A 57,671-nucleotide genomic window follows, 5' to 3' on the forward strand; every position below is an offset into this window, starting at 1 on the left:
ACGTTTCATGTTTTGTTTAGTTTTCAAAGAACTTCCATCGCTTAAAGCGACCACTTAAGATTATCATTTTCAAGAATGCTTGTCAACAATCTTTTTTAAATGTTTTCCTTGTGCTGTTTGAACCGTTGTCCATCAGCGACGTTTATTAATATATCACTCCTTCTATATTCGGTCAACACTTTTTCAGCATTTTATTTCTTTTTTTATTTCTACTCATACTAAATAACCGATTCAGTAAGATAATCCCTTATTCATGCTATCTATTTTCAACTATGATATAGTAAAGAAGTGAGCATCTCCTTCTATTATAATAATAGGTAACAGGAGCAATACTTCTTTCTACATAATATTTTCATGTTCACTAACTAACAAAGGAGAAACAAAATGGGGATTAAATACGGGAATAAAATAAACAAGATTCGTTCATTTGCCCTTTCATTGATCTTTATCGGCTTTTTCATCATGTATATCGGAATTTTCTTTAGAGACTCTCCAATATTGATGACGATTTTCATGTTATTAGGGCTACTTTCTATTGTCGCTAGTACTGTTGTCTATTTCTGGATTGGTATGTTATCGACAAAAGCTGTTCAAGTAGTATGTCCAACATGCAACAAACCTACAAAACTGCTTGGTCGCGTAGACATTTGTATGCATTGCAAAGAGACATTGACGCTTGATCCGTCTCTAGAAGGAAGAGCGTTCGATGAAACGTATAATAAGAAGAAACTTAATAAGTAAAAAAGAAGAAGTAGTGGCCATTAGCCAACTACTTCTTCTTTTTCTTTACATATTGGACATACACCGTAAATCTCCATTCGGTGATGTGTAATATCAAAACCAGTCTTATGTTGTGCTAACTGTTCAATTTCACCTAAACCGTCACATTCGAAATCGACGATTTTTCCACAATCTACACAAATAACATGATAATGATCATCTGTTACAAAATCAAAGCGACTAGAAGCATCTCCGTACGTCAACTCTTTCACTAATCCCGCTTCTTTCAATACCCTTAAGTTATTGTATACAGTCGCTACACTCATATTAGGGAATGTACCTTCTAGCGATTTGTATATTTCATCTGCTGTCGGATGTGATTTAGCCTCTATTAAATAATCTAATACCGCATGACGTTGCGGGGTGATTCTAATACCTACTTGCTTTAATTTGGCAATCGCTTCTTTTAAATGCGCATGTTGATGCATCGCCACGCACCCCTTCTACAATATATATTATCAATTAAGAATCTTTATAAATAGTGTACTCCTACCTATGACCTATGTCAACAAATTCCCTTCATCTACTAAGCATTGGTAAATAAACTTGAGTCTCCCCTACTTATTAATATGCTCCATAAAAAAACTACATACAAGCAAATTTGCTCATATGTAGCTCTTTCCATTTTTAGTTATTATAATAAATCGGAGCGTTTGGACCAATATCAATTCCTGTTAACATCCAAACGAACAACATGATTACCCAACCGATTGTAAATGCGATTGAGTACGGTAACATCGTCGCAATTAACGTACCAATCCCCATGTTCTTGTCATACTTCTGAGCAAAGGCAATAATGATTGCAAAGTATGCCATCAACGGCGAAATAACATTCGTTGTTGAATCCGCGATACGGTATACAAGCTGTGTTAATTCTGGCGAATAACCTAGTTGCATCATAATTGGTACGAATACAGGCGCCATGATTGCCCACTTCGCTGACGCACTACCTATGAATAAGTTAATGAATCCAGATACAAAAATAAACATTAAAATAAGCGGAATACCAGAAAGACCTGCTCCCTCAATAAGTTCCGCACCTCTAACCGCCAATACGATTCCCATATTTGTATAGTTAAAGTATGCAATAAATTGACCAGCAAAGAATGCTAATACAAGGAATGAGCCCATTGAAGCCATTGTTTCATTTAATTGTTTCGTTACATCACGGTCATTCTTAATTTCCTTCGTCATCACACCATACACAAAGCCAGGTACGAAGAAGAAAATTAACAATACCGGAACAAGTGACGACATAAATGGTGAAGTTAAAATATCTGCGTGACCTTCACGTAGTGGTCCCCAACTTGGTACAACTAATAATGATAATAATCCAATTGTTACGATAAGAGAAATTAACGCTCCCCATAAACCGCGCTTCTCTTCTTTTGATAAATAATTAACTTCCTCTGTTACTTCACCTTTGTATTCACCAAGACGTGGCTCAACAATTTTTTCCGTTACAAATGTACCGATAATTGTTAATAAGAATACTGATGCTATCATGAAGTACCAGTTCATAGCTAATGTCATACCTTCTGCATATGCTGGATCTAATGTTGCTGCAGCTTTAATTGTTAAATCACCCAATAACGGATCTGTAGCTGTTAATAATAAGTTCGCACTAAATCCACCCGACACACCAGCAAACGCTGCTGCCAAACCTGCTAATGGATGACGTCCAAGACCTGCGAATAATACCGCACCTAGTGGTGTTAAAATAACATAACCAGCATCCGATGCCATACTAGACATAACGCCACCGAATACTAATGCAGCTGTCATTAATGATCTAGGTACAGATGTTACTAATCCACGTAAACACGCACCAATCAATCCTGTACGTTCCGCAAGACCAATACCAATCATCGTTACTAATACAGTCCCTAGTGGCGGGAAATTAATAAAGTTCGTAATCATATTTTTGAAGATATATGCTATACCTTCCATACTAAGTAAGCTATTAATTGCTAACATTTCGCCTGGCTTTTTAGGGTCCTCAATCTGAACACCTAAGCTAGCGAAGATAGCAGAAGCTCCCATTACGATTAAGCATAAAATGAAGAATAATGTCACTGGATGCGGAAGACGGTTTCCAACGCGTTCGATGCCGTCTAACATGCGTAATACTAATCCTTTTTTCTTTGCTTCAACCATTTTCGCACCTTCCTTTTTCTTGAAATTCTATTTCTTCTGTTTTTCATTATATTAAGAAAATATTAAAAATGGAAGGTTTTACGTAAAACTTTTATAATTAAAAATGTTATAAATATTCATTTTAATTATTCTAATTATTTAATTAACATACTTAACTATATGGGTATTTCATTATTTTTTCAAGGGAATATTGTGTTACTTTTCACAAATCCCTTTTTATTACATACATAAATATAAACAATCTATGCAAGTTTCTTCTAAATCATAAAAAAAGTGCGAGATTTCTCTCGCACATCCATGCAACACGCTATCATCTGAGGAGGTATGCCCTTACCTTACAATATGTGAGACCCCCTCGTTGTGTATAGACGTTTTACTTATTTACTTCATGTTTTCTTCAATGTAACGAAGTACTTCTGCTACATGGTCTTTCACACGTACTTTTCTCCATTCATGCACAAGCTTTCCTTCTGCATCAATTAAGAATGTCGAGCGCTCAATTCCCATGTACTCCTTCCCAAAGTTCTTCTTTAATTTCCATACACCGTAAGCATTTGCTGCTTCTTGCTTATCGTCTACTAATAACAAGAAAGGCAGGCCATGTTTCTCGATGAATTTTTGATGTTTTTCGAATGGATCTGGGCTCACTCCAAGAATAACTGTATTTGCCTCTTCATATGCTGAATGAAAATCACGGAATTCACATGCCTCTGTTGTACATCCTGGTGTCATATCTTTCGGATAAAAATATAACACAACATTCTTTCCTTTGAAGTCAGTAAGAGAAATATTCTCTCCATTGCTTCCTTGTAAATTAAAATGTGGTGCTACTGTTCCTACTGCTACCATTTTTCATTTCCTCCTATTTCTCGGATGACGACCTCGCATCGTTTGCACAACAAATGCTGCTGGCATCGTATATCCAACCAATGCTTCCACAATCGCAATCCATCTTCCTATTTCATAAGGTACAATATCCCCATAACCGACGGATAATAATGTAATCGCACTAAAATACATACATACTTCAATTAAATGAGCTGACGGTCTTCCTCCCGTTTCTCCTAGCGTCTTATTATTTTCTCGGAGAACTTCAATCCCGATTACTTCTAAAGACAGATAGATAAGACCGAAGCCAATTAATATCGTTGCATAAATAGAGCATAACAAAAATAAATTAGAAAATGAAAAAAAATAATTTCTTTTTCTAACAGAACGCCATAAATGTTGCAAGCTACGGATAATCCCTACCATTACAATAGAAAGAATTAACACATACACCATGTCCAACCCACCTCACTCCATCATATGAGACAAGAGATTGAAAAATACAATGGTATTCCATCTTTCCGCATGAAACATGCTACAATAAAGCAAGATGAATCATTCATTCCGCTTATGGCGAACATCTATATACGTAACGTCCTTCTTTCTACATAGGACATACTTTTTTAGGAGGAAAGAAAGTGAAACATACATTATCCGAACAATTACATGAAGAAGCATTACAACATATCGTTGGTGGTGTTAATAGTCCGTCTCGTTCATATAAAGGAGTTGGCGGCGGTGCACCTGTTGTAATGGAACGCGGACAAGGTGCTTACTTCTGGGATGTAGATGGTAACAAATATATCGACTATTTAGCAGCGTACGGCCCTATCATTACTGGGCATGCTCATCCACATATTACAGAAGCAATTAAGAAAGCAGCTGAAAACGGCGTTTTATACGGAGCTCCAACGAAGCATGAAACAACATTTGCAAAAATGTTAAAAGAAGCCATCCCTTCAATGGACAAAGTGCGCTTCACAAACTCTGGTACAGAAGCAGTTATGACCACTATCCGTGTTGCTCGTGCTTACACAGGTCGCGAAAAAATCATTAAATTTGCTGGATGCTACCACGGTCATTTTGACTTAGTATTAGTTGCAGCTGGCTCTGGTCCCTCAACACTTGGAACACCTGACTCCGCAGGTGTAACGAAAAATAGCGCAAAAGAAGTTATTACCGTTCCATTTAATAATATTGATGCATTCAAACAAGCAATCGACACGTGGAAAGACGAGGTAGCTGCCATCCTAGTAGAACCTATCGTTGGAAACTTTGGTATCGTTATGCCAGAAGCTGGTTTCTTAGAAGCTGTTAATGACATTGCACACGCAAATGGATCGCTCGTTATTTACGATGAAGTAATTACTGCCTTCCGCTTTATGTACGGAGGCGCTCAAAACTTACTTGGCGTTACACCTGATTTAACAGCACTTGGAAAAATCATTGGCGGCGGACTACCTATTGGTGCCTACGGTGGTAAGAAAGAAATTATGGCCCAAGTAGCTCCACTTGGACCAGCATACCAAGCTGGTACGATGGCTGGTAACCCTGCTTCCATACAATCTGGTATTGCATGCTTAGAAGTACTAAAACAAGATGGTGTGTATGAGCAACTAGACGAGCTAGGTTCACTTCTTGAAAAGGGTATTCGTGCTTGCGCAGATAAATACAGTGCACCAATTACCATTAATCGTCTAAAAGGTGCCTTAACTATTTACTTCACAACCGAAACCGTAACAAACTATGAACAAGCGGAAAATACAGATGGAGAAATGTTCGGCAAATTCTTCAAACTAATGCTATCACAAGGTGTTAATTTAGCTCCTTCTAAATATGAAGCATGGTTCTTAACAACAGAACATACGAAAGAAGATATTGCCGAAACAATTGAAGCGGTTGATTTCGCCTTCAAATCATTAAAAGAAATATACAATTTCTAAAAATTATTATCTCGATAAAAACGCCTTTTCCCTTGACGATAAGGCGTTTTTTCTTGATATCCACTTTCAGTTTTCTGAAAAAACTGAAAATAAATAATTGTTTTTCTTTAAAGTTGATATTAAAATAGAGAAATAGATACGCAAGAACGCTCGTAATTTGTATCGTTTTGCAGAAAGTGAAGAGGGACACTTTCTATATTGCAATACAACTGCATACAATGCGCACAATCTCGAATGAATAATCATACTATTGTGCCTTACACCCAATGATTTCTTTGACAACAACTAATGTCATTTTAAAGAAGAAAAAACAGGCTAGGGGGCGATGCTCCCTAGTTTATTTTTCAAAACCACAAATTAATATTTAATCATTTTTATTTATAAAAATAAGAGAAAGCAGGTGTTAACATGAGAAAAAAATCTCTATATGGGTTACATAACCCAGCTTCCTTCCAACACTATCACTTACACGAGCATGATGCTTGCGGAGTCGTATCTGTTATGGAGAAAAAACGAATTCCAACAAAAGCGAATATCGACCTGTGTATAGATGCGCTTATTACAATGAATCACCGTGCCGGATTTATTAACGGAGAAGGTGATGGTGTTGGGATTCATATGGACCTTCCAAAAGCACTGTGGCAAGAAAAGTTACAACGGGCAAATATTGATACTAACCTCCTTCATCGTGAAGATTTCGTTGTTGGCCACATCTTCATTAAGCGACACACAGATGTAGTTACGCTACAGCAGCAGATGAAACAACAAATTACAGATCAAGGATTCCACTTCTTATATGAAACACAAGCTGTCACACAGACAGATGCACTTGGACCGTTAGGAAAGGTTGAAGAACCAATCTTTTGGCAAATTGCTTTCATCCCAGAAAATCCAACAGCTAATTTAGACGCTACCTTATTCGACTTAACAATCTCATTTGAACAAAGTGATGATATTCATGTCGCTTCCTTAAGTACACATCATGTTGTATACAAAGTAATGGGAGCCGGCGACACACTCGTAAACTATTACACTGATTTATCCAATCCATTAATTGCTTCCACGATGACACTTGGGCATAATCGTTATTCAACAAATACACTGTCGACCTTTTTCCGTGTACAACCATTTAGTATCCTTGGACATAACGGGGAAATTAATACCATTTCTACGTTACGAGATCAAGCAGAAATGTTAAACGTTCCACTCACAAACGGCGGAAGTGATTCACAAGATTTAAACCGAGTAATCGACACACTTCTATCTAAACATTCATACTCGTTATTTGAGGCATTGGAAATACTTTTCCCACCAATTGTGAATGAGATAAAAGCATACGAAACAGCAAAACAAGATGTATACACATATATCCGAGAAGCATGGGGACATTTCGCTCAAGGTCCTGCTGGCATTATCTCTCGTCATAAAGACGAAGCGGTATTTAGTGTAGATTCCCTTGGATTACGTCCCCTTTGGAAGCTTGAAACAGAGAGTTCATATATTTTCGCTTCCGAACAAGGTGTTGTTTTACCAAGTGAATATGTAGCAGAGCCAAAGACACTTGCTCCAGGTGAAAAAGTCGGTTTGAAATGGGCACCAAATGGGATGATGCTCCTTTATTCATATGAAACATTTCAAAAAGAAGTGCAAGCACGTCTCAGTAACCGGCTAGTAATTGACGAGTATCACCAAAACCTCACATTACCTGCTTACGGAGAACCAACAATGTATCACTCAAACGAGAAAGTAGAAACATTCCAATATGCAGCATTCGGATGGGATAGAGAACACATTCAATTACTTGAACAAATGGCGGAAAAAGGAGTTGAGCCAATTCGCTCCCTTGGACACGATGCACCGCTTGCAGCATTAGATCCAGAACGTCGTAACATTGCTGATTTCTTAAAAGAAAGCGTTGCGGTTGTAACAAACCCTGCCATTGACCGAGATCGTGAGGTAGAACACTTCTCGACACGCGTTATCATTGGAAAACGTCCGTCCCTATACACAAAGCAATCAAAAGAGTTAATAGTCGAACTCCCTTCTCCAATTCTAGTAGAAGGAAAACATGGCTACCAACTTGCAAACGAACAAACAACCGCTTCTTATGAGCAATTACTTGGACTATTTGAAGAGAAACAAGCAGGTTATGTTTTATCTGCAACCTTCTCTCCAAACGAATCGATTGAAGAAGCGATACAACGCCTTACGAAAGAAGCAATTACTGCGGTACAAAACGGAGCACATTTACTTGTACTCGATGATAAAAAAGCACACAATGAGGATCATTTATGGTTCGATCCACATCTTATTGTTGCTTCCTTAAATGATGCTTTAGTAGAGAATCAACTTCGTCGTCATTGTTCTCTACTCCTCCGTTCTGGCGCAATTCGTTCTTTACACGATTTTATTACCGCTTTTGGCTTAGGAGCAGATGCGATTAGTCCATACTTAATGTTTGCAACGGTATACGAAGAAGAATATACACCAACATCTAATTTATATAGTGCATTAACGAAAGGGTTAGAAAAAGTCATCTCTACTATTGGTATCCATGAGTTACGTGGATACGGTCGCTTATTCTCTGCGATTGGATTACACAATGACATAGCAAACACACTGAACGTACCAAACTTCTTAGGCTCTAATTCACTAGCTTATGATTTTGCTAGTATGAAAGAAGATGCACGAAAACGCCAAGAAGATTACCATAATGAAAAAACAAGAATGCGTAAAACGTTCCATATCTTCCCTCGTGTCTGGAAAGCTATTGGAGAAGTCGCAAGAAGTGGTGCATATGACGATTACAGACAGAAACTACAAGAAATAGAAGAAGCAACACCAATTAGCATTCGCCACTTAACGAATATACAACCTGCCAACAAACAAGCAGATTCTACATCTGTGTCGCTTTCTGTTGGCACACACGACCTACCATTTATCATCAGCTCGATGTCATTTGGTTCGCAAAATGAAGTAGCTTTCCGCGCTTATGCAGAAGCAGCAGATCAATTGAATATGATTAGCTTAAATGGTGAAGGCGGCGAAATTAAAGATATGATCGGCAAGTACCCAAATACTCGCGGTCAACAAATTGCATCTGGACGTTTCGGAGTAAATGCAGACTTGCTTAACTCCTCTAACCTTTTAGAAATCAAAATTGGGCAAGGCGCAAAACCTGGTGAAGGTGGTCACTTACCAGGTTCAAAAGTAACGGAAAAAATCGCCGAAGCACGTAATGCAACGAAAGGATCTGACTTAATCTCACCGTCAAATAACCATGATATTTATTCGATTGAAGATTTGGCACAAATGATTAGTGAATTAAAGACAGCAAACGACAAAGCAAAAGTAGCCGTAAAAGTTCCTGTTGTACCGAATATCGGCACAATTGCTGTTGGTATCGCGAAAGCTGGAGCAGATTTCATTAACATTAGTGGATTCGATGGTGGAACGGGTGCTGCTCGTATCCATGCTCTCTCTCACGTTGGTTTACCTGTTGAAATCGGTGTAAAAGCTGCACACAATGCGCTACTTGAAGCTGGTATGCGTGAGCAAGTAGAAATCTGGGCAGATGGTGGTGTCAGAAGTGCACTAGATACAATGCGTCTTATGTTACTCGGTGCAAACCGTATTGGCTTCGGTACATTATCGATGATTGCAATTGGCTGTACAACATGTCGTGGTTGCCATTTAGATACGTGTCACGTTGGAATCGCAACACAAATCGAAAGTGAGGCACAAGCAAAAGAACACGGTCTACGCCGTTTTGTACCACGTGATTATACAAATGCCATTCAAGGACTAATGAACTTGTTCACTGCTTTTGGGGAAGAATTAAAAAAATTAACTGCTTCACTTGGATATACAGATGCCCAACAACTCGTTGGACGTTCTGATTTATTAGTACAAACGAGCGGAGTAAATCAACTAAATCTAGCACCACTGCTAGATACGCTAGCAGTTCACTCCGAGCAACATACATCTTATGAACAGCAAGCAAATATTCCAGCTGAATCGTTAGACTTTGATGTAGAGCAATTACGTCATTCTAGAACGTACGAACAAGTTGGACCAACACAGCGTAACTTAGGCAGCCGTGTCGCATGCTTCCAAACGAAGGAGAAACAACATGGAAATGTCCAAACAATCCCAACGACACTCCATTACGCAAATGGATCAGTCCCTGGAAACGGACTAGGAGCATATACGAGTGAGCATGTCCATATACATGTAAATGGAGGGGCACAAGATGGTGTTGGAAAAACCGCAGCTGGTAGCAACATTTACGTATTGAAATCAAAAGGAAAAGACGGGAATTATTACAGTGGGTCCGTCGGCAAAGGATTTGGCTACGGGGCACAACGTGGATATTTAGTCGTCCAAGGAAACGCAGATGCAAGAGCTGGTATTCGTCTGTCTGGGGCAGATATGTTAATTGGTGGTAGCATTACAACACCAATCCCAGAGATGGAACACGGAAATATTGGTGTACATGCGAATATTAAAGGGTTTGCATTCGAATACATGACGAACGGACGCGCTATCGTCCTTGGTGATCCTGGTCCATGGATGTGTGCAGGGATGACAGGTGGTGTCGTATACGTACGTCACCAACCAGAAATGGGCTTAACGATTGATGCCATAAAGCGCCGTATTGCAAAAGGCGCAAAAGTAGCGATTAATTCCTTATCACAAAAAGGGATGGAAGATGTAACCGAGTTACTATCACGCTACCATAACACGTTAATACAACACGCCCAGCACGAAGAAGCAGAGAAGATTGCGGTGCTCTTACAAGATGCTGCAACTCACTTTATTGAGTTATCGCCAGTGAAAGAACAAGCAGATCCATCTGTTTCAACAGAGTAACCAACCAATAAAAGCGGGGGCATCCCGCTTTTATTTTGTTTAAAAGTTTTCACTTTTTGTGCCACTTTCCTCTTGCAGAACGACTTTAATAATTGTATAGTATCTTATTGTTTATACTATTATTGATGTCAACATCAATATAAGGAAAGGAACTTGCATTTTCATGAAACTTGGTGCTCGCATCATCAAAACAGGGATTGCTATTACATTAGCAATATACATTGCATCTCTTTTTAACTTACCTTCTCCTGTATTTGCTGGAATTTCGGCAGTATTTGCCTTGCAACCTTCTGTCTATCGTTCCTACCAAACAATCTTGGAACAATTTCAAGCAAATGTCTTAGGAGCGGTGTTCGCGGTTATTTTTACCTTAACATTTGGAAATAGTCCGGTCATTATTGGCTTAACATGCGTCGTTGTTATTGCCCTTGCACTAAGATTCCATATGGGTGCAGACGTAGCTATTGCGCTTGTGACGATTATTTCTATTATGGAGTACGCTGGAGAAGACTTCCTACAATTCGCTCTGCTTCGCTTTGCGACAATTATGGTTGGTCTTATATGCGCATCTATCTTAAATATTATTTTTCTTCCGCCTAAATACGAAACGAAATTGTATCACAATATCGCAGAGAATACGGAAGAAATTATTAAGTGGATTCGTCTTAGTATCCGTCAAGCCTCTGATCACACTGCGTTAAAGGAAGAAATTACAAAGTTAAAAGAAGATCACATTAAATTACGTTATTTCTATTTGTTGTATAAAGAAGAACGAAGCTATTTCCGCAGGTCAAACACGGCGAAGGCACGTAAGCTCGTCCTCTTCCGCCAAATGATTTCCACAACAAATCGCTCTTTCGAAACGTTGAAATACTTAAATCGCCTTGAGAATCAGTTACATCACGTACCAGAAGATCTTCAAGAGATGATTAAGAACGAACTCGATTGTTTAGTAACGTATCATGAACAAATTCTTTTAAAATGCATCGGAAAAGTAAAGAATCAAACGCCATCCAATGTATTAGAAGAAGTCAAAAAGAACAAGTTACTACTTATGTCGAAATTCATGGAATGTCGAGAAGAAAACGACGAGGAATCGTACAGCCGATGGATTCAATTAATGAAGCTCATCTCATCGATTACAGATTATAGCGACAAGCTGGAACATCTAGATTTACTTGTCGAGAGCTTCCTTAAATACCATAAAGACGAAAATGAATTGCATATTGAAGACAAAAAAGAACATTAGAAAATCATTCTAATGTTCTTTTGCATATTCTAGCCGCTGAATATTGTATAAATTATAGTAATGGCCCTGCTTCGCTAGTAATTCTTCATGCGAACCTACTTCCACAATATCACCGTTTTTCATGAAGAAAATACGGTCTACATGTGTAATGGTTGATAAACGGTGCGCAATTGTAATTGTCGTACGATTTCTCGCTAACTCTTGTAATGACGCTTGAATATAGTTTTCATTTTCTAGATCCAGTGCAGATGTTGCTTCATCTAATAAAAGAAGAGATGGATTCTTCAAGAAGACACGCGCAATAGCAATACGCTGTCTCTGTCCACCTGAAAGCTTGACTCCACGCTCCCCTACCAACGTATAGTATCCATTTGGTAAGCTTGTGATAAACTCGTGCGCATTTGCCTCTTTAGCAGCTTGGATAACTTCTTCTTCTGTCGCCTCTGGATTTCCATATAAAATATTCGAGTAAATAGTATCGCTAAACAAAATGTTATCCTGTAACACAATCCCGATATTTTGACGTAAGCTATACAAATCGTAATCCCGAATATCCTCGCTATCTATTTCAATACTACCTTCCGTTACATCATAGAAACGTGGAATCAAACTAACAAACGATGATTTTCCGCCTCCACTTAAACCGACTAAAGCTATATTTTCTCCCGCACGAATATGACAGTTAACACTTTTTAAGACATCCGCCTCTGTTTCATTATAGCGGAATGATACGCCTCGAAAACGTATATCGCCTTTCATCTTCTCAATCGTAGTTGCGTTCTCTTTATTTACAATATCGTATTTTTCATCGAGTAGTTCAAATACACGGTCCATTGAAGCTAGTGACTGTGTTAACGTCGTTGATGAATTTGCTAGTCGTCTTAATGGATCATACAGTCGGTCGATATAACCAACGAATGCTACCATCGTTCCTAACGTTAAATTCCCTTGAATAACTTCATATCCTGCATAGGTAATTACAAGTAATGGACCTATATCCGTTAACGTGTTAATCACCGAGAATGTTCGTGCATTCCAACGTGTATGCTTCAGCGCCCGGTCTAAGAACACACCGTTTTTCTCCGCAAATTGATTCTGCTCATATTCCTCTAATGCAAAGCTTCGTGTAACCTGAATTCCTTGCACACGCTCATGTAAAAATCCTTGTAACATTGCCAACGCTTGTGAACGATTACGTGTTAACTTACGCAAGTTACCAAATAAATATCTCACTGCAATCATGTATAATGGCAAAATAAGTAATGATACAAATGTCAATTCTACGTCCATCGTCATCATAATCGTAACCGCAATAATAACGGTAATCATATCAAGCCATACATTCATCAATCCAGTAATAACGAAATCTTTCGTTTGCTCGACATCATTAATGACCCTTGAAATAACCTCTCCTGTTCGATTATTTGCATAATACTTCAAGCTTAACTTTTGAAGGTGGCCAAAAACATGATTTCGAATATCGTATAGCACGTTGCTACCGATCCACTGAGCAAAATATTGACGGAAATATTCAATTGGTGGACGAACGAATACGAAGATAAAGAAAATACCTGCCATGACCATCAATAATAACTTCGTCTTCTCATCCACCGTACCTGTACCACCAATTACATCATCAATAACATATTTCAGTAACATCGGCATTAGAAGTGGAATGGAGAACTTAATAATTCCAATCAAAATTGTAATAACGATATGAAGCTTGTATGGCTTCACGAATCGTAAATAGCGTTTTATACTATCCATCCTATCACCCCCGTATATGTTCTATTCTTTCTCAAACAGCTTCATCCTAGTTAGCGTACATGGGGATTTCTATCCTCTTCAAAAAAAGAAGAAAAGGCCTGTTGAATATCGAATCAACAGACTCTTTCCGTTTAATCTCTATAGGTCAAGAAACGCTCATACCACGTATCAATAAAGTCCGGTGCGAATGGACCCTTCCGCTGATGAATCCACTGAATTAACGTATCGACATTTCGCTTTAAAATCACGTCTAATTCTTTCGGATAATCCATCAACACACGGTGTCTTTCGTACTCTTCTTCATCTAATAACGTATAGGTCATATCTGGATACACCTTAATATCTAAATCATAATCGATGTACTTAAGCGCACCATCCTCAAAAATAAAAGGAGAACTAATATTACAATAATAATGTATCCCATCTTGACGAAGCATGCCAATTACATTGAACCAATTATTCGCATCAAAGTAACAAATAGCTGGTTCGCGTGTAATCCATGTTCTCCCATCTGATTCGATAACAAGTGTCCGATCATTTCCGCCAATAAGCGAATTTTGCGTCCCCTTCAAGACCTTTGTTTCCTCCCAAACACGATGGATTGCGCCATTATGTTTGTAACTATGTATTTGTATTTTCTCTCCTGGTTGTGGAAAACTCATTCATTCTCCCTTCTTTCGTTTGGACGCTTCTTTTCTTTCTGTACTTCTTCATTTTCAAATGAAAAATAGTCCTATTTCTTCTATTATAACGATTAATACCTTGTTTTTAAACAAAAGTACACAATAAAAATAGAAGAACATTCCTATATTACCAACCTAATACGATTATATCATTACAAATACATATACATGCAGAACAAGAATGAAGCTATAAATTCCTACAGCCCCAATGCTTAATACACGTACTATTCGATGAACCCTCTCCATCCTCGCTATGTATTTTCCAATAACGATACATAAAAGTGATCCAAGTAACTTCACCCCAAGAAAGAAAGCTGGGCTATACTCCCATGCAACACGCATAAGCGGATTCGCTTCTTCTACAATGCCATTTACTAAAAAATAAAAGGTACAAGCCATATCAATGAGATTCAAACAAGCAATAAGTAAAAGAATACGATAGACTGCTTTCCCTGTACTCCCTCTCACACATGAATCTCTTTCGCCATGTCTTCATTAAAAGACATGATTACTTCCTTTGTCTGTGCTTCAAATTGTTGCTGCATCCTCTTTAACTCATTCTTCATTGCAGCTAACTTCTGTTGAACAAGTTCTACCTTCTCTCCTTCTTTCGCTACTTGCCATTCTCTTTCCTGCTCCTGATAACGTTCAATCTTTGCTTGTATATATAAAAGACGATCCATAATTTTCAGTTGTTCTCCTACTAGTTCATTAAATCTTTCCATGCAATGGTGCTCCTTTCACTACGTTTTACTTTCTCTACTCTATAAGTAAATTCGTTATAAAGAACACTTCCCCTTTGACAAGTATTGTAACTATATGTCAAAAAGAAAAAAACTCCCCCTATTCGATATGTGGAGGAGTTACAGAAACTTATTGTTCATACGATTGTTGTACAAAACTTCCTGCATGGTTTTCGTTTTGTGGTTGGAGATTCCCAACTTGTACATCAAATTCACTTGAAAACTCTGTATCAAAGTCTTGGTTCTGTTTGTTTACTTTTTGAACACTAGCCCCTGATAACACATTTGCCTTTTTACGATCTTTCGTCATGTGTCCTCACCTCCATGCAAATTATGTTCCCCAGCTTTTATGAAATTATCCTATTATTTTCTATGCATGAAAGACCTGAAGGAATCACATACTAGGGTGAAAATCTGTATAAGGAGGCACATTATGTACGTAGGAAGAGATATGACTGAATTATCCATGATGCCAAAGAGTAAATGGCGTGAAGATGAACTCACTTTCTTTCATCACTCCCTTCAACAAATCATGCCTTATTTAAACGTCGAAGGACATGTTATTCACCGGGAAATTGTCGAAGAAATTGAGGCACGTGGTGGATTAATGCATCTAGAAGAACCGTTGGCGAACAGTATACATGTCCAACACGACTAAAAAGAAGTAGGCTCACTCCCTACTTCTTTTTTAACCCCGTACACTCTTTGTATATTTTTTGATGCGACACTGGGAACGCATAATGCTCTGTTTCCTCTTTCGTCACACAGACAACATCTCGTTTCTCTTCAACGTGTCCAATGACTCTTCCACGGTATACCGTAATATCCCAAACGAGATGGGAGAACACATGTTGAATATTTACGACGTATTCATCAATAGCCACATCTAACCCATATGTTTCTTTCATATACATCGCTAATTGCTCTTCCTTACGTCCACCGTTCTCTGAAACCTCTACGTTTGGAAATTCCCATAACTTCGCAAGCAAACCTTGATCTGCACGCTTATGAATCAACAATGTATCTTTCTCTGTCGTAAAGAATCCTGCTACCATTGGAACATATCGTGGTGGTGTTTTCTTGCTCTTCACCGGTAGTTCTTTTTGTACACCTTCTTCAAACGCACGACAATGTTTCTGCACTGGACACAGCAGGCAAGACGGGCTCGTTGGCGTACAAATAAGTGCACCTAATTCCATTAACCCTTGGTTAAAAGAAGATGGGTCTTCTTTTGAAATAACTTTGTAAATCACTTCTTCAAACAACTTACGTGTCTTTGGTTTTGCGATATCCTCCCAACTAGACAGAACACGCGACATCACACGCATTACATTCCCGTCTACCGCTGGTTCAGGCTTATCGAATGCAATACTCAAGATGGCACCTGTCGTATATGGCCCAACACCTTTTAATGAAGAGACTTCCTCTTTCGTCGACGGTACATTCCCGTCGTACTTTTCTTCTACTTCTTTCACCGCACTATGTAAATTACGAACCCGAGAATAATACCCTAGTCCCTCCCAGGCTTTTAACACACTTTCTTCATCTGCATGTGCAAAATCCTTCAGGGATGGAAATTTATCCATGAATCGTTCATAATATGGGATAACCGTATCTACTTTTGTTTGTTGAAGCATGATTTCTGATACCCATATGCGATAAGGATCTTGATTTAAGCGCCACGGTAAATCACGCTTTTCTTTCCTGTACCATGTGATTAAATCATCGCAGAACGCTTCGCTCTGAAAGTTTTCAACTAATTGATTTGCTTCTTTCATGTATAAATGCCCCTTTTATTTCTTTTTGCGTTGACGTTGCAACAAAGTTTCTATTTCTACAATTAGACTTGTTCTTTTTGGATATAAATATAAGTAACTATTTGTTAAGAAGGAGGTTTGTCTTATATGGACACAGCCACTCATTTTGTTATGGGTGTCACCATTGGCGGAGTTGCCACACTTGATCCTGCCATTGCAGCGAGTCCAACTTCCGTACAAGGAATCATGATTGCGGCCATCGTCGCTTCTCAAGTTCCTGATATTGATACCATTTTGAAATTACAAAATAACGCTAAATATATTCGCAACCATCGAGGAATTACCCATTCCATTCCAGCTGTTCTCTCATGGTCCATTCTTGTTTCCTTACTTGTTGCTTTTTTCTTCCCAACAATGCCATTTCTTCATTTATGGCTATGGACATTACTAGCAGTTGTTCTTCACGTCGTTGTCGATATATTCAACGCTTACGGAACACAAGCATTACGACCATTCTCAAACAAATGGATTGCGCTAGGCGTCATTAATACATTTGATCCAATTATCTTTTCCATTCACGCTGTTGCTAGTGCCTTCATTCTCTTTCGAGTAAACGTCGGTCCTATTGCTCTCACAGCATATATACTTACAATAGCTTACTATATCATTCGTATTTTTCAAAAACAACGACTCGTCGCACGCATCCATGCGAAATTTCCGAATGTGGAACATATCTCTGTATCACCCGCAATTTCGCTACGTCAGTATCACATAGCAATTGTGAGTAAATCTCACTACTATGTTGGCAAATCCGTTCGAAAAAAATTAATTCTGTTAGACACGTTCGAACGTGTCCCTATTCCAAATAACGATATTATCCACGCGGCACGAAAAGATGAAAATATCGCTGCTTTTTTATCCTTTTCACCGGTATATCGCTGGGATATTTTTGAGTATGATGATTCGTATGAAGTTCGCTTTATTGATTTACGCTACCGAACGAAAGATAGTCACTATCCGTTCGTTGCAATTGTCCACCTTGATAAAGAATTACGTACATTAAACTCGTATACAGGATGGATTTTTAGCGAAGAGAAATTAAAGAAGAAGCTTGATTTAGCAGCAAATTAAAGATTCATCACCAACTATATAGATACGTACCCTAAGTTGAAACTTTGCGTAGAAATCTCTTATCGCAGTAAGGTGAATGAAACATCCTTCATTTCCAACAAACTAACCACATATTATGGTGATAAACCAAATTAAAAGGTATCCATTAAGGATACCTTTTAATGCTTACGATAGTCATCATTATTTATTAAGTGCTTATACTTTGGATTCGTCGCAATAATTTCATGTAAATGTTTCCCATGGTTACGGATATATTGCATGACAACTTGTTCCGTCATTTCTTGTCCACGGTATTTTCCTACCTTAGCATATGTACTCTCAAAGTCTTCCCATAATAACTCAACCCATGTACGTGCTTGCCCAGCCGCAAGTTGATTATTCTCTTCTAATAATTGTTGCGTTAAACGCTCAATAATATCGTTCATCTAAAGACCACCTCAAAAGGAATATTTTCTCCTACATATTATGATGTGTCGTGACAAAATATATAAAGGATATTTCATTATAAGAATATCACTTACACATGTAAAGGGGGAGCCCTTTTGAAAAAGAGCGAAATGTACTCTAAGCAGAAACACAACAATAAGTTTGATGGCGATCCAAAAGCAAAAGATCGCTTTGCTTCTAAACGCGCCGATGGAACAATTAATACACATCCACAAGAACGTATGCATGCTTCTTCAGAAGAAAACTAATCGTGAATAAGTGGAGGGAATCGCATGAGCTACAAGAAAAAGCAAAAGTTTAACGCTCACTCTAGTCCATTTGAATCAACATGGGCTAACCCGAAACACGCAAAAGCACAAGTAAATGGACAAACAATGCAAACACAAAGCTTGATTATTTTAGCGACAGAAGCGAAAAAACGACAGTTTTAATACAGACAAATAAGCGACGTGTATGGTACACGTCGCTTATTAATTATGATGAAATAGATATGTGCCTCTATCGAATCCTCTTCAGTAATGCAATTGGAATACCTATTTCTTCCTCTTTCCCTTCTAGGTGCCCCCATCCAAAAATACCGTTCATATATTGAAGGACGAAACGTGCATTTGGTACATCAATTAATTCATACGTTTCGTTTATTGGAAAGTTATTCGGATCTAATAAATAAGACTGTGCCATCGTAATTTTGCGGCAAAGTACTTCGTATTCATTGTACATTTGCTTTGCACCGATTTTTCGGGCTTCTTGCTTCATCTTCATAATTTCTTGCTGCAATTCTTCCCTCGTCATTTGACTGAAACGCTTCGTCATCCCTCTTCACCCTCATCCTATTTATATCGATACTAGTATACTATACTTTCTAAATAGTCCGTTACTTTGACGCATGAAAAAAAGGAAGACATCATTCTTCTTCCTCCCGTAGTTCCTCTAATATGCTATCAATCATTTCAATTGTAAATCCTTTTCGGTACAACGCTTGTTTCATCTTGTTCTCATACACATATCCTTCAAACTTTCGATATTTCTGATGGTATTTTCTCGCTTGATAGAGAAGCGCCTCATGTTGTTCATCTTCATCATCCGTCCACTCTAGCTCTTCTAATGCTGCACTACTAACACTGTACGGATATCCTTTCGTACGTAACATTATTTCTAGCTTTTGCTTCTTCTCTTTTAAGGATAACTTTGCGTAGGACTTCAATTTCTTCTGACATAGTTTTACTGCATTTTCAACTTGCTTATCGTCAGAATATTCATGTAAAATAGCAGTAACTGTTTCAGCGCCAATCCCTTTTGTACGTAGGGTCCTAGCAATAACGTGAGGGCCTTTTGCAGAAACGTGACTATGCGTTTGGACGTATGCTTTTGCATATTCCACATCATTTAAATAACGTTGTTCGAGTAGTGTTTGAATAACCTCTCGAATTACTTCTTGAGGTATTTCTTTCTTTAGTAAATAGTCATACACTTCTTTTTCCGTACGCATGCCGTATGACAAATAGTTAATGGCTTTCAAATATGCAGATCTCTTTTCTTCAAAGAAAAAAACTTCTGTAATCGCTAATTCATCTAATTCCATCCCTGACTTCAAGTTATATTCGATAAGGGTATTTTGATCGATGCTAAATCCGTACTCTTCTCCGCTCCCTCTATTGACGTAAATATTGAAGCGCTCTTTATTCTTTTGTTGTACTTCTATCTTCGTAATTATCATACCGAATCACCTCTGAATGTATTGTAACACAAAAAATTCATCGTTATTTTACAATTTATCTGGGCCCAAATACGCCATTATTTCATATATATACTATTAAGGGAGGGAATCTCATGAATGTCCTACTTGCTGGAGGAACCGGATTTGTTGGGAAGCATCTAACGAACGCACTATTAAAAGAAAACCATACCATTTACATTTTGACGCGTAATAAATCTTCGAAAGAAGCCCATACAAATGTTCACTATATCCAGTGGGAGGAACTACACACCTTATCTACTATTCATGTTGTCGTGAACGTAGCAGGAGACCCTTTAAACGAAGGAAGATGGACAGAAGCAAAGAAAGCTCGCATTCTTTCTAGTCGTCTCCAAACAACGCAACAACTCGTTTCATTCGTTGAAAAAGCAGAGACAAAACCAGATGTCTTTATCAATGCTAGCGCAGTTGGTTTTTACGGGACATCGCTAACGCATACATTTACTGAAGATACAGACGTAAGTGGGCACGATTTCTTAGCGCGCACCGTCGTGGCTTGGGAGAAAGAAGCCACTAAAGTGAAGAAGATGGGTATTCGTACTGTTTTTGCACGTTTTGGTGTTATTTTTGGCAGGGATGAGGGAGCGCTTCCTCGAATTGTTTTACCATATCGATTCTTTGTCGGAGGAACAATTGGTTCTGGAAAACAATGGGTCTCTTGGATTCATATTAACGATGCAGTAAATCTCCTTCTCTATGCAATGGATCACGAGAAGATAGAAGGTCCTTTAAATGTAACGGCGCCTTATCCTGCAACGATGAAGCAAGTAGGCCAATCGATTGGAGCAGTTCTTAGCCGACCACACTGGTTACCAGTACCACGAGCTTGTCTCCAATTGCTTCTTGGTGAGATGAGCACACTTGTAATAGATGGTCAAAAAGTGCTTCCGAAGAAAGCTCTTACGCATGGATTTACATTTCAATACCCCCATGTGAAAGATGCACTGCAACACTTATTAGAGTAGAGAGGTTAATAATTGTACATGAAAATACTTTTGAAAAATGCGACGATCTACCCTATTACATCTAAATGCATATACAACAGCGATTTATTAATTATGGATGAGAAAATTGCATTCATTGGAAAATACACGCAACTTTCTGGAGATACACAAGTCATTGATTGTACGGGAAAATATATCTTCCCTGGCTTCATTGATGTACACACACACGTAGGGCTATACGATGAAGGTACTGGCTGGGCTGGCAATGATGCAAATGAAACCATCGACATTAGCACACCCCATGTGCGCTCACTTGATGGCATTCTACCTCTAGATAGTTCGTTTCGTGATGCCCTGCAAAGCGGCATTACGACCGTCCACATTATGCCTGGAAGCGCCAACGTCATTGGTGGAACAACATGTATTGTGAAAACACACGGAAACAATATCGAAAAGATGTTACTAAAAGAACCCGCGGGTTTAAAGATCGCCCTTGGGGAAAATCCAAAAAGCATTCACAGTAAAGGAAAAAATAGCTCTATTACACGTATGGGTATCATGGGGCTATTACGCGAAACATTTTACCGTGCCATTCACTGTGATAACCCTGATTCTTTTCGTATGCAGCCAATTATTAAAGCACTTAAACGAGAAATACCGGTGCGCATTCATGCCCACCGTGCGGATGATATTATGTCTGCGATGCGCTTCGCAGATGAATTTAATTTGGATTTGCGTATTGAACATTGTACAGAAGGGCATTTAATTGCAGATGTCTTGCAAGATCGAGGATTAAAAGTATGCGTAGGCCCAACACTAACAAGACGTTCCAAAGTAGAATTACGGCACAAAACATGGAAGACATATGATATTCTCACAAAAGCAGGTGTCGAAGTATCCATCACAACCGATCACCCCTATACACCAATCCAATATTTAAATGTATGTGCAGCCATTGCCATGCGTGAAGGTTTAGAAGAACAAAAAGCATTAGAAGGTATTACAATCCTCCCTGCCCGTAACTTAAATATTGACCATCTTGTCGGCAGCTTAGAGGTCGGAAAGCAAGCAGATCTTGCTGTTTGGTCCTATCATCCCTTTTATTTTCTAGCGAAACCACTACTTACGATGGTAGAGGGAAAAATTGTGTTCAAAAATGTGTAAATTTCTTATTCCCTTTTTCTCTATTTTACTATATTATACGTAATGTAGCATAAAGTTACTATTTCTATTAATCAAAACTATATAACACTAGGGGAAGGCAAATGGTGCGCCACCAATAGAGATATTGGTCCTAGTGGGTTCGATTCCCACCCCGAAATTTTCTTATGAGAATAATTAAATTTCGAGGGTGGTTTCTATTTTACTGCCCTCTATTTGTCAAAGGAGGCTTATAAAATGTTAAAAAAACGCGACCTACAGGACTGTCAAACTCTCTATGAACTAATGGTGCATCCAGACGTCTTCCCTTTTGTACGTTATAAGGCCCATTCGTATGAAGAATTCCTGTTTTTAACAAAACAAACAATCGAAGCAGAAGAAAGCGGCGAGCTTATTTCTCGTACTATTTTAGATGAATGGGGTACTCCTATCGGTACGATTAACTTGTTTGATATAGAAGATGGTGCAGGATTCCTAGGTACATGGCTAGGAAAGCCTTATCATGGACTTGGTTATAATAAACCTGCGAAAGATGCTTTTTTTCATGAGCTTTTTTACGAACTGAATATTCAGACTATTTTGATGAGAATTCGTAAATTGAATATTCGCTCTATTAAAGCTGCAGAAAAACTGCCATATGTGACAAAAGCGAATGAAACGCGTGCACATATTTATAACGAATTAAACAAAGATGACGATATTTACGACCTATACGAAATTTCGAAAGATCAATATACGTTGTATACGATGCGCGAAGGAATTACGTTTGTAGAAGATACACACTTAAAAGAAGCATAAAGTAGCATGCGGTTTCCAAATTAGGAGCCTCGTGCTTTTTTTATTTCCATTTTTTCGTATACATAAAGTTACCCTTGGTTAGGCTAGTAACGAATCTTATCTAAAATGAGGTGACCTACATATGGAAAAGAAGAAAAAGAAAGAAAAAGGAAAGCGCTTTTTATCTAGCACGCAAGAAGTACTATACAAACGTGAATTCAAGCAAGCAGACCGAGCGGCCGGATTCAAGGATACCCTATTTTAGAATATGCTTCTCTTTAACAACAGAAGGTGAATGTGTCTATACATTCACCTTCTATCATCATGTGGATAAAAAAGTAAAAAGTTATCCACATATACAGAAATGCTGCGGATAACTTTTTAGAAAATTCTAATCATACACACATTTAATTAACTGAATTATCCTTATTTTGTGGATAAACATATACACTATCTGTGTATACCGTGGATATATTTGTGTATATAACCAAAAAATTCTATATAATTATACACATGTGGATAATTATATAGAATTTCCCATATACTATTTATCGAACAACCGAATAATTTTGATATATTTTTTGTTCTTTTTTCGTATGTGTAATGGTTGATACAATATGATCGGCTGACTTCGGTTGAGAAATCACTCCCATTGCTTTCTTCATCTGTAATAAACGATAGTCATCTTGTAATAACGATAGCGTTCTTTCATATACTTCTTCATGCTTACGAATGACAAGCGCTGCACCATTCTCCTGGAAGAAGATCGCATTTTCATTTTCCTGCCCCGGTACCGGACGATACAGAATAACAGGAACTTGCAATGCAGCCGCTTCAGATAATGTAATACCACCTGGCTTCGTAATCATGCAGTCTGTAATACGGAATAATTCATCGATTCGCTCAACATACCCTAGCGTCGTCATATTGCGAGTCGCTGACGGCTCAAGTGCATCTAACTCATTCTTCAGTTCTTCATTATTTCCACATACAACAACAATTTGTAAGTCTTCATGCACGCCAAATGATTCACATAGCTGCCCGACGTTTTTCAATACGCCATGTGCCCCTGCAACAATAAGAAGTATTTTTTTCTCTGGTGACAGTCCGTACTTTTTGTAGATTGCTTCCTTCTCCATCTCTACTTCGAACTGATGACGAATCGGAATACCTGTTACTTCTACCTTTTCACTTTGTATTCCCTCGTTCTCTAAGACTTCTTTCAATCTTGGTGTCGCCACAAAATACTTATCAATCTCTTGATGCATCCAAATTTTGTGCAAACAAAAGTCCGTTACAATATTGTAAATTGGAATTTGATAACCAGTTTGCTGACGAAGAGCTGGAACTGCCGTAATAGGGAATGTATTAATAATTACATCTGGTTTCTCCGATTCAATAATGGATGCTAATCGCTTTCGACCAAAATTCGTGTATATCGATGCAATTTTCTTATTGTAAATTTTTTCTACTCCATAATAAAACATCTTGTATAATTGCTTACCAATTGTATAACTTTTCAAATATAAATATTTTGTAATATCTGTAATAATTGGATGTGATTCCGCAAACAAGTCACACACGACAATATGTTGGAAGCCTTGGCGTTCAAATGCCTCTTTCAATGTTTTTGCTACTTGAAGATGGCCGTTCCCATATTGCGCTGTTAATATAAGTATTTTCGAACTAGTGTCCAAACAGACTCACTCCTACTTTCTTTATTTTACACCGATTCATTTTCCTTTTAATTTTTATATTATTATACACGAACAATGTATTTATCGATTAAAGTTTTTATCTTTGTTTATTGTATCATTTTTACAGGACATCTTCTATTCATACCACAAAAAAGCTACTAAGACAATGCTTAATAGCTTTTTATCTTGGTTATATTATGTTGCACTTCCCAGTATTTCATTTGCGAAGATAACACTTTCTTCAGTTGGCGATTCTATATCCTCTAAAGGATATTTTAACCCAAGTGTCTTCCATTTGTACACCCCAAGCTTATGATATGGTAGAACCTCTACCTTTTCCACATTAGATAATGTATCAATAAATGCTCGTAGTGCTCGCAAATCTTCTTCTGCATCTGTTCTTTCTGGGACAAGAACATGCCTAATCCATATAGGTTTCTGTCTGTCTGATAAATACTTTACAAATTCTAAAATATGTTCGTTCGGTTTTCCTGTTAATTTTCGGTGTTTCTTGGAGTCAATCTGTTTAATGTCTACTAATAAAAGATCTGTTACAGCCATCAACTCGTCGAAATGCTTCATAAATTCCTCATTACTTGAGTCGAAACATCCTCCAGACGTATCAAGCGTTGTATGAATCCCTTCTTCTTTACATCGTTTAAATACTTCTGTTACAAATTCAGCTTGTAAAAGAGGTTCTCCACCACTTATCGTAATGCCACCACCTGAAGCATCCATAAATGCTTTGTAGGCTTTTGCCTCTTCCACAATCTCATCCACTGTCATTTCTTTCCCTGCACCTATATTCCACGTATCTGCGTTGTGGCAATATTGGCAGCGTAGTAAACAACCTTGCATAAATACGATATAGCGAATACCAGGACCATCAACTGTCCCGCATGATTCTACAGAATGAACATAACCTTTCATCATTAACAACCTCCCGTTTTCCTCTCCTTTTATACGTAATTCATGGTGCGTAACATGAAGAAGAAAACGGAGAGGTGTTCTTCTTCCTTACATGCTTGCGTGCATTGTTCGGTTAATTACATCAATTTGTTGTTCACGTGTTAATTTAATAAAGTTAACAGCATAACCAGATACACGGATTGTTAATTGTGGATACTCCTCTGGATGTTCCATCGCATCAACTAATGTGTCACGATTAAATACGTTAATATTTAAGTGGTGACCATGCTTCACTGCATATCCATCAAGCATTGCTGCTAAGTTACGAATTTGGTCGTCTTCTGTACGTCCTAATGCTTTTGGAATGATTGAGAACGTATTTGAGATACCATCTAATGCATAGTCATATGGTAATTTCGCTACAGAAGCTAATGATGCTAATGCACCTTTCGTATCGCGACCGTGCATTGGATTTGCACCTGGTGCGAATGGTTCGCCTGCGCGACGGCCATCTGGCGTGTTACCAGTCTTTTTACCGTATACAACGTTAGACGTAATTGTTAACACAGATAATGTGTGTTTTGCATCACGGTATGTTTTATGTTTTTTAAGCTTTTTCATGAAGCTTTCTACTAAGTAAATAGCGATTTCATCTACGCGATCATCGTTATTTCCATACTTCGGATATTCACCCTCTGTTTCGAAATCAACAACGATACCATTTTCATCACGGATTGTTTTTACTTTTGCATATTTAATTGCACTTAATGAGTCTGCTGCTACAGATAAACCAGCGATACCTGCTGCCATTGTGCGTAACACTTCTGTATCATGCAGCGCCATTTCAATACGCTCATATGAATATTTATCATGCATGTAATGGATAACGTTTAATGTGTTTAAGTATAGCTCTGCTAACCATTCCATTGTTACATCGAATTTAGCCATTACTTCGTCATAATCTAAATACTCAGATGTAATTGGTGCATATTTTGGACCAACTTGTGCTTTTGATTTCTCATCTACACAACCGTTGATTGCATATAATAATGTTTTTGCTAAGTTTGCTCGTGCTCCGAAGAACTGCATTTGTTTTCCGATACGCATTGCTGATACACAACATGCAATACCATAATCATCTCCGTACTCTGCACGCATTAAGTCATCGCTCTCATATTGGATAGCTGACGTCTTAATCGACATTTTCGCACAGAAGTTTTTGAATCCTTGTGGTAAATGTGTTGACCATAATACCGTTAAGTTAGGTTCTGGTGCTGGCCCTAAGTTCTCTAATGTATGAAGGAAACGGAACGAGTTTTTCGTTACTAATGGACGACCATCTAACGAAATACCTGCGATTGATTCTGTTACCCATGTTGGGTCACCAGAGAATAATTCATTATAATCAGGTGTACGAGCAAATTTCACTAATCGTAACTTCATAATGAAATGATCCACAATCTCTTGTGCTTCATCTTCTGTTAATGTGCCATTTGCAATGTCACGTTCGATGTAAACATCTAAGAATGTTGATGTACGACCTAAACTCATCGCTGCACCGTTTTGTTCTTTAATAGCAGCTAAATATGCAAAGTATAACCATTGGAATGCTTCCTTCGCTGTTGTAGCTGGTTGTGAAATATCAAATCCGTGTTCCATAGCCATTTGCTTTAATTCACTTAATGAACGGATTTGTTCATTTAATTCTTCACGTAAACGAATAACATCCTCGCTCATCACACTAGAAGTATTGTTAAGGTCTGCTTTTTTATCAGCAATTAATCGATCCACACCGTATAACGCAACGCGACGATAATCACCGATAATACGTCCACGACCATACGCATCTGGAAGGCCTGTAATAACACCAGATTTACGTGCTGCTCTCATTTCAGCCGTATATGCATCGAATACACCTTGGTTATGTGTCTTACGGTAATCACGGAAAATATGACTTACTTCCTTATCTACTTCAAATCCGTAACTTTCCGCAGCCACTTCCGCCATACGAATACCACCAAATGGTTGTAAAGAACGTTTAAACGGTGCTTCTGTTTGGAAACCAACAACTTGCTCTAAATCTTTATTTAAATAACCAGGTGCATGTGATGTAATCGATGATACAACTTTTGTATCTAAATCAAGTACGCCTCCTGCTTCTCGTTCTTTCTTTGTTAAATCCATTACTTGGTCCCATAGCTTTGTTGTTGCTTCAGTTGGACCTTGTAAGAAAGAGTCATCCCCTTCATATAACGAATAGTTATTTAAGATGAAATCACGTACATTTATCTCTTTCTTCCACTGTTCCCCTTTAAATCCATGCCATTGTTGCATTTTCACTACCTCCTAATTAATAGTACAGATAACCAAAAACTTATATAACAGCTTTATACTCTCAGCATACTACACATTTGAAATTAGAAAGATATATAGTTGTGAATAAATTGTGAAGTATTGAGCAAAGTTCAATAAATGTTAACAAAATAAGACCTTGACTACTAACCTACGACATGTTTTTGGTACCTTGTCGTACAAAACGAAAGCAAATGAAGAAATCCAAATTATACCTGTTATACAATAAAAATAAAAAAGAGTGATACACTTCACTCTTTTTTGTTTTATCTATATGATGTTACACATGCTCACGTTGACGCTCCACTTGTGTAGAATCTTCTTGTTTACGACGTTTGAAAAGTCGCTTCATAATGACCTCTCCTTTGAAAAATCCGATGACGAACAATAACGTCATCGATACTGCAATTACAATAAGGAGTACATAATTCCCAGTCATTAAGTTGGCACCAAATAACGCAGACATCACAATTCCTGGGATACGCCCTAACGTTGATGCAATGAAATAATCACGGAATCGAATATTCGAAGCACCGCAAATATACGCAATAATGTCCTTTGGAATGCCTGGAATAACATGAATTGCAAAAATAACATTTTTTTTACTTCCTAGATCAAGCATTTTTTTGATAAACTTAAGGTCCTTGCCTGAAATAACTTTATCTACCCATTCTTTACCAAACGCTTTTACAAGACCAAAGCAGATAGAGCTACCGATGGAAATACCGACTAATGACAAAATAGCACCGTATAGTGTACCATAAAGAACACCACCAGCGATTTGCGTTACTTCCCCTGGAATAACGAAAATCACAACTTGAAACATCTGAATTAATAAGAAAATTACCACGCTATAATTACCATAACTCAGAATCCATTCTTTCATTTTTTCTGGGCTATGGAAAAAGCCGTAGTACTTTTTAAAATAAAGGTAACTTACCCCAATTAATATAAGAAAAATTAACCCAAGGATAATTTCTCCTTTTTTCTCTTTTAAGATGTTTTTTATCATGTACTTACTCACTTCTCCTTGTATAAATAACGTTTTGTATTATTTATACAATAGCAAATTTCAACAATAGATGGTTAACAAAGGGGTTACATTTTTTCCTATTTTCCCACCCAAACACGGAAAATAACAAATAAATACGAAACATACTTCCACCTATATTGGGGGCATGTTAAAGATAGATAGAAGCAACACGATAGGAGCGGATACAATGAACTCTTTAGAAAGCATGAATATAACAGCACTACTAGAGGAAGCGAAAAAATACACAAACAAAGGAAAAGTAGCTTCTTACATACCTGAATTAAAAAAAGCGAATTCAACTGACCTTGGCATCGCTGTTATTACACCAGACAACAAAATGATGTCAGCTGGACAAGCAGACGTGAAATTCACTCTGCAAAGTATTTCGAAAGTGATTAGCTTAGCATTAGCTATTATGGATAAAGGAACAGAGTTTGTCTTTTCACGAGTTGGAATGGAACCAACAGGCGATCCATTCAATTCCATTATTAAATTAGAAACAAGCGATTCTTCTAAACCGTTAAATCCAATGATTAACGCTGGTGCATTAGCGGTAACGAACATGATTGAAGGCGAGTGCAATATTGAGCGAATGGAACGTCTCCTTCATTTCGTACGCGAACTTACGAACAATCCAGCGATTACGTATTCCAATGAAGTCGCAAAATCAGAATTAGAGACGGCATTCTTAAATCGTTCCCTTTGCTATCATATGAAGCAAAATCATATTATCGACGGAGATGTCGAAGAATTAATGGACTTATACACGATGCAATGTTCCATTGAAGTAAATTGCCATGAACTTGCACGTATCGGTCTAATCTTCGCAATGGATGGATACGATCCATTACGTAAGAAACAACTTATCCCACGTCATATCGCAAAAATTTGCAAAACATTCATGGTAACATGTGGCATGTACAACGCTTCCGGTGAATTTGCTATCCGCGTTGGCATTCCAGCGAAAAGTGGCGTGTCTGGAGGTATAGTCGGCTGTATCAAAGGAGAAATGGGAATCGGTATTTATAGCCCAGCTCTTGATGAAAAAGGAAACAGCATTGCTGGTATGAAGTTATTAGAATTATTATCAGCACAAGAAGGGTTTAATATGTTTTAATTCAGAAGGTTGTCTCCCTTAGATGCGGGACAACCTTTTTATGTATATCCGAGATGATTTCCCTAACAGTTCGGTCGCAATCATGCTATCTCTCTCCTTAATCTTCCATCATAAGACCTGACTAGAACGCTCATACTATAGATGAATCCAATTGGGTTCATGAAGGAGGCGTTTAGTAATGGCAAAGCATGATCGAAACAAGTTTGGCAATTACATCGATGATGAAGAATACGGCGCAGAGCTTTCTCCAACTGACTTACGATATGATGATAACCGAGAAGTGAATACGAGCTCTTCTGGTACATTTGTCGGATTTATTGCGTTAGCTCTTGCCGTTATCGGAATGTTCACGTATCCGGTATTCTTTGGTATCGCTGCTGTCGTACTCGGAATTTATGCTGTAAGCCGTAATTCTCGTACGACGGGAATGATTGCGATTGTACTTGGTGCAATTGTCGCAATTGCAGCGATTTTCTTCCGCGTCGCTATTTTGACTTTCCTGTTCTCATTATTTTAGAAATAAAAAAGGATTCAGCACCTATGCTGAATCCTTTTTATTCTTACTTCTTGAAAATGCCAAATGGCTTACCAACTGGTAAGAACACGCGACCGAAGTGTGTGTTTAATACTGCTGCTGCTGAACCGTAGAACGATACGATTGCGATTAATAACTCTGAGTAAGCAGCTAAATCATGAGCAGCTTTTGGCATAATACCAAATGCATTTAATGTTAAACCGATGAATAAGAAATCAATTAAAACGAAGATTGTGAATAACACTTTGTGTGTTTCCATTGCACCAATCGTCATGTAAATTGTGAAGATTAAATATCCTAAATATGCGAAACCTAATTGTTTCAGGTCACCTGTTGTTGCCATTTTCTCACCGAAAACGCCAAGCTGTGCTAACCAAGTCATTGATACACCTAACCAGAAGAATCCGTAAGCACCGAATGCTGTTGTACCAAATGTATTATTGTGCGCTGCATCATGCTTTGCAGCAAATAACTGAGCAAGTGCACCTAAGAAGATCGCCCAAGGAAGAACAAGAGCTGTTCCTTCTGTTAAACCTAACTTTTGTGAAGATGCTACTAATGTAACGATCGCAAGACCGAATAAGCCAATCGCTGATGGATCTGCTGTTTGAATCTTAACTTGTTGTACTTCTTTCATAGCTGTATAAACCTCCAAAATATTATAGACATAAAGACATACTAACGTAGAATATCAAATGTGAATATTTTGTGTCAATAGTTTTTATGAGATAACATGTTTTCCCTGTCCGCCTCTTTTGTGGTTAATTTACCCAGTAAAGAAAGAAACATGTATTATATAGGAAGAAAGAAGGAATGATTTCAATATAATGGTTCTTCTTCAAAGGACTTCTTTACATATACACTACACTTTTATGCAAGAGTCACCGCTCTCTGTTCTATATAAAAAGTAGTAGGGAAACTCCCTACTACTTCTACATTATTGTACACTTTTCTATATTTCTTCCTATTCTATCATTCTTTTTGTGTATTCTATTAACCAACAATCACGATATTCCCCTTCATGCAGCTCTCGCTTAGGTAGTAATTTCACCTTCTGAAAACCAACTTTCTCATAACAACGAAGCGCCCGCTCATTCCACGTTTGCGGGTCCATCACTATCTTATCTGCTTTTTTCTCCGTTACTAAATACTGAACCATTGCTGATACAAGGCGTGTTCCGACACCTTTGTTCCAATAATCTACTTCACCAATAAATTGATCCATGCCATAGATTATGTCTGGACAACCAACATAGCCGTATACCTCTCGTTCTTCCTCTTCTAGCGGGTAAAATTGAATATACCCAATTGCCTCTTCTTCATATTCCACAATACAACGAACCGATTCGTCCTCACGGTTATAGAACTTTCCACGTACTTTCGCAAGATCAAACGGATTATCCCTTCCGTCATAATAAGCAAGCACACGTGGATCTGAAAGCCACTTTACTAATAACATTTCATCCTTTGTTTCTACTTCACGAACAGATAGTTTCCCTTGTTGGAACAGCATATGTATCCTCCTTCTATATTTTTAACATAGTACGGAAAATTCAGAAATATATATGTTTACATCTTTCTACTAAGGAAGTAGGATACACAACTTTCTCCCCCGAAAGTGCTTCTTCTATCAGCACCCACTTCGCAGATGTTTGCATCTCTCCTTCACTCACTAGAAAACGTTCTTGCTCATAATAACGTTCATCCTTGAAAATCACTACATACACTTGCGTTATCTCATGCCCTGTATTTCCTTCAATCGTAAAAATATTTTCGATACATGTTATATACTGGTTGATTACGATTTCTACACCTAACTCTTCTTGAAACTCTCGTACTAACGTTTCCGTAGAGTGCTCACCAAACTCAATTGTTCCACCGATTGGACGATAATAATAACCTGTTCCTTTAGAATGTTTACCATAACGTTCTTCTAATAGAATACAATTATCTTTCATTAGTAAGCCGAGGACGTTTGCTCGTGGATGCATGTATGTTTTCCCCTTTTCGATTTTGTTTTATTACTACTCATTATAATGAAAACTCTATTATCTATAAATAAAACAAACCGACAATGGATTTTCCTATGTCGGTTTGTTTGTCGTACATTAAACACTACTCGCTAACATTGAATTAGCTTTTTACGATAATGCCCCTTCTGCAAATTTAAAGGCAGCAATTAACGCTGAAGTACTTGTAAGGGCAGCCCCAGCAGTAATATCAAGTGTCCTAGCTGCCGCTGATAAATTTTGCACTTGTATTGTTAATGGGACAGTTGTAACAGGGAAAACTGCAAATCCTGTTACACTTCCTCCATCAGCACCATCAATTGCTACCGTATTAAACCCTGGGGTACCACCTGCATTAATTGCCCAAAGACTAGGTGCACTACCCGCCTGTACATTTAAAGTAAATGATATATAGTATACTCCTGTTTCATTAATTGTCAGAGTGTCTCCTAATGGGAATGTGAAAGCTGTACCAGTTTCAGCTACTAAACTATTAAATGTTACGAAACCATTCACAGCAACTGTTTGAGCTGTACTACTTAATCCTGTTGCAGTACTAGCATTGACCGGACCTGTTGGACCTGTCGGACCTGTTAATCCTGTTGGGCCTGTATCTCCCGTTGCTCCTGTTGCCCCTGTTGCTCCTGTTGCCCCTGTTGCTCCTGTGTCACCTGTTGCCCCTGTTGCTCCTGTTGCTCCTGTTGCTCCTGTTGCTCCTGTTGCTCCTGTTGCTCCTGTCGCTCCCGTGTCACCTGTTAATCCTGATGGACCCGTTGGACCTGTTGGACCTGTTGGACCTGTTGGACCTGTTGGACCTGTTGCTCCTGTTGCTCCTGTTGCTCCTGTCTCTCCTGTTTCCCCTGTTGCGCCTGTTACTCCTGGTGCCCCTGTTGCTCCTGTTTCCCCTGTCGCTCCTGTTGCCCCTGTTGCCCCTGTTACTCCTGTTGCTCCTGTGGCTCCTGTTGCTCCTGTGGCTCCTGTGGCTCCTGGTGCTCCTGTGGCTCCTGTGGCTCCTGTTGCTCCTGTGGCTCCTGTTGCTCCTGTTGCTCCTGTTGCTCCTGTTGCTCCTGTTGCTCCTGGTGCAATTAGTGTATAGTCTGGCGAAATTCCTGGAATTCCTGTTGGTGGTGCTGTATTTACTAAATACGTTTGTCCATTAAATACTACTACTAGCCCCACTGGATAGTTCGGTGCATCTGCTGGATTAAAGTTCACGATTCCTGATGGGCCTGTCGGACCTGTTGGGCCTGTCGGACCTGGTGCTATTAACGTATAATCTGGTGATATTCCTGGAATTCCTTGTGGCGGTGCTGTATTTACTAAATATGTTTGACCATTGAATACTACAACTTGACCTACAGGATAATTCGGTGCTTGTGCTGGATCAAAATTTACGATTCCTGATGGACCTGTTGGACCAGTCGGACCAGTTATCCCAGTATTTACAGGAAAAATCGGAAACGCTTGAAAATCGTTGCAATTAAATCCTGACATACTCTTTCCTCCTTTAAAATTTCGAGTTTCTTACAAAACTACTCTGTATAGTAAATGCAAATTGATACTACTTTGTATAAATAAAGTGACTAGTTTCACAGATAAATAATGTCTGTAAATACTGCTATTTTTTCATAGAAGGCTACTTGCAAAACAACCATAGGAATATTTAGTGTATTTTCCACATAAAACGTAAATGATTCCCTTCTATCTATCCAAAAATAAGGAGTGAGCGCAAATGATTTTTAACAAGACAGATCGATTGGCCTTGAAATTTATCGGACACTCATTTGGTCATGCATGCGAATTTTCCTTACAACCAACTAGTTATATCCTGCATGCTGAGTTACTAGTGATGAGTAACTCACCTATTCATACAGATATAGAAATAAAGGCATACGACCAAACACACACCCTTTCATCCAAAGATAAAAACTATCGTAAACATTCTTCACGTTATATACGCACAATGAATGTGACCCCTTTTGTTCCATATAGTGGCCCTACTACTTTTAACATTGATTTTTGTAGCAATTCGGATAAAGATACAACGGAGGAAAATCCGATTTGGGGCTTAGCAATTATTTACGGAGACCCAACACTTCCTGTTCGCCATGTTTCTCTCGTTGTTAGTGAGCAAATACATACCTATACCTTTTCCCACCTATTAACCCCATCACTAGGTCCAACTCACGGCAGCCTCTATTTATTGGGAGAAATGAGGCACCCTTTATCTGCCACACCAATGATGGCTTTCGGGCCAGCTACAGAACCAACATCCTTCACCTACCCTCTAATGAATGCAAACAATCTATCTCGAACTATTTTAAACGAAGAAATCGATATTTCTTCCACATTACTACCAGCACAAACATCGGCCATTCTTCATTTACCACCTGAACAAACTAACGAGATAAACTTTCTCGCAATTGGTTTATACGTTAATGCAGCTGAACCGAAGATGACTATTATCCATACAGCAAATAAAGAACATGTCCGTATTGGGGATATCGTCACGTATACAACGACTATTATCAATGAAGGAACAACGACAGCAGAATGTATGCAATTTCGAACAGGCTTTCCAGATGGAACATTATTTATCTCAGATAGCTTAACAGTAGATAACATTCCTGTTGTTGTAGATCCAAGTGATAGACTACTTCTCGGTAATATGTCTATTGGTGATACAAAGACCATTGTTTATAAAATAAAAATCACTCATAAACCTAATCCAGCCTTCATCCTTCATCAACCTGTACTTGATTATAATTTCACTCCTTTACAGCACACACTAGCAGTCGGTAATCAGCCTAGTAGTATTAGTAAAGTATTTGTGCAATCATGACATATTCTCGCTATGTGTGAATGCTTTCGTATGTATCATCCCCTACATAATTAGGCCACTCATTCATTATTTCTCAAGCCGTTTAACAGAAAAAACAGCTCTAAAAAGGCACTAATGATACCTCACATAAAGCGAGTAACATCATTAGTGCTTGAATTGTAGGACACTGTAGTAGAGGTAAGTTACGCTAGCTTAATAACCGTAATAGAAGCCGCTGCTATCGTTGTTGCCGTACCAAAGAAGTTTTGTAAAGTAAGAATATTCGCCCCCGCACCCGTATTAAACACGGTACTGCCGCCAACTGCAGGTTGAATAGCGGAATTGGCTCCAGTATTCGCAACAGATTGAAGAGATGCTGGTAATAGCGTTCCGTTCAAGAACAAACCGAAAGCTCGTAGCTGACCCGCTGCTAGTGTGTTTGCATTTGAATTCCAAATCGCATAATACGTTTGATTCGGAGCTAAAACGATATCCGTAGATCCCGCCGTGTGCGATATTGCCGTACCGTTTATAACGTTATTTACAGGAAACGGTACGCTGCCATTACCTGCAACAGCTTGGTTTGTAGTATTGGACACTGTTGCATTGTTCGCAACAGTGAGTGGACCCGTTGGGCCTGTTGGACCGGTATCTCCTGTTGCCCCTGTCGCTCCTGTTGCCCCTGTCGCTCCTGTTGATCCTGTTGCTCCCGTTGATCCTGTCGCTCCCGTTGATCCTGTTGCTCCTGTTGATCCTGTCGCTCCTGTTACCCCTGTCGCTCCTGTGGCTCCTGTCGCTCCTGTGGCTCCTGTCGCTCCCGTTGATCCTGTTGCTCCCGTTGATCCTGTTGCTCCTGTTGATCCTGTTGCTCCTGTTGCTCCTGTTGCTCCTGTTGCTCCTGTTACTCCTGTTACTCCCGTTGATCCTGTTGCTCCCGCTGGACCCTGTGTACCTTGTGGACCTTGTGGACCTTGTGGACCTTGTGGACCTTGTGGACCTTGTGGACCTGTTACCCCTTGTATCCCCGCTGGACCTGCTGGGCCTTGAGGACCTTGTGGACCTGCTGGACCTTGTATACCTTGATTACCTTGTGGACCGGTTGCTCCTGCTGGGCCTGCTGGGCCTTGTGCTCCCGCTGGACCTTGTGCCCCTGCTGGGCCTGCTGGGCCTTGTATACCTTGCGCCCCTTGTGGCCCCGTCGCTCCCTGTAAACCTTGTGCTCCTGCCGGTCCTTGTGGGCCTTGTGCACCCTGTGCACCTGTTGGACCCTGTACCCCTTGAGCTCCTTGTGAACCAGTTGCTCCTGCTGGGCCTGCTGGGCCTTGTGCTCCTGCTGAGCCTTGTGGACCGGTTGGACCTTGTATACCTTGAGCTCCTTGTGGACCGGTTGCTCCTTGCAATCCCGCTGGACCTTGTGGACCTATTGGACCTTGCGGACCTGCTGGACCTTGTGGACCTGTCGGGCCTGGAGGACCTCCCGATGGACCCGTTGGACCTGTTGGACCCGTTGGGCCTGTCGGACAACTCGGAGGACACCCTCCAAAACAATCAAAGTTGTCACACGAATCAAATCCTGCCATTCTCTATTCCCCCTTATTATCTCTAAACAAAAAACTGCTCTCCATAATAAATGCACAGTCCAACCACTTTGGTTCATTAAGATGCCTAATTGCCAAGCTTCCTCTTGCACCTATTTTCTTGTCCTCTGTCAAAGACACAATACTTTCTCTATGTAACAAAATATAAAACTTTCTACTTACTTTCTAAAAATAGCTAATAAAGATAGAACTAATAATTAAGTATAAAAATAGACGCCCATATTCATCATGAGCATCTATTAAATCAACTTTAGTTATGACAATCTAAATGTTTCTAAATTAGCCGTCACACTAAAGTTTGAACCCGCACTACCATCTGTACGAATTGTAAGTGTAGCTGAAGCCCCTGGAACTATAACGAAGAAACTCTTCGTCCCTATTACAACACCCTGTGCTGGAACGTCAATCGTAAAGCCAGATCCACCTATCACTATTCCATCTAATAAAGCCACTAAGGTAATAGTCTCTTGTGTAGCGGCTACACTATCCGGAATTACTTCATATGTTACCCAATATGCCCCAGGACCCTGGAACACAATATCTGTTGTTGGAACTGCAGCTGTAATATTAGGCGTATTTGTTACGATTTGAGTCCAAATGAGTAATTCTTGTGCATCTCCAACAGTTTGCCCTGGAGTAACAGCCAATTGCGCAAAGTTCGCTGTTACAGTCGGACCAGTCGCTCCTGTTGCTCCCGTCGCTCCTGTTGCTCCTGTTGGGCCTGTTACTCCTGGATCTCCAGTTACTCCCGTTGGGCCTGTCGCTCCCGCTGGGCCTGTTGCTCCCGCTGGACCTGTTGCTCCTGCTGGGCCTGTCGCTCCTGCTGGACCTGTTGCTCCCGTTGCTCCTGCTGCTCCCGCTGGACCCGTTGCTCCTGTTGCTCCTGCTGGGCCTGTTGCTCCCGCTGGACCTGCTGGGCCTGTTGCTCCTGCTGGACCTGCCGGACCTGCTGGACCTGTTGCACCTGCCGGACCTGCTGGGCCTGCCGGACCTGTTGCTCCTGCTGGACCTGCTGGGCCTGTCGCTCCCGTTACCCCTTGAATACCTTGTATACCTTGAGGACCTTGTGGGCCTGTTACCCCTTGTGCTCCCGCTGGACCTTGTGGACCTATTGGACCTTGTGCTCCTGTTGGACCTGTTGGGCCTGTTGGACCTGGAGGACCACCTGATGGACCCGTTGGACCGGTTGGACCAGTCGGACCTGTTGGACAATTAGGAGGACACCCTCCAAAACAATCACATGGATTAAATCCTGACATTCCCTTTCCTCCTTCTCATACTCACTAAAAAACTTCTCTACATAATAAATGCATGATTCTATTACTTTGTATGAGGAAAATGCCTATTTTCCAAGCCTATAGGTCACCTATTTTTCTTGTCCACCAAGACAGTAACAACAAAAAAGCAGAAGGCGTTATTCTCCTTCTGCATACTCGTCCTTCAATATACTATATATATCTAAATCAACGATTCCTTTGCCAGACCAATATGTTGCTTGTCGTAACGTCCCTTCTTCTCTCAATCCATTCTTCATTAATACCTTCTTCGAAACTTCATTTGGTGGCATTACTTCTGCTTGAATTCGATTTATAGTAGCCTCTGTAAATAAGAATTGTATCAAGATACGAACCGCCTCTGTTGCGATTCCTTTTCCCCAATGCTCTTCCCCCAAAAAGTACCCAATCGTCACCATATTCACCTTTTGATTAAAGTCTAGTGCTTCGATAATACCAAGCAAGCGCTCTGGCCTTTCATTTGCAAAGATTCCCCACTTCACACGTGACTTCTTAGTATAATCTCGCTCGAAGTGTCCAATCATCTTCTGCACCGTATTCTTGTTATGCTTTGGAATGATTCCACAATATGTGAAAACGTTGTCGTTACTGTAAATATTGTATAACTCATCAAGGTGTTGTTCTTCGACTTTCTTTAATGCCAGTACATCTGACTTTAAGCTAGGAAACGAACTAAAAATAGCTTCACTGTTCATCACGCTATCACTCCATCTTCTCTAATGATATCTCTTCAAATTGGAATGTGCTTAGAAACGAATTAGTTGTGATTAACCGTGCCACGTTTTCCATTGTAGTAGGCCCTTTTGGCAAACCATTACTTCGATCCAATAACACCCACCTCAAACAAGCTAATGCCTCGAATATCTCTTGTTCTTTCTCACTAATAGCGTGTTTCCAAACTCGTTGTATCCGCGAACGTTCGCTGTTTGGCCATCTTCTAATACTTCAAAGTTCTTATCTTCACGTGCATCGAAGAAGTCTTTGTATAAATGAACTACTCCATCAGTAAAGATTACTTTGTCATATGCTCTTAAGTCGAACTTATTATCTTGTAAGAAAGTGAAGATGCTGTTGAAGTGTTTCTTCCGGATTGCTTGCACTTCTGGCTTCTTGATAATAGAGATATTATCTCCACCTAATGTTAAACCGCTTTTTAGTAAGTTCGGTACATTAGAGATTGTAAGTGTCTTAAGAGAACCGTACTTTTCTGATAACGTGTTGTAGATTTCAATATAAGCTTCCTTAACACCTTCGTTGTTACCCGCAAGCTTAACGATAGTCTTACCTTTAAGTTCCGTTACATTCAGTGTACCGTGACCGCTATAATGTCTTTCTCAAAATCCCCCCTATGACCACGCTCATTCTTATGAAACTTGTATCCTTGCTTCTCTAAAGCCTCCGCGTATTCCCTAAGCGTAGATACATCTATCTCTAATAGTTTCTCTGTCCGCTTCGTTTCCATAGCGCTATACGCCTCCATCCTGTGTGTCGTTATACGTACTATTTCTAGCCGGAAAGATAGATTCCTTCTAAATCAAAAAAGCCTATCCTTGATATAGACTTCAGGATAGGCTTTTATATTAGATTTTTAACATACTAGATTTAATTCCATTTAAGTGGGATAGCTAATTATTTTGCTATTTTATTAAAAAATTAATAATTTCCATGAACAAGTAAACTATATTGGGCACCATTAAATTCTTTTACATCAGGATTAGCCTTTGCTATTCCTACTGATACCTTGTATTGTTTACCTTTTTTTACCTTAATTGCTTTGTCTTTAACATTTGCTGTTGTAGACCATAAAACATTGCCATCTTCACGGACTGTAATTTTTAATATATCTCCATCCGTTTCTGAGTCTGTGAAATTAACACGCATTTCAACATCCTCAGTACCTGAAAATGTATAGTGGTGCATATCTTCTTTCTTTTCAACATCCCCGTATCCTGTTTTATTAACCTTAAAATCTGAGATTGAAGCTGCTGAAACTTGTCCTGCAGAAGAAAATGTTAGGCCAGCTGCTAATGCTCCTACTACTAATTTCTTTAACATGTATTTTACCCCTTTCAAAATTACAACTTATTTGTATTATTTTCCCACTTATTGAAATAATAACATGTTTTTGTCGAAAAGTTTAGTTATTTGCTTATATTATGAATATTCATTGTGTCAATGAGCATAAAACGCCTTGAAAAAGACATTAAATGACAAAAGATTAGATATTTGAGATAATTTATATAATTGTTATATTTTGAATATTAGTTAAAATATAACAATTATATAAATTAAAGCGCAAGGAGCGTGCTCAAATGATTAAAAAGTTTACAGTAGGAGTTTTAACAACAGGACTTATATTTTCTGGGGCTGAAGGAGTATCAGCTATTACACCACTAGCTTCCACACCTTCAGATGCTTTTACAACGACATTTAACATGGTATCAAATCCTATTCCTCATGGTATTGGTGGAAGAACTATCGTAAATAGTACAGGTTCTACTTTAACAACTAAAGTTACTTTACCAGTAATCAAAGAAAATTCTTCGTTCAAAGTAACGGACGGGACTGTTTATGTCTATTCTGGTTTCGCGGGATCTGTAGAATCCGACATTGGATTTCAATATAGTCCAACCTATGATGTTTGGAAGCCTTATATGAAGGTGGGAAGTCGAACAAACGATCAAGTTAAATACCTTGAAGGAGGGGCTAATTTTACTGGATCAAATGGCTTTAAACCTGGAAGTGAAGTACAGCTAACAATATATAAAAATCTAAATGGATCGACAAGAGCTACCTATTGGGGAACTTCTGCTAAAGGATTTACAGGTAGACTTATTTCAGAAATGCAGAATACAAACGTCGGTTCAATTAAAAATTGGAAAGTTTTATCTACAGTTGCGAACACAGTAGAATCTGAAATTAAAGTAAATAAAGGTTACAGTGCTACATTTAGAGATATAACGGTTGATAATAATCCTTCTAGTCTTACAGTTCACGCTCAAGAACATGCTTATACTACTACAAATGGTAATACCGCTACTATTAATATAACTAGCAAACAATAAATACATGAAAAAGAGCCATCTATCCAGACGGCTCTTTTTCATATACTGGTGACTAATCTACTTATAACATTGCTAAGTGGTATCTTCATACTAACATGTTGATGCTCACAAATTTTATATAAGTAATGAATATTCATGGTTTCCTACTATAGCGGTGAACAGGATCCGATTACTTTGAACGCTATTATTATATAAAACAGCATCAAACATTATAATATAATTTTACTATCAAAAAATTGATTGCACTGTTGAGGTGTTATATTAGTCCCTCCTATATTTGGATACATTAAATTATCAGAATCTGCATTATGTATAGGGTCATTAGGAAACGGGTTAGGATCGTTAGCAGAACCATTCTTATTACTGAAATTAAGTACATGTCCTAACTCATGTGCTAAAGTTGGGGGATCAGCCGATTCACTTACGAGAATAAGGTAATTAGAATTATCACCACCTATTTCAAGTTGATGTGTATAACCAATATATGTAGAAGGCTGACCATTTTCAACAAAACGATTACCTTCTACAAAACAAACTAATACATTTATTTCTGGAAAATACCCTTTCATTTTAGTGTAGACATCTACGGCGTCTTGAGAAAAATTAGTTCCTACATCTATATTTTCTGCTACTAATTGAGTGTCAGATGTTGCATACGAATCAGCTCCACTCGGATATGCCCAAACATTTCTAATCGTAAAAGTTCTATCACAAGATAAAAATAGAGATTCAGCGTCTCTCATATGTTGAGTTATTCTTGTGTGTCCATCACCACCAGTATTTGCATTTTTTGAATACCACATTTGTGCATTAATATAATTTCCACTAGGTATTGGAGTTCTTGGATGCCTACCCATTTTTCATATTCCTCCTAGAATTTAATTAAATCATATGTATTTTGTATAAAAAGTCATAACATTATACTTGAATTAAAAATATACTAATATGCAAAAAGCTCCATCTAATAGATGGGGCTTTTTCTATAGCGGTGAACAGGATGTATATTGCAGGAATCGTTGATACTACGCACTTTCTCACCGCTTCGAGCGCTATACGATATTAAAAAGAGCCATCTACGATAGATAGCTCTTTCCTAATTAACCTGTATTACTTTATTCCACTGCAGCTAACACTTCCACCTGTTCCTGGCCATCAGTTACACCATACAATTTATTAAATAGCATAGTGAAATTGTCGATGGTTTCTTGACTCAGTTTGACTTCTTCATCACTTTGCATTTTATTGCTAAAATCTTTTGCAGGTAATACTTTTCCTTTTTTAAGCAAACTAGAATTCTTTTTCCCCTCATCATCTTTGGTTCTTGGTCTTTCCAAAACATATTTAAAGAAATCCGCTTTTGAGAATAAATCTTCAATTGCATCTCCAGTTTTGTCACTTACAATAACAATTTCCTTTTTCGTCAACTTCAGGTCTCTCTCTAACTCTCTTCTCTCATCATTTCCTGCTTTATCGTTGTCCAATAAAACTTTAAAGTTTATGCCCCATCCCATTAATAACGACGCTAATTGATCTATTTTTGAAGCACCTATACTTGGAATAAACCTCATCGTTCCATCAACAACATTTATATGTGGTTTTAGTGCTTCTAAATAGTAATAATCCGATATTCCCTCCACAATTGTATTACAACTTCCAAATGATCCGAAACTATTTGATAAATCTAAACCAATAGCTGTCATAATAGGAGTATAAACATCTTGTTGAGCCTTGGTTTTTTGGGGTATTTTTTCTGCATGATGTACTTTATTTTCAATAATTGTCATATTTTCATTATCCCTAGCCACTAATCGAATTCGTCCTAAAGTATCTGGGTTTATTAAATAAGGGCTATGCGTTGTAAAAATAATTTGATTTGATTTTGATATAAGCTCTAAAGCTTTTAAGACATCATTCTGTGCCTTAGGATGCAAATAAGCACCTATTTCATCTAATAAAATGATATCTCCCTTTTTTTGAACTGCATTCATTGTAAAGAAGAATGATAAGAACCACTGAAATCCTTTGCTACGTTGACTAGGTATGAAATCAACATCACTTTCCCCATCATAAATGTATATATCTAATGCATTATTAACACCCACATTAAACTCTAACCTGATATCATTTTGTGAGTATGCACGTTGAAATAATGTAGTAATATCTTGCGATATTCTATCTAATCCCCTTTTTATTTCTCGATTAGTCATATCTTCTATACTTTTTTCTACATCAGCTGCTAATATTTCTTTAATATAGTGACTCCACAATTCTACATTTTTATCTAATAAATATGTAGAATCCAGTAACGGTTGTTCAAACGAACTGAGTATCTTAAATTCAGGGATTTTCATATTGGACCTAAAATCTGCATAGCGGTTTTCTATAAGGCTGTTCATTTTTTTAAAATGAGAAAACACTCTATCAAGTAATTTTTCCATCCCTACTCCAGCCTTGTTATTTAAATTAACATGGCTCACTCTTGAATCATATAAATTCTCTATTTGTTCTTCGTATTCTCTACACCAAGAAATAGGATTATCTATTTCAATAAAGTTTTTTACAAACTCATTTCCTCTAGATAAAAGTGTAAATAGTTCCTTATCTACTCCATCTGTGTTATTCATTATTTCTATCATTTCTTTATAATGATATTCAATTTTACCTAAATCATTTTTAGTGAAAAAATATTGTTGAAATGTTCCATACTCAAACTGAACATCTGAATCTAAACGTTTATACATTATCCATGTATAAGGCTCTTTTCTGTCTTCATTTTGAAAAGGTATTGGCGCAAAATCTTTTGAATCTAATTTAAAAGACACCTCTACCATAGGATGACACTTTTCCCTACTCTTTTTCTCTGGATAATCTTCCTCTGTAAAACCACCATTAGAAAATACTTCTAATGCTCTTAAAATATTACTCTTTCCACTCTCGTTCTGCCCAGCTAACACTGTAAGCATCGGATCTATGTATAATTTGCCTGTATCTTCAATCGATCGAAAATCCTTTATTCTGACCCATTCTACTTTCATAATAAGTACCTACCTTTTCCTAAATAACTATTCTACTATGGAAATATTACCATGTAATAGCAGAAGGGATATACAAAAATGGTATATTTGGATTTTATATAGGAATTGAATGTACTACGAAAGTCCGTCCGATGGATGTAGCTTTTTCTATAGCGGTGACCAGGATACTCATCGTAGTAATCGTTACTACCACGCGCTTTCTCATCGCTTTTAGCGCTATATAATACAAAAAATCTATCAACATGGTACTTCGTTATATTTGTAATATAGTTACTGATATGTTATATATTGTAATAAGTTTGATTATTAATTTACTAGGGGAGAGAGTATTATGAAAAAAATGGCTTTAACAACGCTTGCACTAGGTATATCTTTTACAGCAATGTTTGGTCTTTCAAGTGGTACTGCAGAAGCATCTAGTCACAATTATAAAACTGTAGCAGAATACAAAAAAAATGAAGTTTCGAGACATGAAGTAAAAATTAAAGGTAAATGGGTTAAATGTGTTGTGTCACAATATTACCGCCGCGAAGTTACAACTTGTACAAAACATAAAGGTGAAAAGAAAGTTACACATTGGGTTAGCTATTCAAAATCTCATAGCCACGCTCATTAAAATCAATAAGACTTAAATAATATAAAATTATTAGATTAACCATTCTATTAAAAAAGCAGACATCTATCAACGATGCTCTGCTTTTTATATTTGCCTACGAAAAAATAGCCATCTATCTAGATGGCCATTTTCATTACTCAGACATGGTTATATTATTCGTTTGAAACTTGAACTTTTTGGTCATATATAATGGACCCTAAAGTTGCTCCGAAATATAAAGCACCTCCAAAGGCTGATAAATTAAACTCACCATAAAAGATCAAGTCACTTACAAAGATTGCAGAAAATATAATTGTTAAAGGCATAACAATACCTTTTCTTTTGAAGATAGAATTAAACCTAGAAATCATTATAAATCACCTATCCAATAGCTATATTTTATATCAAAAAAATACCATAAAAACTAATAATAGTCTATATAAGCTAGATTACAGTATTACGGATCTAGCTTTTTTTTATATAGCGATGATCAGGATACTCATCATGGAGATCGTTGCCACTACACGTTTTCTCACCACTTCGAGCGCTATGCAATATAAAAAGGGCCATCTATCCAGACGGCCCTTTTCATTACTCATAGTAGGAAGGTTGTACTTTTACTTTAGCACAGTGTTAGTGCTTCACATATTGGGAAAAATATTAAACAGCTTGCAAAGTCTTCTTTTCAAGTTGGATAGATTTTCTGAAATCTTCAGCTGCAGCTAACTTTGTAAATTCAACTGTCTTGTTGTGGTTTTTCTTCACAATATTTTCTATTTCAGCCAACTCAACTCGAAAGAATTCTTTTCTTTCGTTTACCTTGTTCACTCGTTTATCCGTAAATGCTTGGTGAAGAGCATTTTCTAAAGCAGGAGCATCTTCGCTAAAGATCATTCCATGTACATCGAATGTAAACGGAACCGATGCATCCCCTAGTTCCTTTACGCGATCCATAGGTTCTAAACGACGAGTCATACCAATTTTAAATACATTTCCACCAAACGAACCTATGTTTGAAATTATGTATACGTAACCAGCACGGGTGTTTTGTACTCTGTACAATACATCTTCTTTATTTTTCCTTGTTTGATCCAGCTGTGCTTCCAATTCTTTAAGCTTCTCAATTAATTTAGCTTGTTGGTTTTCATTTGTTTCAGTCATTTGCATTTTTAACTTTTCAATTGCTTGTTCGAAGTGCTTTTCTTCTTTTTCCACTTTCTCTTTTGCTTTTTCTAACTCTTTTAATGCTTTCGCTTCTTCTCGCATACGTTCTTTTATCTCAAGTTGCTCTTCTTTTTCTTCCTGTTTCATTTGTTCAAATGAATACTTTAAGTACAACTCTTCGACCTTTAATTTTAAATAACCTGGTGTGATTGATACTTGCTGCATATCAGTGAGTTTGTTCAATTCATCAAAAATCTTTTTAATCCTTTTCTCACTTGCTTCCAGGTTAGAGTATTTTACTTTTGTGATAATATTATCGCATTCATTATTAAATGCTCTCAAAGTAAGTTTAATTGTATCAAGTATGAACTCCTTACCTTTCTTTTTATCATCTCCAATTGTCCAGTCCAAACGATGAAATGTAGCTTCTTTATCTTTAACCAGTTTCTTTTGTTTTTGTCGGATCTCATTCAATTTGTTTTGGAATGCTTCTGACGTTTCAAAACCATACTTTGGATTTGTAAATCCATATGATTGCATAAGTATGTCATCTTTTAGAAGGATAACTTCTCTTTGTAAACTATCAATTTCTTCAATGATTGCTTGTTTATTGGATGTGAACCCTTCAATATCCTCGCTCAATTTTTGTTTAAGTTCGGTTAGATTTACAAGTGATTGAACATCCTCAATTCTTTTTACAAGGTCATCCTTTTCTTTATTCATATTATCGATTTGAGAGGAAAGGGTATTTTTCACTTCTGTTAGATCTGTAATAGGCTTGAAAGTTTCAAGCTCCGCTAGAATTTCTTGTTTAGTTAATGTTAGATTTTGCAACTCTTCATTAAGACTAGCAATTTGCTCTTTAACATCTACAATTTTATCAAGTCCATTTTTTTCCCAAAGCTGTTGTACTTTCTTCATTTCCTTATTCCGGTTAATAATAAGTAAAATTGCGACGATTGGAGGGATGACCAGGAACCATAATGCAAATAAAATTCCAGTTACCCATGGTGAATACAGAGATTTTTCTTTATACATAGTTTTCTTTTCTCCTTCGGATACGGTTTTTTTTACGACTATTCAATTAAAGACCACCTAGGTCCATCTGTCCGTAATCGACACCTGGATCAAGATGCATCCATCCACCACCTGGACCATAACTTAAAAGGTTTTGACACCGCTATCCCTCGTTCAACTAACGATTTCAACAATTGATACTGAAAACAAACATCTGGCTTAGAATGCTTATTCCATACCTTCAAAACAAATGAATCTTCTTCTATGCACATCTTTATTACTTCCGCTTCTAACCCTTGAATCATTGGATGAATGATTATATGTTCTTCTCTCTGTCTTAACTCATCTACTACAGAACTCTTTTCTATCCATTCTATCTCGCTTATCAACATGCTCATTCTCTTCCTCCTTTTTTATCGATATCATGACAAGACACTTCTATTATACTGAAATTTCTGATTTATATTTATAAAAAAGTAGTTTGCCAACAATATGACAAACTACTTCATTTCTTACTTCTTCAACGTAAATTTCACAACAACTTCTACATGCGCTGTGTGTGGGAACATGTCCAATGGCTGAACGTATTCGACGTTGTATTTCTTGCTGAAGTGCTTAATATCTTTTGCTAATGTCGATGGGTTACACGATACATAGACGATTCGTTTCGGTGCAACCTTTAATACTGTTTCAATGAACTCGTACTCACAGCCAGTACGTGGTGGATCGACAACTACTACGTCTGGTTTCCAGCCTTCTTTTACCCATAATGGCATAATACGTTCTGCTGTTCCTACCTTGTACTCCATGTTTGTAAAACCGTGGTTTGCGGCATTTTTACGTGCATCAAGTACAGCGTCTCTGATTACTTCCATACCACGTACTTCTTTCGCATCTTTCGCTAACCATAAACCAATTGTTCCAACACCGCAGTATGCATCAACTACTCTTTCTGTTCCAGTTAGACAAGCTGCTTTCTTCACTTCATCATATAACTTAACCGTTTGTGTCGGATTCAACTGGAAGAACGCACGTGCCGATAATTCGAATGATAAGTCGCCCAGTGTTTCTTGGATTACTTCTTCTCCAGCTAGATGATGCGTGTCGTCACCAAAGATGATAGACGTACGTTTCCCATTTACATTTTGCATAATTGATTTTAATTCTGGTAATTTATTTCGTAGATCACGAATGAAGATTTCTTTTTTCGGCAACTCATTTTTCGCTGTAACAAGGACAAGTTGTACTTCTCCCGTCTCTACACCAACACGTACAACAATTGTACGAACGATACCACTATGTTTCTTCTCGTTGTAAATAGGAATGTTCAAGCGTCTTAGAAGAGCTTTTACCACTTGTGTTACTTTGTTCGTCGCAGCGTGCTGAATCATACAGTCAGAAATATCGATAATACGATGTGAATTTAATCCATATAAACCTGCGATAACATTCGTATCTTGCTTTCCAACTTGTAGTTGCGATTTATTACGATAGTTCCATGGTGTTTCCATGCCAATCGTGTCATGAATTTTCGTTTTTTCCATGTTTAAACCACTATAGCGCTCTAATGATTGAATAACGATGTCGCGCTTTTGTCGTAACTGTTCTTCGTATGTCACGTGTTGCAGCTGGCAACCTCCGCATTGATCGTATACAGGACAAGGTGCCTCAATACGATGTGGTGATTTCTCACGAATACGTTTAATTTTTGCCTCTGCGAATCCGTTCTTAATATTTATTACTTCTGCCACAATTACTTCCCCCGGTAATGCTCCTGGAACGAAGACAACTTGGCGCTTGAAGAATCCTACGCCCTCTCCATTAATGCCCATTTTTCTAATGGTAAGAGGGAATGTTTGCCCGATTTCTAATTTTCCTTCTTCTACAGTCTTTCTCATGTTCATCACAACTCCATCTATTTCTCTAAACTCTTCCATAAATACAGCGCTGCGTAGCTACTGTACGGAGAGCATATATCTATTATTTCATGAATCTGTTCCTTGCTTGGTTTCCCTTCTAAACGATACATGTTTTTCAATGCATTTTGAAGCCCTACATCACCAATTGGAAAAATATTTTTCCTTCCAAGTGTGAAAAGAAGAAAATTTTGTACCGTCCATGGTCCAATTCCTCTTCGTTTAATAAGTATTTTTTCAACTTCTTCATTGGATGTATTGAAAAGGATATGTAAGTCAAGGTTACCGTTGACAATATCCTGTGCTAAATCAATAACATACTCTGCTTTTCGCGTACTAAATTGTATTGTGCGAAGTTCTTCTACTGTAAGAGTTGCGACCACTTCTGGCGTCGGATAAAACCACACCCCGTCTACTTGTTCTCCGTATTGTTTCACAAAACGCTCTGTTAATGTAATCGCAAATTTCAAATTGAGCTGTTGGTGAATAATGCAACGAATGAGACAGTCAAATGGATGAAATTCTTGAATAATTGGTGTATACGCAAACTCTTTAAATAGCGAGGCAAATGGTGTTGATGCGAAATGTGCATGAATGTCCTCAAACTGCTCTTCCCACTGAAAAATATGTGACACTTTCTTCATCACTTTTTCTTTCGGCCCGTTCGATTCCACGAGAAAATGTGGTTTCGTTTCTGAACCGATATGTTGAACTGTCGCCACTACTTTCGCTCCGTCAATTAGTAGTGGAACCTTGATTGTCTTCGTTTCTTGATTAACTGCATTTAGCGGATCTAATGACAAACGGTACATCACTTCTTCTATATGATACGAGGTTTCCAGTTGTACTTCTTCACGCCACATCTCGTTCACCCATTTCTTTTTCTTTCATTATAACACGAACGAATGTACGAGAAAAAATCCGCGAGGCATCACGGATTTCTTTTCTTTCGTTTACCCTTTTTCTTTTTGCGTTTCTCTTTCTTTTCTTGTTTCTTCTCTGGCTTTAGTAAATCATCTAATGACTTGAATTCATAACCTTTTTCCCTCACACCGTCAATAATACTTCCGAGCGCATGCGCATTATCACTTGAAATTGTATGAAGAAGAATAACTGCGCCCGGATGTATTTTCCTCATTACATTATCATACGAATACTTCCATCCATGCTGTTCTTCGACTTTCCAATCGAGGAATGCAAGTGACCACATGATATGACGATAGCCAAGCTTTTTCGTGACCGCTAACGTTCGTTCACTAAATACTCCTTCAGGTGGACGCATATATGTCATTTCATCCTTACCTGTTAGTTGTTTGAATTCGTCTTTGAGTAAGGTTAATTCTTTTTCTAACCGAACGTTGTTCACTGTTGTTAAATTCGGGTGATGCCACGTATGATTCCCGACAATATGTCCCTCATCTACCATCCTTTTCACTAAGTCTGGATTTTCTTTAATAAATTGACCCGTAATAAAAAATGTCGCTAGTACCTTCTTTTCTTTCAATACGTCTAGTATTTTCGGTGTAAAGCCATTTTCATATCCATTATCGAATGTTAAGTATACTTCTTTTTTGGATGTGTTACCTATGTATACACCATCGTACTTCGTCAATAAGTTATGCCACGGATCTCCAGGATACGGTACGCGTTCCTCTTTCGCTGATGGAATGCCCCAATGAATCGCTGAATTCGAATGCGCATAACCAACTGTCGGAAACAAGAGGAACATAATCATGCTTACGCATAACACTTTCAACAGCTTCTTCATAACCTCAACTACTTTCCTTTGTCTTTTTTGTAGTTTGCGTTGTTTCTAACGGAATCATGCTGGGAAAGGTTTTCCAAAAGGATTTTTGCTCCATATGGCGAATTAGTTAAACATCTAGAAAGGGGGAAAACATCTTGTTTGTACATCGAATTGGAACAGATATTGTTATGAAGAAAGTAGAATTACGTCACGCAGAAGAATTATTTCGCCTAATGGACCGTTCACGTTCTCGGTTGCGACAATGGTTACCATTTTTAGATATAACGAAGTCGATTGAAGATACGAGAAACTTTCTTAAGTATAGTATGGACCAAAACGCTGCAAATAACGGGTGCCAAGTCGGAATTTGGTACAAAGGCGAATTCGCTGGCATTATCGGTCAGCATACAATTAACTGGAGTAACCGATCAACATCTATCGGTTATTGGTTAGGCGATGGATTTGAAGGAAAAGGAATTATGACGAAAGCGTGCTACGCCATGCTTGAATATTCTTTCCTTGACCTCGAACTAGAGCGGGTCGAAATTCGCGTCGCCACTGGTAACCTGAAAAGCAAAGTAATTCCGGAACGACTAGCATTCGTACAAGAAGGATGTATCCGCCATGCTGAGTGGCTATATGACCATTACGTTGATCACTTCGTGTATGGATTATTACGAGATGAATTTCTTCATATGACAAAAAAGAGCTGACTGTTGTAGTTGGCTTTTTTGATGTAGGCTACATAAAAAAACCAACATGTTTTTCAGAGAACATGTTGGTTTTTTTATTATCCTGTTTATGAATGATAAGAGATGACTTCACTTTTTAGGTTGAGGACTATCTATTGATTACGTCACTAACAGAGATAAGGTTAACCTTCTTTATCTTTACCAGACAGGTCTTAATTTTGATGGTACATTCTCTGCATTTATTTCATAAATTAAACTTTTTAAATCTTCTTTAAGTAGCTGTACTCGTTCAGCACCTATGTTGTTCGTCCAACGCTTCTCTATTTCAGCTATTATCTGCTCTTTTGCTTTTATCGCTAATTGGCCACGTTCGGTTAGCACAATAATTTTCCCTCTTTTATCAGTGGGATGAGGTTGACGCATTACATAACCACTTTTCTCAAGGTAATCCACCATTTTACTTACAGCTTGCTTTGTAATCCCTAAGTGTTCAGCTAATTCTATACCTGTTGCCCCATTAGGATTGATACATTTAAATATAAAACCATGTGCAGGTCTAATATCTCCAAATCCTAACTCACTTAATTTCGTATGTAATTCATTAATCGATGCACTGTAAGAGAATGATAAAAGTGATGTAAGCTCCAAGTTATCTAGCATGTGATGAGTCATATATAAATCCTCCTTAAATAAAGTAAACTAGGTTGACTTTATTTAATTCCTATTGTACTATACGTAAAGTAGTCAATCAAGTTGACTATTTTCTTATCGGATAAAGCAGGAATGGAAACCTGTTCTACTCAATGGTTCCATGTTATGCATTACACAAATAAAATCGGAATGAAAGAGGTGTGTCTCATGAATAGTATTGTGAAGATTAGAGCAAGTGTATTCATTCCAACAGCTTGGACTGAGCCTAAGGAAGATATCCAAACTGGAAATATCATTCAATTTGAAGGTGATGCACGTGAATTTACACCTTATGCTGTACACACTATGCGTTCTAGAATTGAACACGAAGTAGTGATAGATTTTGATAAAAAGGAAATTTTCACATATGAGAATACTGGCATAACAACAGAAAGAGTTATAACTCCAAATGGTTCTGTTAAGGAAAGAGTAGGAAAAGCGAGTACAGAAAATATTTTGTGCACGAATATTGCCTGGAGTTCTGATGAAGTTCAATTTCAAATGAGTGCAAGTGCTGGCAATCCCTTGGTCCCGTATGTTCCTTCTGCCGATTATCTTTTAACTGTACGTGTCAAAAAAAATCGTGCTGTTGACCTTGAAGGTGCCCATGATGGATTCCCTTGTTATGAATTTTATAAGCAAGTCAACTTTGGTAAATTTGAAGAAATTTATACCCATGATTTTAGAAAAACTGGTGATACAGTTGAATCTTTAGGCGGAGAAATGGAGTATCGTTTCAAAAAGATACTGTAAAGGAAATATACTATCCTAAAAAAATTTAACAACATAAGAAAAGTACAGGAGGAAGAAAGAATGACAACAGTTCTATTTGTAAAAGCAAACAATCGCCCAGCTGACCAATCAGTGAGTGTGAAATTATACGAGGCTTTTTTAGCAAGCTATAAGGAGTCCCATCCAAATGATACAGTAGTAGAGCTTGATTTATATAATGAGGAATTGCCATATTTAGGCGTAGATATGATTAATGGTACATTTAAGGCTAGCAGAGGATTTGATGTAACAGAAGAAGAAGCAAAAGCGGTAGCCGTTGCCGATAAATATTTAAATCAGTTTCTAGCAGCGGATAAAGTTGTATTTGGTTTCCCACTATGGAATTTAACAATCCCAGCTGTATTACACACATATATTGATTACTTAAATCGTGCGGGCAAAACATTTACCTATACGCCAGAAGGTCCAGTAGGTCTTATTGGAGATAAAAAAATTGCATTATTAAATGCAAGTGGTGGTGTCTATTCTGAAGGACCCGCAGCTGGAGTAGAGATGGCTGTTAAATATGTAGCAGCGATGATGAATTTCTTTGGTGTAACAAACATGGAGACAGTTATCATTGAAGGTCACAATCAATTCCCTGATAAGGCAGAAGAAATTATTGCGACAGGGCTTGAAAAGGCAGTTAAAGTAGCAAGTACATTCTAATACATAAAAAAGCAGGACCAACACTGATATAGAGGCGGTACTGCTTTTTTATTGAATCGATAAAAAGAAGGGACGCATAAAATGGAACGTTTATGGACAAAAAATTATATCATGCTGACAATTACAGCATTATTACTATTTAGTGGTTTTTATTTATTAATGCCAACGTTACCTATATTTATTAAAGAATTGGGTGGGAGTGAATCTCAAGTTGGTGTTATTATTGGGCTGTTCACAATATCAGCAGTCATTTTCCGTCCTATTGTTGGCGGATTAATGGATCGATATGGTAGACGCATATTTATAATAAGCGGGTTACTATTTTTTGCGATTACAATGTATTTTTATGATTGGGTAACAGGTATTGCATTCCTAATAGCATTACGTATCCTTCATGGAGTAGGTTGGGCGATTGCTACAACTTCGATTGGGACAGCTGTAACAGATGTAATCCCATCGTCTCGACGCGGGGAAGGCATGGGATGGTATGGACTTGCGATAACTCTAGGTATGGCTTTAGGACCGATATTAGGCCTTTGGATTGTAAAGTCATTTTCATTCCACTACCTATTTCTTCTATGTACAGGATTGGCACTTCTGGCACTTGTACTGGCGCTTTGTACAAAAGTTCCAGTGATTCGGCATACTTCAAAGGAGCCAATATCATTTTTTGATAAAATGATTTTACCAATTGCTACGGTTACATTTTTCTTAACCCTTACTTTTGGTGGCATTACAACATTTTTACCACTCTTTGCAGAAGACATCCAAGTAAATGCTGGTGCATTTTTCCTTATATATGCTGTCACCATTACAGTAATTAGACCACTTACAGGAAAGTTATCAGATAAACATGGAGAATCGATTATCGTTATTCCTGCACTTTTCATCATGATACTTTCATTATTTGTGTTAGCGATGACTGAAGGAATTGTTGGACTAGTTATTACAGCTGTTTTATATGGAATTGGATTTGGAGCAGCACAACCGGCTCTTCAAGTAGCAACGATACGATTAGCTTCACCCGAAAAAAGAGGTGTAGCAAACGCTACATTCTTTACGGCTTTTGATTTAGGAATTGGCTTAGGGGCTATCCTTCTAGGATTTGTTTCACAGCTAATGGGATACCACATGGTATTTATTATTTGTGCTATATCTGGGTTTATCAGTTTATTACTTTTTATTTTGTTTGTGAAAAAGACATTGCATGTATCTCAGGCTAAATCTATGTAATATAAATATTGATTTCAAGACTTTTACTAGTAAAAGTCTTGAAAAACAACAACATTACTAATACAAACAAAAAGGTATCAGATATTATTCTGATGCCTTTTTTACAGCAATTAATTTAATTCTTTGTTTCTTCTAACTTTCCTTCGTCTTCAAATATGACACGTCTGTCTGTTTCTTGCTAAGCTCTCCCTTTCTAAAGAAAAAGGAACTGACCACCTTCAGCCAGTTCCTTTTTCTTAGTTAAATACTTTCTCTTTATGCTCTGCTAGTTTTTCTAGCGATGTTTTGTCTACTTCTTGATGAAGACTATTGCCGTGTGAATCCATTGTTACGACAGCTTTGAAGCCTTCTACTTTTAAGTGCCACATTGCTTCTGGAATACCGAATTGAAGCAAGTCTACACCTTCTACTGACTTAATACATTCTGCGTAGTATTGTGCTGCGCCGCCTATTGCATTTAAGTATACGCCTCCGTGTTCTTGTAATGCTGCTAACGTCTTCGCACCCATGCCACCTTTTCCAATTACAGCACGAATGCCGAACCTCTTCATGATGTCTCCTTGGTATGGCTCCTCACGAATACTTGTCGTTGGGCCAGCTGCCTTAATATGCCACGTTTCGTTCTCACCTTTCATGACAACCGGGCCACAGTGATAAATAACTTGGCCGTTTAAATCAACTGGCGCATCGTTATCCATTAAATGCTTATGAATAGCATCACGTCCTGTATACATCATGCCGTTAATAATAACAACGTCACCAACGCGAAGTTCACGAATTTGTTCTTCTGTAATTGGTGCTTGAAGAACAATTTCACGATTTTCTATTTCTTCTTTTTCAGCTGGAGGTTTCAATGTATCTTCGCCTTCTTGGTACATCCAATCTGTAATTGCTCCCGTCTCTGGATTAATTGCTACACCTAAGCGACGAAATGCCCAGCAATTGTAGGCAACAGATACGAAGAAACTAGCTGGAATACGATTGATGACACCGACTTTACATCCTAATAATGTTGTCTCGCCTCCAAATCCCATCGTTCCAACACCAAGCTTATTTGCATGTTCCATCACGTACTCTTCTAATGCACGTAATTCTGCGATTGGGTTCACATCGTCGTTATTACGGAATAGTTGTTCTTTCGCTAACTCATATCCAGTCGTACGGTCGCCACCAATACCAACACCGATGAAACCTGCGCTACACCCTTGACCTTGCGCTTGATACACAGAGTGCATAATACATTTACGAATACCGTCTAAATCACGACCAGCGCGTCCAAGTCCTTCTAATTCACAAGGTAAGCTGTACTGAATATTTTTGTTCTCACAGCCGCCTCCTTTTAACATAAGACGTGCATCGATATAGTCTTTTTCCCATTGCTCGAACTTAATAACAGGTGTGCCTTCTCCTAAGTTGTCACCACTGTTGTCACCAAATAAAGAATCAACAGAGTTTGGACGAAGTTTGCCAGCTTTCGTCGCTTGTGCAATTGCATGACGAATTGCCTTTTTCATTTCAATTTGGTTCGCGCCTACAGGTACTTTTAACTTAAATGTTGGAAGTCCTGTATCTTGGCAAATTGGTGATACATTATCGTTTGCCATCTTGATGTTGTTCGTAATTGTTTCTAATGCCATTGCAGAACGTGTGCCCGCACTTTCTGCTTCTACTGCTCGTTGAATTGCCCGTTTTGCGTCCTTCGGTAATTTCGTCGATGTCTCTACAATTAGTTCATACATACTTTGTTCAAACTGCTGCATCTTGCTCTCCCCCTGTACCGTTCTAATAGAAAGAATTTTTACATTTTCATTATACCGTATTCATGTCCTTCCTCATAAAGAAAAGCTATCGAGGATAGCCCCTCAATAGCTTATTTCACATCGTCATTTTGAAATTGTGTACATTTCAACTCTAACTCATCTAACATGCTAAGTAGACGATCTACGTCTTCTAGTTCTACTTCCTCTGGATCCATCGTATCAATAACTTGAAGAAACATATTTAGACGTTCTTTTAGATACGTAATTTGTTGTTCTTGGTTTTGTACTGCATTACCCATAGTAGTAGTCGCTCCTTTATGATTACCATTTTTCACAAGAGTATCGATGTTATTCTATACTCTATTATTTGACACAATATATCTACTTTTTATTATAGCACTTTTTTCATATAATATAAGGATGACTTTGAAAATTTAAAGGAGTTAACATGATGAAAATAACTCAATCGATGAAACCAATTACTCCTTCTTATGATCCATGGGAAGCATATATGGACTTTGAAGAGTATGGAAAAATGACATTAACAAACGTCGAATTTACGACGACAACATTATGTAATATGCGCTGTGAACATTGTGCAGTAGGGTATACATTGCAGCCAAAAGACCCGAATGCTCTTCCACTTGATTTATTATTAAAGCGCCTGGATGAAGTGGAAAACCTTCGATCATTAAGCATCACTGGTGGGGAGCCGATGATGTCACTGAAATCTGTTAATAACTATGTGGTACCAATTTTGAAATACGCACACGAACGAGGGGTTCGTACACAAATTAACTCGAACTTAACATTAGACTTAGCACGTTATGAAAAAATTATTCCGTATTTAGACGTTCTACACATCTCGCATAACTGGGGTACGGTCGAAGACTTCGTTGAAGGCGGCTTTGCGATGATGGATCGTAAGCCAACATTTGCCCAGCGCGCAGCTTACT

The 57,671-nt window shown here is 38.1% G+C and carries 60 protein-coding genes and 1 pseudogene (1 of these 61 running past the window's edge); 22 read left to right on the forward strand and 39 right to left on the reverse strand.

Annotation, left to right across the window (positions count from 1 at the left end; genetic code table 11):
- Positions 1-384 precede the first annotated feature (384 nt).
- Positions 385-741, forward strand: coding sequence for a YgzB family protein (locus IEV41_RS14890; RefSeq protein ID WP_188389301.1), 357 nt, complete (start codon positions 385-387; stop codon positions 739-741).
- A 20-nt stretch (positions 742-761) separates the two neighbouring features.
- Here the strand turns inward: IEV41_RS14890 and perR are convergent, their stop codons facing one another.
- The 4 genes from perR to IEV41_RS14910 form a co-directional block, all read right to left on the reverse strand.
- Entirely contained in the window at positions 762-1,208 is a 447-nt protein-coding gene (gene perR / locus IEV41_RS14895; RefSeq protein WP_188389302.1) for a peroxide-responsive transcriptional repressor PerR, read from the reverse strand.
- Between the two features lie 199 nt (positions 1,209-1,407).
- Positions 1,408-2,937 carry an AbgT family transporter gene (locus tag IEV41_RS14900; RefSeq protein ID WP_188389303.1) on the reverse strand — a complete coding sequence of 510 codons (1,530 nt, stop codon included), beginning with the start codon at positions 2,935-2,937 and terminating at the stop codon, positions 1,408-1,410.
- 381 nt (positions 2,938-3,318) lie between these two features.
- Positions 3,319-3,786 carry a thioredoxin-dependent thiol peroxidase gene (bcp, locus tag IEV41_RS14905; protein ID WP_188389304.1) on the reverse strand — a complete coding sequence of 156 codons (468 nt, stop codon included), beginning with the start codon at positions 3,784-3,786 and terminating at the stop codon, positions 3,319-3,321.
- 3 nt (positions 3,787-3,789) lie between these two features.
- Positions 3,790-4,221, reverse strand: a complete 432-nt coding sequence (locus IEV41_RS14910; RefSeq protein WP_188389305.1) for a potassium channel family protein — start codon at positions 4,219-4,221, stop codon at positions 3,790-3,792.
- Positions 4,222-4,403: 182 nt separating this feature from the next.
- Here IEV41_RS14910 and IEV41_RS14915 point away from each other — a divergent pair, with 182 nt between their 5' ends.
- From IEV41_RS14915 to IEV41_RS14925, 3 genes are all read left to right on the forward strand, one after another.
- Complete coding sequence (locus IEV41_RS14915; RefSeq protein ID WP_188389306.1) at positions 4,404-5,708, forward strand: glutamate-1-semialdehyde 2,1-aminomutase; 1,305 nt, start codon at positions 4,404-4,406, stop codon at positions 5,706-5,708.
- 408 nt (positions 5,709-6,116) lie between these two features.
- Positions 6,117-10,580 carry a glutamate synthase-related protein gene (locus IEV41_RS14920; protein WP_188389307.1) on the forward strand — a complete coding sequence of 1,488 codons (4,464 nt, stop codon included), beginning with the start codon at positions 6,117-6,119 and terminating at the stop codon, positions 10,578-10,580.
- A gap of 163 nt (positions 10,581-10,743) precedes the next feature.
- Positions 10,744-11,829, forward strand: coding sequence for an FUSC family protein (locus IEV41_RS14925; RefSeq protein ID WP_188389308.1), 1,086 nt, complete (start codon positions 10,744-10,746; stop codon positions 11,827-11,829).
- A gap of 9 nt (positions 11,830-11,838) precedes the next feature.
- Here IEV41_RS14925 and IEV41_RS14930 read toward each other — a convergent pair whose 3' ends face one another.
- The 5 genes from IEV41_RS14930 to IEV41_RS14950 form a co-directional block, all read right to left on the reverse strand.
- Entirely contained in the window at positions 11,839-13,596 is a 1,758-nt protein-coding gene (locus IEV41_RS14930; protein WP_188389309.1) for an ABC transporter ATP-binding protein, read from the reverse strand.
- 131 nt (positions 13,597-13,727) lie between these two features.
- Positions 13,728-14,258 (reverse strand): nucleoside tri-diphosphate phosphatase, encoded by a 531-nt coding sequence (gene ntdP, locus IEV41_RS14935; RefSeq protein ID WP_188389310.1) that lies wholly within the window; start codon positions 14,256-14,258, stop codon positions 13,728-13,730.
- Positions 14,259-14,423: 165 nt separating this feature from the next.
- Positions 14,424-14,747: a DUF5658 family protein gene (locus IEV41_RS14940; RefSeq protein ID WP_188389311.1), complete on the reverse strand. Its 324-nt coding sequence runs from the start codon at positions 14,745-14,747 to the stop codon at positions 14,424-14,426.
- Positions 14,744-15,004 carry a YgaB family protein gene (locus tag IEV41_RS14945; RefSeq protein WP_188389312.1) on the reverse strand — a complete coding sequence of 87 codons (261 nt, stop codon included), beginning with the start codon at positions 15,002-15,004 and terminating at the stop codon, positions 14,744-14,746. Before IEV41_RS14945 ends, IEV41_RS14940 begins: the two co-directional genes overlap by 4 nt.
- Positions 15,005-15,152: 148 nt before the next feature.
- Complete coding sequence (locus IEV41_RS14950; protein ID WP_188389313.1) at positions 15,153-15,332, reverse strand: hypothetical protein; 180 nt, start codon at positions 15,330-15,332, stop codon at positions 15,153-15,155.
- 123 nt (positions 15,333-15,455) lie between these two features.
- Here IEV41_RS14950 and yfhS point away from each other — a divergent pair, with 123 nt between their 5' ends.
- Entirely contained in the window at positions 15,456-15,680 is a 225-nt protein-coding gene (gene yfhS, locus IEV41_RS14955) for a mother cell protein YfhS (protein WP_188389314.1), read from the forward strand.
- Between the two features lie 19 nt (positions 15,681-15,699).
- Here the strand turns inward: yfhS and mutY are convergent, their stop codons facing one another.
- On the reverse strand, positions 15,700-16,800 hold the full coding sequence (mutY, locus tag IEV41_RS14960; RefSeq protein ID WP_188389315.1) for an A/G-specific adenine glycosylase: 1,101 nt from the start codon (positions 16,798-16,800) through the stop codon (positions 15,700-15,702).
- A 126-nt stretch (positions 16,801-16,926) separates the two neighbouring features.
- Between mutY and IEV41_RS14965 the strand changes: the two genes are divergently transcribed.
- The gene (locus IEV41_RS14965; protein WP_188389316.1) at positions 16,927-17,910 is read left to right on the forward strand and encodes a metal-dependent hydrolase; all 984 of its coding nucleotides are present in this window, start codon (positions 16,927-16,929) and stop codon (positions 17,908-17,910) included.
- A gap of 158 nt (positions 17,911-18,068) precedes the next feature.
- On the opposite strand, the gene IEV41_RS14970 is transcribed toward IEV41_RS14965, so the two are convergent.
- A complete protein-coding gene (locus tag IEV41_RS14970) occupies positions 18,069-18,335 on the reverse strand; it encodes a YfhJ family protein (RefSeq protein WP_188389317.1) in 267 nt (88 codons plus the stop codon).
- 132 nt (positions 18,336-18,467) lie between these two features.
- On the opposite strand from IEV41_RS14970, the gene IEV41_RS14975 reads away from it, so the two are divergent.
- A complete protein-coding gene (locus IEV41_RS14975) occupies positions 18,468-18,605 on the forward strand; it encodes a small, acid-soluble spore protein K (RefSeq protein ID WP_188389494.1) in 138 nt (45 codons plus the stop codon).
- Between the two features lie 24 nt (positions 18,606-18,629).
- On the forward strand, positions 18,630-18,788 hold the full coding sequence (locus tag IEV41_RS14980; RefSeq protein ID WP_188389318.1) for a YpzG family protein: 159 nt from the start codon (positions 18,630-18,632) through the stop codon (positions 18,786-18,788).
- A 67-nt stretch (positions 18,789-18,855) separates the two neighbouring features.
- Here IEV41_RS14980 and IEV41_RS14985 read toward each other — a convergent pair whose 3' ends face one another.
- Together IEV41_RS14985 and recX are read right to left on the reverse strand one after the other, a co-directional pair.
- Positions 18,856-19,170 (reverse strand): YfhH family protein, encoded by a 315-nt coding sequence (locus tag IEV41_RS14985; protein ID WP_188389319.1) that lies wholly within the window; start codon positions 19,168-19,170, stop codon positions 18,856-18,858.
- 91 nt (positions 19,171-19,261) lie between these two features.
- Positions 19,262-20,074 (reverse strand): recombination regulator RecX, encoded by an 813-nt coding sequence (gene recX / locus IEV41_RS14990; protein WP_188389320.1) that lies wholly within the window; start codon positions 20,072-20,074, stop codon positions 19,262-19,264.
- A gap of 113 nt (positions 20,075-20,187) precedes the next feature.
- Here recX and IEV41_RS14995 point away from each other — a divergent pair, with 113 nt between their 5' ends.
- The 4 genes from IEV41_RS14995 to IEV41_RS15010 all read left to right on the forward strand — a co-directional run bounded on the left by IEV41_RS14995 (position 20,188) and on the right by IEV41_RS15010 (position 23,260).
- Positions 20,188-21,078: a TIGR01777 family oxidoreductase gene (locus IEV41_RS14995; protein ID WP_188389321.1), complete on the forward strand. Its 891-nt coding sequence runs from the start codon at positions 20,188-20,190 to the stop codon at positions 21,076-21,078.
- 18 nt (positions 21,079-21,096) lie between these two features.
- The gene (locus tag IEV41_RS15000; RefSeq protein ID WP_188389322.1) at positions 21,097-22,221 is read left to right on the forward strand and encodes an amidohydrolase; all 1,125 of its coding nucleotides are present in this window, start codon (positions 21,097-21,099) and stop codon (positions 22,219-22,221) included.
- Positions 22,222-22,455: 234 nt separating this feature from the next.
- The gene (locus IEV41_RS15005; protein ID WP_188389323.1) at positions 22,456-23,016 is read left to right on the forward strand and encodes a GNAT family N-acetyltransferase; all 561 of its coding nucleotides are present in this window, start codon (positions 22,456-22,458) and stop codon (positions 23,014-23,016) included.
- A gap of 121 nt (positions 23,017-23,137) precedes the next feature.
- Entirely contained in the window at positions 23,138-23,260 is a 123-nt protein-coding gene (locus IEV41_RS15010) for a YfhE family protein (RefSeq protein ID WP_188389324.1), read from the forward strand.
- A gap of 283 nt (positions 23,261-23,543) precedes the next feature.
- Here the strand turns inward: IEV41_RS15010 and IEV41_RS15015 are convergent, their stop codons facing one another.
- The 4 genes from IEV41_RS15015 to IEV41_RS15030 all read right to left on the reverse strand — a co-directional run bounded on the left by IEV41_RS15015 (position 23,544) and on the right by IEV41_RS15030 (position 28,965).
- Complete coding sequence (locus IEV41_RS15015; RefSeq protein WP_188389325.1) at positions 23,544-24,692, reverse strand: diglucosyl diacylglycerol synthase; 1,149 nt, start codon at positions 24,690-24,692, stop codon at positions 23,544-23,546.
- A 195-nt stretch (positions 24,693-24,887) separates the two neighbouring features.
- Positions 24,888-25,625 (reverse strand): pyruvate formate-lyase-activating protein, encoded by a 738-nt coding sequence (pflA, locus tag IEV41_RS15020; RefSeq protein WP_188389326.1) that lies wholly within the window; start codon positions 25,623-25,625, stop codon positions 24,888-24,890.
- Positions 25,626-25,709: 84 nt separating this feature from the next.
- Entirely contained in the window at positions 25,710-27,935 is a 2,226-nt protein-coding gene (gene pflB / locus IEV41_RS15025; protein ID WP_188389327.1) for a formate C-acetyltransferase, read from the reverse strand.
- A 298-nt stretch (positions 27,936-28,233) separates the two neighbouring features.
- Positions 28,234-28,965, reverse strand: a complete 732-nt coding sequence (locus tag IEV41_RS15030; RefSeq protein WP_188389328.1) for a TVP38/TMEM64 family protein — start codon at positions 28,963-28,965, stop codon at positions 28,234-28,236.
- A 208-nt stretch (positions 28,966-29,173) separates the two neighbouring features.
- Here IEV41_RS15030 and glsA point away from each other — a divergent pair, with 208 nt between their 5' ends.
- Together glsA and IEV41_RS15040 are read left to right on the forward strand one after the other, a co-directional pair.
- Positions 29,174-30,103: a glutaminase A gene (glsA, locus tag IEV41_RS15035; protein WP_188389329.1), complete on the forward strand. Its 930-nt coding sequence runs from the start codon at positions 29,174-29,176 to the stop codon at positions 30,101-30,103.
- Positions 30,104-30,281: 178 nt separating this feature from the next.
- Positions 30,282-30,620 carry an imidazole glycerol phosphate synthase gene (locus tag IEV41_RS15040; protein ID WP_188389330.1) on the forward strand — a complete coding sequence of 113 codons (339 nt, stop codon included), beginning with the start codon at positions 30,282-30,284 and terminating at the stop codon, positions 30,618-30,620.
- A 43-nt stretch (positions 30,621-30,663) separates the two neighbouring features.
- Here IEV41_RS15040 and IEV41_RS15045 read toward each other — a convergent pair whose 3' ends face one another.
- The 4 genes from IEV41_RS15045 to IEV41_RS20265 all read right to left on the reverse strand — a co-directional run bounded on the left by IEV41_RS15045 (position 30,664) and on the right by IEV41_RS20265 (position 34,141).
- Complete coding sequence (locus IEV41_RS15045; RefSeq protein WP_188389331.1) at positions 30,664-31,275, reverse strand: acetate uptake transporter; 612 nt, start codon at positions 31,273-31,275, stop codon at positions 30,664-30,666.
- A 327-nt stretch (positions 31,276-31,602) separates the two neighbouring features.
- Positions 31,603-32,151: a GNAT family N-acetyltransferase gene (locus tag IEV41_RS15050; protein WP_188389332.1), complete on the reverse strand. Its 549-nt coding sequence runs from the start codon at positions 32,149-32,151 to the stop codon at positions 31,603-31,605.
- Between the two features lie 40 nt (positions 32,152-32,191).
- A complete protein-coding gene (locus IEV41_RS15055; protein WP_188389333.1) occupies positions 32,192-32,629 on the reverse strand; it encodes an NUDIX hydrolase in 438 nt (145 codons plus the stop codon).
- A gap of 150 nt (positions 32,630-32,779) precedes the next feature.
- Positions 32,780-34,141, reverse strand: a complete 1,362-nt coding sequence (locus IEV41_RS20265) for a collagen-like repeat preface domain-containing protein (RefSeq protein WP_275583756.1) — start codon at positions 34,139-34,141, stop codon at positions 32,780-32,782.
- A gap of 238 nt (positions 34,142-34,379) precedes the next feature.
- Between IEV41_RS20265 and IEV41_RS15065 the strand changes: the two genes are divergently transcribed.
- A complete protein-coding gene (locus IEV41_RS15065; RefSeq protein WP_188389334.1) occupies positions 34,380-35,489 on the forward strand; it encodes a DUF11 domain-containing protein in 1,110 nt (369 codons plus the stop codon).
- Positions 35,490-35,671: 182 nt separating this feature from the next.
- On the opposite strand, the gene IEV41_RS20270 is transcribed toward IEV41_RS15065, so the two are convergent.
- The 7 genes and pseudogenes from IEV41_RS20270 to IEV41_RS15095 all read right to left on the reverse strand — a co-directional run bounded on the left by IEV41_RS20270 (position 35,672) and on the right by IEV41_RS15095 (position 40,416).
- Complete coding sequence (locus IEV41_RS20270; protein WP_188389335.1) at positions 35,672-37,048, reverse strand: collagen-like domain-containing protein; 1,377 nt, start codon at positions 37,046-37,048, stop codon at positions 35,672-35,674.
- Between the two features lie 686 nt (positions 37,049-37,734).
- Positions 37,735-38,268: pseudogene (locus tag IEV41_RS20400) on the reverse strand (hypothetical protein); the annotation flags it as partial.
- 212 nt (positions 38,269-38,480) lie between these two features.
- Positions 38,481-39,056 carry a GNAT family N-acetyltransferase gene (locus tag IEV41_RS15080; protein ID WP_188389495.1) on the reverse strand — a complete coding sequence of 192 codons (576 nt, stop codon included), beginning with the start codon at positions 39,054-39,056 and terminating at the stop codon, positions 38,481-38,483.
- A gap of 7 nt (positions 39,057-39,063) precedes the next feature.
- Positions 39,064-39,189, reverse strand: coding sequence for a hypothetical protein (locus IEV41_RS20200; RefSeq protein WP_268235145.1), 126 nt, complete (start codon positions 39,187-39,189; stop codon positions 39,064-39,066).
- A 20-nt stretch (positions 39,190-39,209) separates the two neighbouring features.
- Entirely contained in the window at positions 39,210-39,461 is a 252-nt protein-coding gene (locus tag IEV41_RS20100; RefSeq protein ID WP_229722266.1) for an acetate and sugar kinases/Hsc70/actin family protein, read from the reverse strand.
- A 203-nt stretch (positions 39,462-39,664) separates the two neighbouring features.
- Positions 39,665-39,823 (reverse strand): hypothetical protein, encoded by a 159-nt coding sequence (locus tag IEV41_RS15090; protein WP_188389511.1) that lies wholly within the window; start codon positions 39,821-39,823, stop codon positions 39,665-39,667.
- A gap of 191 nt (positions 39,824-40,014) precedes the next feature.
- Positions 40,015-40,416 (reverse strand): hypothetical protein, encoded by a 402-nt coding sequence (locus IEV41_RS15095; protein ID WP_188389337.1) that lies wholly within the window; start codon positions 40,414-40,416, stop codon positions 40,015-40,017.
- Between the two features lie 257 nt (positions 40,417-40,673).
- Here IEV41_RS15095 and IEV41_RS15100 point away from each other — a divergent pair, with 257 nt between their 5' ends.
- Complete coding sequence (locus IEV41_RS15100) at positions 40,674-41,426, forward strand: YrpD family protein (RefSeq protein ID WP_188389338.1); 753 nt, start codon at positions 40,674-40,676, stop codon at positions 41,424-41,426.
- Between the two features lie 209 nt (positions 41,427-41,635).
- On the opposite strand, the gene IEV41_RS15105 is transcribed toward IEV41_RS15100, so the two are convergent.
- The gene (locus IEV41_RS15105) at positions 41,636-42,283 is read right to left on the reverse strand and encodes a M78 family metallopeptidase domain-containing protein (RefSeq protein ID WP_188389339.1); all 648 of its coding nucleotides are present in this window, start codon (positions 42,281-42,283) and stop codon (positions 41,636-41,638) included.
- 255 nt (positions 42,284-42,538) lie between these two features.
- Positions 42,539-44,461 (reverse strand): AAA family ATPase, encoded by a 1,923-nt coding sequence (locus tag IEV41_RS15110; protein ID WP_188389340.1) that lies wholly within the window; start codon positions 44,459-44,461, stop codon positions 42,539-42,541.
- A gap of 331 nt (positions 44,462-44,792) precedes the next feature.
- Here IEV41_RS15110 and IEV41_RS15115 point away from each other — a divergent pair, with 331 nt between their 5' ends.
- The gene (locus IEV41_RS15115; protein WP_188389341.1) at positions 44,793-45,077 is read left to right on the forward strand and encodes a hypothetical protein; all 285 of its coding nucleotides are present in this window, start codon (positions 44,793-44,795) and stop codon (positions 45,075-45,077) included.
- A gap of 152 nt (positions 45,078-45,229) precedes the next feature.
- Here the strand turns inward: IEV41_RS15115 and IEV41_RS15120 are convergent, their stop codons facing one another.
- From IEV41_RS15120 to pdaA, 6 genes are all read right to left on the reverse strand, one after another.
- Entirely contained in the window at positions 45,230-45,427 is a 198-nt protein-coding gene (locus IEV41_RS15120; RefSeq protein WP_188389342.1) for a hypothetical protein, read from the reverse strand.
- Between the two features lie 289 nt (positions 45,428-45,716).
- A complete protein-coding gene (locus IEV41_RS15125; RefSeq protein WP_205181529.1) occupies positions 45,717-47,258 on the reverse strand; it encodes an SNIPE associated domain-containing protein in 1,542 nt (513 codons plus the stop codon).
- A gap of 89 nt (positions 47,259-47,347) precedes the next feature.
- A complete protein-coding gene (locus IEV41_RS15130) occupies positions 47,348-47,635 on the reverse strand; it encodes a hypothetical protein (protein ID WP_188389343.1) in 288 nt (95 codons plus the stop codon).
- Positions 47,636-47,749: 114 nt separating this feature from the next.
- Positions 47,750-49,135 (reverse strand): 23S rRNA (uracil(1939)-C(5))-methyltransferase RlmD, encoded by a 1,386-nt coding sequence (gene rlmD, locus IEV41_RS15135; protein WP_188389344.1) that lies wholly within the window; start codon positions 49,133-49,135, stop codon positions 47,750-47,752.
- Between the two features lie 17 nt (positions 49,136-49,152).
- Positions 49,153-50,016 carry a DNA-3-methyladenine glycosylase family protein gene (locus IEV41_RS15140; RefSeq protein WP_188389497.1) on the reverse strand — a complete coding sequence of 288 codons (864 nt, stop codon included), beginning with the start codon at positions 50,014-50,016 and terminating at the stop codon, positions 49,153-49,155.
- Positions 50,017-50,084: 68 nt separating this feature from the next.
- On the reverse strand, positions 50,085-50,921 hold the full coding sequence (gene pdaA, locus IEV41_RS15145; RefSeq protein ID WP_188389345.1) for a delta-lactam-biosynthetic de-N-acetylase: 837 nt from the start codon (positions 50,919-50,921) through the stop codon (positions 50,085-50,087).
- Between the two features lie 134 nt (positions 50,922-51,055).
- Between pdaA and IEV41_RS15150 the strand changes: the two genes are divergently transcribed.
- On the forward strand, positions 51,056-51,613 hold the full coding sequence (locus IEV41_RS15150; RefSeq protein ID WP_373284251.1) for a GNAT family N-acetyltransferase: 558 nt from the start codon (positions 51,056-51,058) through the stop codon (positions 51,611-51,613).
- 177 nt (positions 51,614-51,790) lie between these two features.
- Here IEV41_RS15150 and IEV41_RS15155 read toward each other — a convergent pair whose 3' ends face one another.
- Positions 51,791-52,264: a MarR family winged helix-turn-helix transcriptional regulator gene (locus IEV41_RS15155; protein WP_188389346.1), complete on the reverse strand. Its 474-nt coding sequence runs from the start codon at positions 52,262-52,264 to the stop codon at positions 51,791-51,793.
- Positions 52,265-52,450: 186 nt separating this feature from the next.
- On the opposite strand from IEV41_RS15155, the gene IEV41_RS15160 reads away from it, so the two are divergent.
- From IEV41_RS15160 to IEV41_RS15170, 3 genes are all read left to right on the forward strand, one after another.
- Positions 52,451-53,035, forward strand: a complete 585-nt coding sequence (locus IEV41_RS15160; RefSeq protein ID WP_188389347.1) for a DUF3238 domain-containing protein — start codon at positions 52,451-52,453, stop codon at positions 53,033-53,035.
- Between the two features lie 60 nt (positions 53,036-53,095).
- Positions 53,096-53,722, forward strand: coding sequence for an FMN-dependent NADH-azoreductase (locus IEV41_RS15165; RefSeq protein ID WP_188389348.1), 627 nt, complete (start codon positions 53,096-53,098; stop codon positions 53,720-53,722).
- An 81-nt stretch (positions 53,723-53,803) separates the two neighbouring features.
- On the forward strand, positions 53,804-54,955 hold the full coding sequence (locus IEV41_RS15170; RefSeq protein ID WP_188389349.1) for an MFS transporter: 1,152 nt from the start codon (positions 53,804-53,806) through the stop codon (positions 54,953-54,955).
- Between the two features lie 236 nt (positions 54,956-55,191).
- Here the strand turns inward: IEV41_RS15170 and IEV41_RS15175 are convergent, their stop codons facing one another.
- Positions 55,192-56,715, reverse strand: coding sequence for a fumarate hydratase (locus IEV41_RS15175; protein ID WP_188389350.1), 1,524 nt, complete (start codon positions 56,713-56,715; stop codon positions 55,192-55,194).
- A gap of 110 nt (positions 56,716-56,825) precedes the next feature.
- On the reverse strand, positions 56,826-57,014 hold the full coding sequence (locus tag IEV41_RS15180) for an SE1561 family protein (protein ID WP_188389351.1): 189 nt from the start codon (positions 57,012-57,014) through the stop codon (positions 56,826-56,828).
- A gap of 152 nt (positions 57,015-57,166) precedes the next feature.
- Between IEV41_RS15180 and yfkAB the strand changes: the two genes are divergently transcribed.
- Positions 57,167-57,671: the beginning of a radical SAM/CxCxxxxC motif protein YfkAB gene (yfkAB, locus tag IEV41_RS15185; protein WP_188389499.1), read on the forward strand. The gene runs 617 nt beyond the window's last position; 505 of the gene's 1,122 nt are visible here — the first part of the coding sequence; its start codon is at positions 57,167-57,169; its stop codon lies beyond the right edge, outside the window.

Source organism: Priestia taiwanensis (assembly GCF_014638355.1).
In the GTDB taxonomy this organism is placed as follows: domain Bacteria; phylum Bacillota; class Bacilli; order Bacillales; family Bacillaceae_G; genus Priestia_D; species Priestia_D taiwanensis.

Bases quoted from the DNA above. Each gene is read 5' to 3' on its own strand.
- IEV41_RS14890 (WP_188389301.1), top strand. From the start codon at position 385: ATGGGGATTAAATACGGGAATAAAATAAACAAGATTCGTTCATTTGCC.
- perR (WP_188389302.1), bottom strand. From the start codon at position 1,208: ATGCATCAACATGCGCATTTAAAAGAAGCGATTGCCAAATTAAAGCAA.
- IEV41_RS14900 (WP_188389303.1), bottom strand. From the start codon at position 2,937: ATGGTTGAAGCAAAGAAAAAAGGATTAGTATTACGCATGTTAGACGGC.
- bcp (WP_188389304.1), bottom strand. From the start codon at position 3,786: ATGGTAGCAGTAGGAACAGTAGCACCACATTTTAATTTACAAGGAAGC.
- IEV41_RS14910 (WP_188389305.1), bottom strand. From the start codon at position 4,221: ATGGTGTATGTGTTAATTCTTTCTATTGTAATGGTAGGGATTATCCGT.
- IEV41_RS14920 (WP_188389307.1), top strand. From the start codon at position 6,117: ATGAGAAAAAAATCTCTATATGGGTTACATAACCCAGCTTCCTTCCAA.
- IEV41_RS14925 (WP_188389308.1), top strand. From the start codon at position 10,744: ATGAAACTTGGTGCTCGCATCATCAAAACAGGGATTGCTATTACATTA.
- IEV41_RS14930 (WP_188389309.1), bottom strand. From the start codon at position 13,596: ATGGATAGTATAAAACGCTATTTACGATTCGTGAAGCCATACAAGCTT.
- ntdP (WP_188389310.1), bottom strand. From the start codon at position 14,258: ATGAGTTTTCCACAACCAGGAGAGAAAATACAAATACATAGTTACAAA.
- IEV41_RS14945 (WP_188389312.1), bottom strand. From the start codon at position 15,004: ATGGAAAGATTTAATGAACTAGTAGGAGAACAACTGAAAATTATGGAT.
- IEV41_RS14950 (WP_188389313.1), bottom strand. From the start codon at position 15,332: ATGACGAAAGATCGTAAAAAGGCAAATGTGTTATCAGGGGCTAGTGTT.
- yfhS (WP_188389314.1), top strand. From the start codon at position 15,456: ATGTACGTAGGAAGAGATATGACTGAATTATCCATGATGCCAAAGAGT.
- mutY (WP_188389315.1), bottom strand. From the start codon at position 16,800: ATGAAAGAAGCAAATCAATTAGTTGAAAACTTTCAGAGCGAAGCGTTC.
- IEV41_RS14965 (WP_188389316.1), top strand. From the start codon at position 16,927: ATGGACACAGCCACTCATTTTGTTATGGGTGTCACCATTGGCGGAGTT.
- IEV41_RS14970 (WP_188389317.1), bottom strand. From the start codon at position 18,335: ATGAACGATATTATTGAGCGTTTAACGCAACAATTATTAGAAGAGAAT.
- IEV41_RS14975 (WP_188389494.1), top strand. From the start codon at position 18,468: ATGTACTCTAAGCAGAAACACAACAATAAGTTTGATGGCGATCCAAAA.
- IEV41_RS14980 (WP_188389318.1), top strand. From the start codon at position 18,630: ATGAGCTACAAGAAAAAGCAAAAGTTTAACGCTCACTCTAGTCCATTT.
- IEV41_RS14985 (WP_188389319.1), bottom strand. From the start codon at position 19,170: ATGACGAAGCGTTTCAGTCAAATGACGAGGGAAGAATTGCAGCAAGAA.
- recX (WP_188389320.1), bottom strand. From the start codon at position 20,074: ATGATAATTACGAAGATAGAAGTACAACAAAAGAATAAAGAGCGCTTC.
- IEV41_RS14995 (WP_188389321.1), top strand. From the start codon at position 20,188: ATGAATGTCCTACTTGCTGGAGGAACCGGATTTGTTGGGAAGCATCTA.
- IEV41_RS15000 (WP_188389322.1), top strand. From the start codon at position 21,097: ATGAAAATACTTTTGAAAAATGCGACGATCTACCCTATTACATCTAAA.
- IEV41_RS15005 (WP_188389323.1), top strand. From the start codon at position 22,456: ATGTTAAAAAAACGCGACCTACAGGACTGTCAAACTCTCTATGAACTA.
- IEV41_RS15010 (WP_188389324.1), top strand. From the start codon at position 23,138: ATGGAAAAGAAGAAAAAGAAAGAAAAAGGAAAGCGCTTTTTATCTAGC.
- pflA (WP_188389326.1), bottom strand. From the start codon at position 25,625: ATGATGAAAGGTTATGTTCATTCTGTAGAATCATGCGGGACAGTTGAT.
- pflB (WP_188389327.1), bottom strand. From the start codon at position 27,935: ATGCAACAATGGCATGGATTTAAAGGGGAACAGTGGAAGAAAGAGATA.
- IEV41_RS15030 (WP_188389328.1), bottom strand. From the start codon at position 28,965: ATGATAAAAAACATCTTAAAAGAGAAAAAAGGAGAAATTATCCTTGGG.
- glsA (WP_188389329.1), top strand. From the start codon at position 29,174: ATGAACTCTTTAGAAAGCATGAATATAACAGCACTACTAGAGGAAGCG.
- IEV41_RS15040 (WP_188389330.1), top strand. From the start codon at position 30,282: ATGGCAAAGCATGATCGAAACAAGTTTGGCAATTACATCGATGATGAA.
- IEV41_RS15045 (WP_188389331.1), bottom strand. From the start codon at position 31,275: ATGAAAGAAGTACAACAAGTTAAGATTCAAACAGCAGATCCATCAGCG.
- IEV41_RS15050 (WP_188389332.1), bottom strand. From the start codon at position 32,151: ATGCTGTTCCAACAAGGGAAACTATCTGTTCGTGAAGTAGAAACAAAG.
- IEV41_RS15055 (WP_188389333.1), bottom strand. From the start codon at position 32,629: ATGCATCCACGAGCAAACGTCCTCGGCTTACTAATGAAAGATAATTGT.
- IEV41_RS20265 (WP_275583756.1), bottom strand. From the start codon at position 34,141: ATGTCAGGATTTAATTGCAACGATTTTCAAGCGTTTCCGATTTTTCCT.
- IEV41_RS15065 (WP_188389334.1), top strand. From the start codon at position 34,380: ATGATTTTTAACAAGACAGATCGATTGGCCTTGAAATTTATCGGACAC.
- IEV41_RS20270 (WP_188389335.1), bottom strand. From the start codon at position 37,048: ATGGCAGGATTTGATTCGTGTGACAACTTTGATTGTTTTGGAGGGTGT.
- IEV41_RS15080 (WP_188389495.1), bottom strand. From the start codon at position 39,056: ATGAACAGTGAAGCTATTTTTAGTTCGTTTCCTAGCTTAAAGTCAGAT.
- IEV41_RS15090 (WP_188389511.1), bottom strand. From the start codon at position 39,823: ATGGAAACGAAGCGGACAGAGAAACTATTAGAGATAGATGTATCTACG.
- IEV41_RS15095 (WP_188389337.1), bottom strand. From the start codon at position 40,416: ATGTTAAAGAAATTAGTAGTAGGAGCATTAGCAGCTGGCCTAACATTT.
- IEV41_RS15100 (WP_188389338.1), top strand. From the start codon at position 40,674: ATGATTAAAAAGTTTACAGTAGGAGTTTTAACAACAGGACTTATATTT.
- IEV41_RS15105 (WP_188389339.1), bottom strand. From the start codon at position 42,283: ATGGGTAGGCATCCAAGAACTCCAATACCTAGTGGAAATTATATTAAT.
- IEV41_RS15110 (WP_188389340.1), bottom strand. From the start codon at position 44,461: ATGAAAGTAGAATGGGTCAGAATAAAGGATTTTCGATCGATTGAAGAT.
- IEV41_RS15115 (WP_188389341.1), top strand. From the start codon at position 44,793: ATGAAAAAAATGGCTTTAACAACGCTTGCACTAGGTATATCTTTTACA.
- IEV41_RS15120 (WP_188389342.1), bottom strand. From the start codon at position 45,427: ATGATTTCTAGGTTTAATTCTATCTTCAAAAGAAAAGGTATTGTTATG.
- IEV41_RS15125 (WP_205181529.1), bottom strand. From the start codon at position 47,258: ATGTATAAAGAAAAATCTCTGTATTCACCATGGGTAACTGGAATTTTA.
- IEV41_RS15130 (WP_188389343.1), bottom strand. From the start codon at position 47,635: ATGAGCATGTTGATAAGCGAGATAGAATGGATAGAAAAGAGTTCTGTA.
- rlmD (WP_188389344.1), bottom strand. From the start codon at position 49,135: ATGAGAAAGACTGTAGAAGAAGGAAAATTAGAAATCGGGCAAACATTC.
- IEV41_RS15140 (WP_188389497.1), bottom strand. From the start codon at position 50,016: ATGTGGCGTGAAGAAGTACAACTGGAAACCTCGTATCATATAGAAGAA.
- pdaA (WP_188389345.1), bottom strand. From the start codon at position 50,921: ATGAAGAAGCTGTTGAAAGTGTTATGCGTAAGCATGATTATGTTCCTC.
- IEV41_RS15155 (WP_188389346.1), bottom strand. From the start codon at position 52,264: ATGACTCATCACATGCTAGATAACTTGGAGCTTACATCACTTTTATCA.
- IEV41_RS15160 (WP_188389347.1), top strand. From the start codon at position 52,451: ATGAATAGTATTGTGAAGATTAGAGCAAGTGTATTCATTCCAACAGCT.
- IEV41_RS15165 (WP_188389348.1), top strand. From the start codon at position 53,096: ATGACAACAGTTCTATTTGTAAAAGCAAACAATCGCCCAGCTGACCAA.
- IEV41_RS15170 (WP_188389349.1), top strand. From the start codon at position 53,804: ATGGAACGTTTATGGACAAAAAATTATATCATGCTGACAATTACAGCA.
- IEV41_RS15175 (WP_188389350.1), bottom strand. From the start codon at position 56,715: ATGCAGCAGTTTGAACAAAGTATGTATGAACTAATTGTAGAGACATCG.
- IEV41_RS15180 (WP_188389351.1), bottom strand. From the start codon at position 57,014: ATGGGTAATGCAGTACAAAACCAAGAACAACAAATTACGTATCTAAAA.